The organism is Hydrogenophaga sp. FG152 (genome assembly GCF_057809615.1).
Genome location: NZ_JBMDKH010000012.1, coordinates 1 through 56617, shown reverse-complemented (window position 1 = coordinate 56617; position 56617 = coordinate 1). Strand labels below are relative to the sequence as shown.

The window sequence follows — 56617 nt, the reverse complement described above, 5'->3', positions numbered from 1 at the left end:
CGCACCGTGGGCGGCCTCTCGCACCGCGACCAGATGGTCGGCCCCTGGCAGGTGCCGGTGGCGGACTGCGCCGTCACGCTGGCCGACTACAAGGGCTTCGCCGGCGAGGCCATGAGCATGGGCGAGCGCACGCCGCTGGCCGCGCTGGATGCCGCCGCGTCCGGCCGCATGGCGGTGGCCGAGGCCATCACCAACCTGCTGGCCGCGCCGATCGAGCTGCCGCGCGTGAAGCTCTCCGCCAACTGGATGGCTGCCTGCGGCGAACCGGGTGAAGACGCCGCGCTGTACGACACCGTCAAGGCCGTGGGCCTGGAACTCTGTCCGGCGCTGGGCATTTCCATTCCGGTGGGCAAGGACAGCCTGTCCATGCGCACCCAGTGGAGCGAAGGCGGCGAGACGAAGAAAGTGACCTCGCCGGTCAGCCTGATCGTGAGCGCCTTTGCCACGCTGGCCGACGTGCGCGGCACCCTCACGCCGCAATTGAACAACGCGCTCGACGACACTACGCTGGTCCTGATCGACCTTGGCAAGGGCCGCCACCGCATGGGCGGCAGCGTGCTGGCCCAGACCCTGGGGCAGGGCGGGGGCGAGGTGCCCGACCTGGACGACCTGAAAGACCTGGTGAACCTCGTCAACGCGGTGAACGCCTTGCGCGGCAAGATCCTGGCCTACCACGACCGCAGCGACGGGGGTCTGCTGGCCGCCGCCGCCGAGATGGCCTTCGCCGGCCACGTGGGCGTGGCGCTCAACGTGGACCTGCTCGTGACCGAGGGCGACGGCATCAGCGACAGCCGCGCCGAGATGGGCGACGCCAAGAACTGGGCCGGCCAGGTCAGCGCGCGCCGCGAGGAACTCACGCTCAAGGCCCTGTTCAGCGAAGAGCTGGGTGTGCTGCTGCAGGTGCGCACCGAAGACCGCAACGCCGTGATGCAGACCCTGCGCGAGCACGGCCTGTCCAAGCACAGCCACTTCGTGGGCAAGACCCGCCCGGCTTCGTCCGCCATGGACGCCGGCAAGGGCCAGCTGCAGGTCTGGCGCGACACCAAGGCGGTGTTCTCGGCCAGCCTGTTCGACCTGCAACAGGTCTGGGACAGCGTGAGCTGGAAGATCAACCAGCAGCGCGACAACCCGGCAGGCGCCGATGCCGAGCACGCAGCGGCCGGCCGACCCGACGACCCCGGTCTGCACACGAAACTCACGTTCGACGCCACCGACAACGTGGCCGCACCGTACCTCAACCTCGCCCGGCCCAAGGTCGCCATCCTGCGCGAGCAGGGCGTGAATTCGCACGTCGAGATGGCCTACGCCTTCACCCAGGCCGGCTTCGAGGCCTTCGACGTGCACATGACCGACTTGCAGACCGGCCGTGCGAAGCTGGCCGACTTCAAGGGCGTGGTGGCCTGCGGCGGCTTCAGCTACGGCGACACGCTGGGCGCCGGCATCGGCTGGGCGCGCAGCATCACCTTCAACCCCGGCCTGTCCGATCAGTTTCAGGCCTTCTTCGGCCGGGGCGACACCTTCGGCCTGGGCGTGTGCAACGGCTGCCAGATGTTCGCCGAGCTGGCCGACATCATCCCCGGTGCCGAAGCCTGGCCGCGCTTCACCACCAACCAGAGCGAGCGCTTCGAGGCGCGTCTGTCCCTGGTGGAGGTGCTGGACTCGCCCAGCCTGTTCCTGCAGGGCATGGCCGGCAGCCGCCTGCCGATCGCGGTCGCGCACGGCGAGGGTTACGCCAACTTCCGCCACCGGGGCGATGCGAGCAAGGCCATCGCCGCGATGCGCTTCACCGACCACCACGGTGCGGCCACCGAGGCCTACCCGTTCAACCCCAACGGCAGCCCGGGCGGCCTGACGGCGGTGACCACGGCCGACGGCCGCTTCACGGCCATGATGCCGCACCCCGAGCGCGTGTTCCGCAACATCCAGATGAGCTGGACCGACCAGGACCCGGCCGCCTTCAGCGCCTGGATGCGCCTGTGGCGCAACGCGCGCAAGTGGGTCGGCTGACCGGGCGCACCACATGGCCATCGAACTGCCCAAAACCACCCGCGACGAGGCGATCGCCTCGATCCAGCGCTACTTCGATGCGAACATGGACGAGCGCATCGGCAACATCGCCGCCGGCGGCCTGCTGGGCTTCTTCCTGGAAGAGATCGCGCCCGCGGTCTACAACCAGGCCGTGGCCGATGTGCAGGAACGCCTGCAGGCGCGCGTGGCGGAGCTCGACATCGAAGTGCACGAGGACGCCTTCACCTACTGGCGCAAGCGGGAGAAACCCGCCAAGGGGAGATGACACGTGGCCCGAGAACGCTTTCTGCCTGAGGGCACCGCCACCGATTTCGCCGCCGACGGCGCTGTGGTGCTGCGCGGCGTGTTCAACGCGGACGAACTCGCCCTGCTCGAACGCGGCATCGAGCACAACCTGGCGCATCTGAGCCCGCTGGCGCTGGTGGCGAGCGAACCCGACGACCCGGGCCGTTTCGTCGAGGACTTCTGCACCTGGCAGCACAACCCGTCGTACCAGCGCATCCTGCGCGATTCGGCGCTGCCGCACATCGCCACCCAGCTCATGCACAGCCGCACCGCGCGGCTCTACCACGACCATTTGCTGGTCAAGGAGCCCGGCACGCGCCAGCCCACGCCCTGGCACCAGGACCAGCCGTACTACAACGTCAGCGGCCGTCAGAACGTGAGTTTCTGGATTCCCGTGGACCCGGTGCCGCTGGCCAGCACGCTGCGGTTCGTGGCCGGTTCGCACGCCGGCACCTGGTACATGCCACGCACCTTCCGCGACCAGCAGGCCCGCTGGTTCCCCGAGGGCACGCTGGCCGAGTTGCCGGCCATCGACGCCGAGCCCGAGCGTTTCCGCCAGCTGGCCTGGGCACTCGAGCCTGGTGACTGCGTGGCCTTCCACATGCTCGCGCTGCACGCCTCCAGCGGCGTGGGACCTGGCCAGCGCCGGCGCGTGTTCTCCGCCCGCTACCTGGGTGAAGACGCGCGTCATGCGCCCCGACCTTGGCGCACTTCGCCGCCGTTTCCCGGCCTGGCCGCGCGCATGGCCGATGGCGCCGAGCTCGACGATCCCCTGTTCCCGCTCGTCTGGCCCTCCACCGACACCACCCACTCCTGAAAGGGCCGCGCCATGGCCGGTACCAGTCTGCTCGCGCTGATCGACGACATCGCCACCATCCTGGACGATGTGGCCGTCATGACCAAGGTGGCCGCGCGCAAGAGCGCCGCGGTGGCGGACGACGTGGCTGCCATGACCCAGATGGCGGCCAAGAAGACCGCCGGTGTGCTCGGTGACGACCTCGCGCTCAACGCGCAGCAGGTCACGGGTGTGAAGGCCGACCGCGAACTGCCTGTGGTCTGGGCCGTGGCCAAGGGCTCGATGATGAACAAGGCCATCCTGGTGCCCAGCGCGCTGGTCATCAGCGTGATCGCGCCCTGGGCCATCACCCCGCTGCTGATGCTCGGCGGCCTGTTCCTCTGCTTCGAGGGCGCGGAAAAGCTGTGGCACGCCTTCGGCCCGCACAAGGCCGAAGACGCGGCGCACCGCGAGGAACTGATCGAAGCCGCGGCCAACGAAAGCGTCGACCTGGTGGCGTTCGAAAAGCAGAAGATCAAGGGCGCCGTGCGCACCGATTTCATCCTGTCGGCCGAGATCATCGTGATCACCCTCGGCACAGTGGCCGCCGCCAGCATGGGCCAGCGCATCGCCGTGCTGGTGGGCATCTCGCTGATCATGACGGTGGGTGTCTACGGGCTGGTGGCGGGCATCGTCAAGCTCGACGACCTGGGCCTGCACCTCAACCGGCAGCCCGCGGCGTGGAAGCAGTCCCTGGGGCGCGGCATCCTCGCGGCCGCCCCCTGGCTGATGAAGACGCTATCGGTCGTCGGCACTGCCGCCATGTTCCTGGTCGGCGGTGGCATCCTGGTGCACGGCATCCCGGCACTCGGCCACGGCATCGAGGCCTTCGCCGCCACGCTGGGCTGGATAGGTTCGCTGGTGTCCACCCTGGTGGGTGCGCTCGCGGGCCTGGTGGCCGGGGGTGTGGTGCTGGCCCTGGTGAGCCTGGGCAAACGCCTGCGCGGCGGCACGAATACCGCCTGAGCGCCTCAGGCGGTCGTGGCAGGCCGCGTGCGGTAGAACTTCAGCGGGCTGGCCGGCACGGCCTGCATCACATTGGGCTTGATGCGCCCGACCACGTGCATTTCGCAGGGCTTGCAGTCGAAGCGCAGCGTGAGTTTCTCGTTGCCGTGCGTGATGCTCATGGGCTCGGCGCGGATGGTGCCCTGCACGCCAGTGACGCCCTTGGCCTGCTTGGGGCACAGGCTGAGCGAGAAGCGCACGCAGTGCTTGGTGATCATCAGGCTCACTTCGCCTTCTTCCTCGTGGCTCTCATAGGCCGAGGCGATCACCTTCACGCCGTGCTTCGCGTAGAAGTCGCGCGCCTTGTGGTTGTACACGTTGGCGAGGTAGGTGAGCGTGTCTTCCGGGTAGTTCACCGGCGGCTCCACCGGCGTGGCGCGGGGCAGGCGCTGCCAGGCCGACGCGCGGGCCGCTTCCAGCGCGGCGATGGCGTCGCGCCGCAGCGGGTTGAGCAGCGAGGCCGGCACGAACCAGGGCTGGGAGAGCTGCAGCGACACGTCGATCGGCTCGAACACCGTCTCACCCAGGCGCGACAGGCCTTCGCGCAGCCGCGCCTCGGCCTGCGCCGGGTCCTTGGCGGCCTCCAGGGTGCAGGGCAGCGTGGCGGCGGCGCAGTGGCCGTCCTCGTCGGTGGCGGTCAGCGTCAGGCCTTCGGCCGTCTCGTCCAGCCGCAGCCAGACGCCGATGCGGCGGTCGGCGGACTTTTTCTCCAGCGCGCGCACCCAGTCCACGTCGCGGTTGCGGTTGACCACCGTGCCGCGCTTGAGGTGGCGCAGGCCGTCCATCGCGTCCTTGGGGAACACGCGCCACTGGCCCGGGGTGCCCACGGGCTCGGCGCGGTTGATCTGCAGGCCCACCAGCTCCTTGTGCAGGTCCAGGTAACACAGGCCGTCGCCGTTGTGCACCACGGTGGCCGGGTCGTCGGTTTCCAGCTCGACGAAGTTGGGCCCGACCTTCGTCACCCAGCCGATGGGCCGGCCGGGGTTCTTGGGCGTGTCGAAGGCGCCGATGTCCTCCTGGCGGCCCTGGACGAAGTAGTCGGTGAACTCGCGGTTGAAGTTCTGGCCGGGGTCGGGCGTGAAGCCGAAGGTGCAGCGGCCGCTGGACGCGCGGCCCAGCTCGGGGCGTTCTTCCAGGATCTGGTCGAACAGCACGCGGTAGTGCGCCGTGATGTTCTTGACGTAGCCCATGTCCTTGTAGCGGCCCTCGATCTTGAAGCTGCGCGCGCCCGCCTCGATGAGCTCGCGCAGGTTGTCGCTCTGGTTGTTGTCCTTCATCGAGAGCACGTGTTTGTCGTGCGCCACGATGCGACCCTGGCTGTCTTTCACCTCGTAAGGCAGGCGGCAGGCCTGCGAGCAGTCGCCCCGGTTGGCGCTGCGGCCGGTGTGGGCATGGCTCACGTAACACTGGCCGCTGTAGGCCACGCACAGCGCGCCGTGGATGAAGAACTCGATCAGGCAGCGCTCGGCGTCGAGCGTGTCGCGGATGGCAGCGATCTGCGGCAGGGTGAGCTCGCGCGCCAGCACCAGCTTGGACAGGCCGGCGTCCTGCAGGAAACGCGCCTTCTCGGGCGTGCGGATGTCGGTCTGCGTGCTCGCGTGCAGCTGGATCGGGGGCAGGTCGATCTCCAGCAGCCCCATGTCCTGGATGATGAGGGCGTCCGCGCCTGCGTCGTACAGCTGCCAGGCAAGCTTGCGGGCCCCTTCCAGCTCGTCGTCGCGCAGGATGGTGTTCATGGTCACGTAGACGCGGCTGCCGAAGCGGTGCGCATGCCGGGCCACACGCGCGATGTCCTGCACGCGGTTGTCGGCGCTGGTGCGCGCGCCGAACGAAGGCCCGCCGATGTAGATCGCGTCGGCGCCGTGGTTCACCGCCTCGATGCCGATGTCGGCGTCGCGGGCGGGGGAGAGCAGTTCAATCTGGTGAGGCAGCATGGCGGTCGTGGAGCGGGCAGAATCGGGCCAGGAAAAAGCAACCCGATATTGTCCTGGAGAACGCCCATGCCCCCAAGCCCCGACACAAAAACCGCCTTCGTGCTGGTCCACGGGGCCTGGCACGGGGCCTGGTGCTGGCGCCGCGTGCTGCCGCTGCTGCGTGGCGCAGGCGTGGAGGCGCACGCCGTCACCCTCACCGGCGTGGGCGAACGCGCCCACCTGCTGAGCCCGGCGGTGGACCTGCACACCCACATCCAGGACGTGGTCGGCCTGGTCGAGGCCGAGGAGCTGCAGCGCATCGTGCTGGTGGGCCACAGCTACGCCGGCGTGGTGGTCACCGGCGTGGCCGACCGCCTGCAGCGCGAGCGCCCCGGCACCCTGGCCCACCTGGTCTACCTCGACGCGGCCGTGCCTTACCCGGGCGACAGCTGGAGCAGCCACCACTCGGCCGAAACCAAACAGGCCCGCACCGATGCCTCGAAACCCAGCGGCGGCCTGAGCTTTCCGCCGCCCGACGCCAGCCTCTTCGGGCTGGAAGGCGACGACCGCGACTGGGTGAACCGGCGCCAGACGCCGCAGCCTTTCCGCCTGTACCAGCAGCCGCTGGATTTCGATGCCGCGCTCGTGAATGCCGTGCCCCGCAGCTTCATCGACTGCACCTCGCCCGCCCTGGCGACCATCGCACCCGCCCGCGAGCGCGTGCGGCGCGAACCCGGCTGGCAGGTGCTGGAGCTGGCCACGGGACATGACCCGATGGTGAGCGAGCCCCAGGCCCTGGCCGACCTGCTGCTGGGCATCCGCCGCGCATCCGCCGCCTGAAAGCACCGCCGTGGCACAGCGCCTGGACCGCATCGACCTGCTGCGCGCGGCGGCCATGCTGTGGATGACCGCCTTCCATTTCTGCTTCGACCTGGACTTCTTCGGCTTCATCAACGAAGACTTCTACCGCGATCCGGTCTGGACCGGACAGCGAACGGCCATCGTCAGTCTGTTCCTGTTCACCGCCGGGCTGTCCCAGGCCGTGGCCCTGCACCAGGGGCAGACCTGGGTGCGCTTCTGGCGGCGCTGGCTGCAGGTGGCGGGGGCGGCGCTGCTGGTCACGGCGGGTTCGGTGGCCATGTTCCCGAACAGCTTCATCTACTTCGGCGTGTTGCACGGCATCGCGGCCATGCTGGTCATCGTGCGGCTCACCGCGGGGTGGGGCGCCTGGCTGTGGTGGCTGGGTGCGCTGGCCATCGCGCTCAAGTCCGCGGCGCCGCACGCCATCGCCATCTGGCCGGCGCTGGACGTGCTCAACACCCCGGCCCTCAACTGGCTGGGCCTGATCAGCCGCAAGCCCATCACCGAAGACTATGTGCCGCTGGCGCCCTGGCTGGGCGTGATGTGGTGGGGCATGGCGGCAGGCCAATGGGCCCTGCGGCACCGACCGCACTGGCTGGGCACGGCCGACGCGGCGGCCGCCGGCGTGCGGGGCGCCCTCGTGACGCTGGGGCGCTGGAGCCTGTCGTATTACCTGCTGCACCAGCCGGTGCTGCTGGCCCTGGTCTGGGTCGCCGCCCAGATGCGCTGAACGGGCGAGCGCCAGGCACAAAAAAAGCGCGGAGCGGCCGCGCTTTTTGTGCAGGAGGCGAAACGCTTACTGGATCTTGGCTTTTTCGCGCAGGGTCTTCTGGAACTCGGCCAGCTTCTGCTGCTGCATCTGCTGCTCGATCTGCGGCTTGATGTCTTCCAGCTTGGGCAGCTCGGCGGTGCGCACGTCGTCCACACGGATGATGTGCCAGCCGAATTGCGTCTTCACCGGTTCCTGAGTCAGCTGGCCCTTGTCGAGCTTGATCATGGCTTCGGAGAATTCCGGCACGTAGCTGGCGGCAGCCGCCCAGTCCAGGTCGCCACCGTTGGCACCGGAGCCCGGGTCCTTCGACTGCTTCTTGGCGATCTCTTCGAACTTGCCACCCTTCTTCAGGCTGGCGATGATGGCCTTGGCTTCGTCTTCCTTCTCCACCAGGATGTGGCGCGCGCGGTACTCCTTGCCACCGTTGGCCGCCACGAACTTGTCGTACTCGGCCTTGACGTCGGCGTCGGTCACCGGGTTCTTCTTCTGGAAGTCGGTGAAGAGGGCGCGGATCATGATGGTCTGGCGCGCCAGTTCCATCTGGTTCTTGTACTCCTCGGAGGCGGCGATGCCGCGCTTCTGCGCTTCCTGCATGAAGACTTCGCGCAGCACCACTTCTTCCTTGAGCTGGGCACGCACGTTGTCGTCCACCGGGCGGCCAGAGGCGGCAATCTGCTGCTCCAGCACCGTCAGGCGTGCCGTGGGAACGGGCTTGCCGTTGACGATGGCCACGTTCTGGGCCAGGGCCCAGGGCGCTGCCGTGATGAGGGCAGCCGCGGTGAGGGCCGTCAGGGAGAATTTCATGGTGTTCCTCGGGATAAAAGGGAGTTGGAGCCGCCGCCAGGGGCGGGATTTCAGCAAACAGGTATCAGAACGTAGCGGCTGAATGGGGTCGTCATGGGCCGTCAGGCCTTGATTTCGATGGCCAGGGCGTGCAGCCCGGCCTCGGTGAATTTTTGCAGCGCATCATACACAAGGCGGTGCTGCGCCACCCGGGTCCGGCCGACGAACGCGGGCCCGCCGATGCGCACCCGGAAATGCGTGCCATAGCCCAGACCGTTGGCGCCGGCGTGGCCGGCGTGGGCCGCGCTTTCGTCCAGCACCTCCAGCACGGTGGGCGTGAGGGCCTCGCGCAGGCGCGCCTCGATCGCGGCGGCGGTGGGCACCACGGCAGCGGTATCGCTCATGGCTTCTTCTCCACGGTGTCGTCGTCCTTCAGGTAGCGCGCGATGTACAGGCCCTGGCCCACGATGAAGACCACCGGGAACACATAGCCCCAGAGCTTGAAGTTCACCCAGTCTTCGGTCGAGTAATAGGCCGCCACGTAGGCGTTGATGCCCGCCATGAACAGGAAGTAGCCGACCCACGCCACGGTGAGCCGGGCCCAGACGTTCGTGGGCAGGTTGAGCTGGCTGCCCAGCAGGATCTGCAGGAAGTTCTTTTTCCAGATCCACAGGGCCGCGGCCAGCACGATGGCCATGCTCGCGTACAGCACGGTGGGCTTCCATTTGATGAAGCGCTCGTCCTGCAGGAACAGCGTGAGCGCGCCGAACACCAGCACCAGCACCAGCGTGACCTTGTGCAGGGTCTGCAGCTTGCGGTCGATCGCGTAGATGAGGGCGGTCTGGATCAGCGTGGCGACCATCAGCACGCCGGTGGCGGTGTAGATGTCGGCCATCTTGTAGGCCACCACGAAAAGCCCGATGGGAAAGAAATCAATCAGAAAACGCATGGGGCGATTATCGGGCTTGGGCTTGCGGCTTCCTTAAGCGGGGCTTTGGACCCGGTGGCGGGCGGAACTTGCGGCCCTGCAGCGGCTCTCTATCGCATTCCCGGTCCCGATTCACCCTTTCTCCAGGAGCCCTTCGCGCATGACCCCTCAGGAACAGCAGTCCATTCTCTCCATCGCCTTGCTGGCCGCGTTCGCCGATGGCAACAAGGCCGACGCCGAGCGCGAGGCGATCCGGCGCATGGCCGAGTCGCTGCCGCACGAATCGGGCGGCGCGGTGCTGGTGCGTCTCTACCAGGACGTGCTGCTCAAGCGCGTGTCGCTCGCCGATGCCGTGGCCGGCCTGCAGGATGCCGGGCAACGGCAGCTCGCCTATGAAATGGCGGTCTGCGTGTGCGATGCCGACGGACGGCAAAGCCCGGCCGAAGCCGCTTTTCTGGCCGATCTCAAGGCCCGCCTGAAGTTGGACGCGGGCGAGGCCGCCGCCTTCGAGCGCGAGGCCGATGCCGTCGTGGACGCGGCAGAGAAGGCGGTGCCGGTGGCCGCGCCCGTGGCACCCCCGGTGGTCGCCGCCAGCGTGGCGCCCGGCGTGGACCTCGACAAATCGATCTTGAACTACGCGCTGCTCAACGGTGCGCTGGAGTTGCTGCCGCAGTCCTGGGCCTCGATGGCCATCATCCCGCTGCAGGTGAAGATGGTCTACGCCATCGGCAAGGCGCATGGGGTGGAGCTGGACCAGGGCCACATCCGCGAGTTCATCGCGGCGGTGGGCGTGGGCCTGACCTCGCAGTACCTGGAGCAATTCGGCCGCAAGCTGCTCGGCGGCCTGCTCGGCAAGGCGGCCGGGCGCACCGTGGGCCGCCTGGGCGGCGCCGCCACCGGCATGGCGTTTTCCTTCGCCACCACCTACGCGCTGGGCCAGGTGGCCAAGCGCTACTACGCCGGTGGCCGTGTGATGAGCACCGACCTGCTCAAGCAGAGCTTCCAGGACCTGCTCGGCCCGGCCAAGCAGATGCAGGCGCAGTACCTGCCGCAGATCCAGCAGAAGGCCGCCACGCTCGATGCCGGCCAGGTGATGCAACTGGTGCGCGGCGGGGTCTGATCTTCAGGCCGCCTGCGCGGCGGGCTGCGTGGCCATCGCCTCAGCGGCGATGCTCAGCGAGCGCAGGCGCAGCGCGGGGTCGAACAGGTCGCTCACGATCATGAACTCGTCGGCCTGCGTCACCTGGGCCAGCGACTGCAGGCCCGCGCGCACCGTCTCCGGCCCGCCGATCACGGCAGCGGCGAGGAAATCGGCGATCGCCGCCTGCTCCTGCGCGTGCAGGCCTTGCATGAAGCCCTTCACCGGTGGCGGCAGCTGGCCGCGCTTGCCGGTGAGGATGCCGAGCACGCGCTGGTAGGTGCTGCTCGCGAGGTACTCGGCCTCTTCGTCGGTGGGCGCGGCCACCAGCGGCACGCCCACGACGGCGTAAGGCTCGGCCAGCGTGGGCGAGGGCTGGAAGCGCGTGCGGTAGACATCCAGCGCCTGCAGCAGCAGGCGCGGCGCGAAGTGCGAGGCAAACGCATAAGGCAGGCCGCGCTCGGCCGCCAGCTGCGCGGAAAACAGGCTCGAACCCAGCAGCCAGATCGGCACGTTGGTGCCCGCGCCGGGGTTGGCGATCAGCCGCTGGCCGGGCGAGGCCGGGCCCAGCAGGTGCTGCAGTTCGGCCACGTCGCGCGGGAAGTCCGCCTCGGTCTCCACGCGGTCGCGCCGCAGCGCGCGCATGGTGTGCGGGTCGGTGCCGGGCGCGCGGCCCAGGCCGAGGTCGATGCGGCCGGGGTAGAGCTCGGCCAGGGTGCCGAAGGCCTCGGCCACCACCAGCGGCGCGTGGTTGGGCAGCATGACGCCGCCCGAGCCGATGCGCATGCGCTTCGTGCCGCCCGCGATGTGGCCGATGAGTACGGCGGTGGCCGAGCTGGCGATGCCGCTCATGTTGTGGTGCTCGGCCAGCCAGTAGCGCGTGAAACCGAGCGACTCGGCGTGCTGCGCGGTGCGCAGGGCGACCGCCAGCGCGTCGGCCACGGTGCCGCCCTCGCGCACGGCCACCAGGTCGAGCATGGACAGGCGGATGTCGGAGAGGTTTTTCATGCCGGGAGGAAGCCTTCGATGGAGAGATACCGCTCGCCGGTGTCGTAGTTGAAACCGAGCACCACGGCCTTGGCCGGCAGCTCGGGCAGCTTCTGCGCGATGGCGGCCAAGGTGGCACCCGAGGAAATGCCGACCAGGATGCCTTCTTCGCGCGCGCTGCGGCGCGCCATTTCGCGCGCGGGTTCGGCGTCGACCTGGATCACGCCGTCGAGCAGGCTGGTGTCGAGGTTGTTCGGGATGAAGCCCGCGCCGATGCCCTGGATCGGGTGGGGCGAGGGATTGCCACCGGAGATGACAGGCGAGGCCGAAGGCTCCACAGCGAACACCTTCAGTTTCGGCCAGCGCGCCTTGAGCACGCGCGCCACGCCCGTGATGTGGCCGCCCGTGCCCACGCCGGTGATGAGCACGTCGATGCCGTCGGGGAAGTCGGCCGCGATCTCCTCGGCCGTGGTGCGCACGTGCACGTCCACGTTGGCCGGGTTGTTGAACTGCTGCGGCATCCACGCACCGGGGGTGGCGGCCACGATTTCCTCGGCGCGCGCGATCGAGCCCTTCATGCCCTTCTCGCGCGGGGTCAGGTCGAAGGTGGCGCCGTAGGCCAGCATCAGGCGGCGGCGCTCGACCGACATGCTGTCGGGCATCACCAGGATCAGCTTGTAGCCCTTGACGGCGGCCACCATGGCCAGGCCGATGCCGGTGTTGCCCGAGGTGGGTTCGACGATGGTGCCGCCGGGCTGCAGCGCGCCCGAGCGCTCGGCGTCTTCCACCATGGACAGGGCGATGCGGTCCTTGATGGAGCCGCCCGGGTTGCTGCGCTCGGACTTGATCCACACCTGCTGGCTCGCGTCGCCGAACAGGCGCTGCACGCGGATGTGTGGGGTACGGCCGATGGTGTCGAGAACGTTCTGGGCTTTCATGGCGTGTCCTTCTTGGGTTGGTGTTCCAGCGAAGCGGAGTTCATGCAGTAGCGCAGGCCGGTGGGGGCGGGGCCGTCCTCGAACACGTGGCCCAGGTGTGCGCCGCACTGGCTGCAGACGGTTTCCACGCGCACCATGCCGTGGCTGCGGTCGGTGATCTCGGTGATGGCGCCCGGCACGGCCAGCGAGAAGCTGGGCCAGCCGCAGCCCGCGTCGAACTTGGTGTCGGCGTCGAACAGCTTGTTGCCACAGCAGATGCAGTGGTAGCTGCCGTCGGCCCAGACCTGCTCGAACTTGCCGGTGTAGGGGCGTTCGGTGTGGGCGTGGCGGGTCACGTCGAAGGCCCGTGGCTCGGCGCCTTTGGCGGCCAGCACTTCGCGCCATTCGGCTTCGGTTTTCTGGATGGGAAAGGTCATCGGGTCTCCTAGGACGAGCAGCTGATTTCGATCTGGCTGGCCCAATCGGGCGGGAAAGCGGCCAGGTCTTGCTGGCCGGGAAGTTCTTCAAATGGGTGTTCGAGCGCGTTTTGCAACCGCGCGACCTCGCTGAAGTCGCCCTGTTTGGCGCGCTGGATGGCGATCTCCCCCAAATGGTTGCGCAGCACCACCTGCGGGTTGGTGCGCAGCATGCGGCTCTGCGTGGCAGCGGCATCGAAGCCGGGCTCGGCCTGAAGGCGCTCGCGCCAGCGCTGGGCCCACGCATCGAAGGCTTCGCGTTGCAGGAACAGGTCGCGCACGGCATCGATCGGGCCGGCCACGGCGTGGCTCAGGCGGCGCCAGAAGATGGTGAAGTCCACCGCGTCGGCCGCCATCAGCTTCATCAGCGATTCGGTGAGTTCGGCGTCGCCGTCTTCCGTGCGGCCCAGGCCCAGCTTGGCGTTCATGCGGCGCTGCAGCGCGGCCGGCATCAGCGCCTTGTAGGGTTCCAGCGCGTCCAGCGCCTGCTGCTGGTCGTCCATCAGCGGCAGCAGCGCCTGGCCCAGCGCGAACAGGTTCCAGTAGGCGATGTTGGGCTGGCGGTTGTAGGCGTAGCGCCCGCCGGTGTCCGAGTGGTTGCAGATGTGGCCGGGGTTGAAGGCGTCGAGAAACTGGAACGGGCCGTAGTCGATGGTCAGGCCCAGGATGCTCATGTTGTCGGTGTTCATCACCCCGTGGCAGAAGCCCACGGCCTGCCACTGCGCCACCATCTCGGCGGTGCGCGCGCTCACGGCCTCCAGCAGGGCCGCGTAGGGGCTGCCCGGTGCTTCGCGGCAGGCGGGGTAGAAGCGGTCGATCACGAAGTCGGCCAGCTGGCGCAGTTCACCGTGCAGGCCGTGGTGCGAAAAATGCTCGAAGTGGCCGAAGCGGATGAAGCTGGGCGCCACGCGCGTGACCACGGCGGCGGTCTCGATCTCCTCGCGGCGCACCGGCGCGGGCGAGCCGGTGACGCACAGCGCGCGGCTGGTGGGAATGCCCAGGGCGTGCATGGCCTCGCTGCAGAGGAACTCGCGGATCGAACTGCGCAGCACCGCGCGGCCGTCGCCCATGCGCGAATACGGTGTGAGGCCGGCGCCCTTGAGCTGCACCTCCTGCGGGCCCGAGGGCGTGTCCACCTCGCCGAGCAGGATGGCGCGGCCGTCGCCCAGCTGGCCGGCCCATTGGCCGAACTGGTGGCCGCTGTACACGCTGGCCAGCGGCTGCGTGCCGGCAATGGGCAGGTTGCCGGTGAAGGCATCCAGCGCGGCGGGCGAGGACAGCCAGGCCCGGTCCAGACCCAGCAGATCGGCCACGGTCGGGCTGGTGCCCACCCAGTGGGGCGAGGGCAGGGGGGTGGGGGCTCTGAGGGTGTAGAAGGCCTCGCCCAGGCTGGCGAAACGGTTGTGCCAGGCCAGGCCCAGATCCAGGCTGGCGGCCATGTCGACGGGTCGGTTCATGCCTGCCATTGTCCCTATCGGGGGCGACATGGCCGGGTGCAGGGTCAATGCAGGTTGCTTTCAACCGCATGCGGTTGAAAAAAGCAATCCACAATTACTACTAACAAACCAACGTGTCATTTGGTAAATAATCCAAAAGCGGTCTTCACGAGAGGTCGCAAAAGAGGAGGCAGAGATGGGCAGCACTTTCATCGAAAACATGCGCACCTCGGTAGACGCACAGTGGGGCGAGATCAAGCAGGGTGTGTTCTGGTGCCGGGTGATGGAACGTCCGGTCACCCTCGGGTTCTATCGGGACCTGATGCTTCAGATGTGGCATCACTCGCGGCACAACGCGATGAACCAGGCTGTCGCCACCTTTGTGCCGGCACCTGAGGCCTTGCTGAAGTTCTTCTACCGTCAGGCAGCGGAAGAACTCGGCCACGAGCGCATGGTGGTACACGACCTGAAGAGCATTGGCATTTACGACGAGACCGACTTGAATCGCCCGCCGTTGCCAGCCACCGAAGCGCTGATCGGCTATCTCTACTATGTGGGGTTGCGTTACGGCGCGGTGGCTCGCTTGGGGTACAGCTTCTGGGCTGAGCGGTCTCACGATCACGTCAAGGAACTGATCGCCAAGATCAGTGACGATCTGAACCTTGCGCATCAGGACGTCACGTTTTTCAGCAAACATGCGCAGGCCGACCTGATGCAGGCCTTCCAGGTGGAACAAGCCCTGGAGCGATTTGCGATCAGTTCCCGGGAGCAGGAACTTGCCCGGCAAGTGGCCACCACAAGCCTGTTCCTGACCGGCCAGCTGCTGAATCAGGCGGCGGTTCGACACCTCTGATCAGGCCGGTTGGGCAGAGATCCATTGGTTCAGGCCAGCGGCTCGGCCTCGGCCAGCCGCGCGCGGTACTGGCCCGGTGACACGCCGAACCAGCGTTTGTTGGCGCGGAAGAAGTTGCTCTGGTCGGCAAAGCCCAGCAGGTCGGCCACCTGGGCCAGGGTGTAGCGGTCTTCGGCCAGGTATTTCTGCGCCAGGTCGCGCCGGGCGTCGTCGAGCAACTGCTGGAAGTTGGTGTCTTCCTCGCGCAGGCGGCGCTGCAGGGTGCGGTCGGCCATGGCCAGGCTGCTGGCGATGTCTTCGCGGCGCGGCTCGCCCAGGTGCAGGCGGTGGATGATTTCCTCGGTCACGCGCTGGCCGGTGCTGGCATGGCCCAGCCGCACCAGGCGCGATTCGATCACGCGCTGGTGCATGTCGAACAGCACCGGGTCGCTGGAGAGCAGCGGCATCTCCAGGTCCCGGTTGGTCAGCAGCAGCCGGTTGCGCGGCTGGCCGAAGCGCACCGGGCAGCCGAACGCGGCCACGTAGGGGCGGGCATCCGCCGGCTCGGGGTCGACGAACTCCACCGCCTGGGGCTGCACGTCGCGCCGCGTGATCCAGCGGCACAGCGTGGCCACGGTCAGCAGGCTGTATTCCAGCCGCTGGCGCGGCAGCGGCCGGGTGTTGCCGATCAGGCCCAGCACCATCCACTGGTTGCTGCCGTCGGGTTCGAGGTCGAGCGTGATTGCGTCCGAGATCACGGCGTAGTAGCGCGAGAGGTTCATCAGCCCGGCCTTGAGGGTCGGGCTGGCCAGCATCACGTAACCCACCATGTCGAAGTTGACATGCCGCGCCGGCAGCTCGCGGTCCATGCCCAGGGCCGGGTTGCCCGACCAGGCCACCGCCAATTCCCACAGGCGCGTGATGTCATCGACTTCCACCCGACCGTCCGGGTCCTGCAACAGGGCGTCATCGATGCGCGCGCCGGCCAGCAGGCGCGGCGCGTCCAGGCCCCGGGAGGCGAACATGTCGGCGAGGCATCTGACCCAGAGGGCGGAGCTGCTTCTTCGGCTGGGGTGGTGGCGTCGTGAAGTCACTCGATTGGTCGTGTTGCGATAGCGGCGCATCGGGCACCCGTTCCTAGAATTTCCGAGGACGGTGGGCATCGGCGGGAAGCTGGAATTCAAAAGGATTTCAGGCGCTGGCGCAAGCGGGTTATCGCTTCAAAGAATCACAGGAGACAAGACATGGGCAGCAACACACGGTGGTGGGTGGCGGGCGCAGCCTGCCTGAGTTTGATGGCCTGCGGCGGCGGGTCCGACGAGACGCCGTCCGTCCCGGGGCCGGAGGTGCGGCAGATCGTCCAGGGCACGATCAAGGGCCGCAACGACGCGGCCATCAATGGCACCTATGCCTGGAAGGGCATCCCCTTCGCGCAGCCGCCGGTGGGCGCTCGGCGCTGGAAGGCGCCCGCAGCGGTGGCGGCCTGGAGCGGCACGCGCGACACCACCCAGTTCGGCGCGGCCTGCCTGCAGAACGGACGCCTCTACGGGCCAGGCGCCAACAACCGTTTCGACGCCACGATCGGCGCGACGCTGAACACGCCGGTGGGCAGCGAGGACTGCCTGTTCCTCAACGTGTGGCGGCCGGCCAGCGCCGCCACCGGGCTGCCCGTGATCGTGTTCGTGCACGGCGGCAGCAACATCACCGGCTATACCGCCGACCCGATCTACGACGGCGCGGCCCTGGCGCGCAGCGCCAACGCGGTGGTGGTCACGCTCAACTACCGCCTGGGCGTGCTGGGCTTCATGAACCTGCCACAGCTCAAGACCGGGCTCGACAGCGCGGAGGATTCGGGCAACTTCGCGCTGCTCGACATCGTGCAAGGCCTCAAGTTCGTGCAGCAGAACGCCGCCGCCTTCGGTGGCAACGCGGCCAACGTGACGCTGATGGGTCAGTCGGCGGGCGCGACCAACGTCTGGTCGCTGGTGGCCTCGCCGCTGGGGGCCGGCCTGTTCCACAAGGCGGTGCCGATCTCGGGTGGGATTTCGCTGGCGAGCAACCTGCCGCCGGGCACCATCCCCTCGCTAAACCCGGCGTCCACCTCGCTGACGCAGGCCAACACGCTGCTGGCGCGGCTGGTGATCGCCGATGGCCTGGCCGTCGACCTGCCAACGGCGCAGGCCTACATCGCCACGCAGTCGGCGCCGCAGGTGGCGGACTACCTGCGCGGCAAGACCGGCGCGGCCGTGCTCACCACCCTGTTGGCCAACGGCCTCACGGGCTCGGGCCCGATCCCGGACGGCACGGTGCTGCCGCTGGACCCGATTGCCGCGTTCGCGGCCGGCACCTACAACAAGTTGCCGGTGCTGGCCGGCACCACGGCGGAAGAGGGCAAGCTGTTCCCCAGCTTCCTCACCCTGCTGGGTGGGCCCGCCGGTTTCATCGTGACCGATGCCCAGCTGTTCGACATGCTGTTCAACTTCGCGCCGGACGGCCCCACGCTGCTCACGGAGGGCGACATCCTGAACGCCGCCTACCTGCCGTCCAACACGGCGGTGACCGGCTGGACGGCGCGCGCCGCGCAGCTCACCGCCGCCTCCTTCGGCGCTGGCCGCGACAACGTGCTCAACACGCTGCGCACGCAGCAGGCCGACATCTGGCACTACCAGTTCGACTGGGCGCAGCAACCCGCGCCATGGAACACGGTGTACGGCGCCGCGCACGCCTTCGACCTGCCGTTCGTGTTCGGCAACTTCGGCCCCTCGCTGTTCGCCAACGCCATCGGCGGCAACGCCAACCGGGCAGGGCGCCTGGCGCTGTCGGGCCACATGATGGCCAGCGTGGGGCAGTTCGCCCGCACCGGCAACCCCAACCACGCCACGCTGGGGGCCACCTGGCCCGCGTGGCCAGGTCAGGTGCGGTTCAACGCTTCGCTCACGGCGGCTCAGATCACCGCCGTGCCTTGATTCACCCCATTCGACGCAACACCATGTTGATGAAGGCCGAGGTGCCGTGTCCCGCAATGGACACCGAGGGCGTCCCCCCTGGATATCCCAGGGGCAGCCGTGCGGGGCAACCCGCTACGATGGGCGCCGATACCAACCCCCTCATCGACAGGAGACTCCCCATGCTGGGCCAGATGCAGAGCCAACCCCTTTTGATTTCCTCGCTGATCGTGCATGCCGAGCGGCATCATGCAAGTGGCGAAATCGTGTCCCGCCGTGTGGAAGGCGATATCCACCGCAGCACCTGGGGCCAGATCGCAAGCCGCTCGCGCCAGGTGGCCAACGCGCTCGACGGCCTGGGCCTGGCCCAGGGCGACCGCGTGGCCACGCTGGCCTGGAACGGTTACCGCCATCTGGAACTGTATTTCGGCGTGAGCGGCACTGGCCGCGTGCTGCACACCCTCAACCCGCGCCTGCACCCCGAGCAATTGGTCTGGATCGTCAACCACGCGGAAGACAAGGCCGTCTGTTTCGACATGACCTTCCTGCCGCTGGTCAAGGCGGTGGCCGCCAAGTGCCCGACGGTGAAACACTGGATCGCCCTGTGCGACGCCGACAAGCTGCCGGCCGACAGCGGCATTCCCGGTCTGCAGAGCTATGAGGCCTGGATGGGCAAGGAGCCCGACACCTACGCCTGGCCGAGCTTCGACGAGAACTCGGCCTCGAGCATGTGCTACACGAGCGGCACCACCGGCAACCCCAAGGCCGCGCTGTACTCGCACCGCTCCACCATCCTGCATGCGTTTGGTGCGGCGCTGCCCGACGCCATGTGCCTCTCGGCGCGCGACAGCGTGCTGCCCGTGGTGCCCATGTTCCACGTCAATGCCTGGGGCCTGCCGTACGCGGCCGCGGCCATCGGCTGCAAGCTGGTGTTCCCCGGTGCGGCGCTGGACGGCAAGTCGGTCTACGAACTCATTGAAGCCGAGAAGGTGACCATGGCCGCTGGCGTGCCCACCGTCTGGCAGATGCTGCTGAGCCACCTGCAGGCCAACCACCTGAAGTTCAGCACGCTCAAGCGCACCGTCATCGGCGGTTCGGCCTGCCCGCCGGCCATGATCAGCGCGTTCAACGACGTGTACGGCGTGGAAGTGCTGCACGCCTGGGGCATGACCGAGATGTCGCCGCTGGGCACGGTCTGCACGCTGAAGAACGCGCAGCTGGAACTCTCGCCCGCCGAGCAGCTCAAAGTCCGCCTCAAGCAGGGCCGTGCCATCTTCGGCGCCGACATGAAGATCGTCAACGAGGTCGGCGAAGAACTGCCCTGGGACGGCAAGACCTACGGCGACCTGCTGGTGCGCGGCCCCTGGATCATCGCGAGCTACTTCAAGGGCGAGGGCGGCGACCCGCTGCGCTACGACGCGCGGGGGCACGGCTGGTTCCCCACTGGCGACGTGGCCACCATCGACGCCGACGGCTTCATGCAGATCACCGACCGCAGCAAGGACGTGATCAAGTCCGGCGGCGAGTGGATCAGCTCGATCGACGTGGAAAACATCGCCATGGCGCACCCCGCCGTGGCCATGGCCGCCTGCGTCGGCATGAAGCATCCCAAGTGGGACGAGCGTCCCATCGTGGTGGTGGTGAAGAAGCCCGGCACCGATCTCACGCGCGAGGAGCTGCTGGCCTTCTACGAAGGCAAGATCGCCAAGTGGCAGATCCCGGACGACGTGGTGTTCGTCGACGCGATCCCGCTCGGCGCCACCGGGAAGATGCAGAAGATGACCCTGCGCGAGCAGCTCAAGGACTACGTGTTGCCGGGGGCGTGAACGGGGCCCGGGTGCACCATCGCGTGGCGTCTTGTCGCCTGCGCGATAGAAGCCCGGGCAATCCCCTACGCTGCACCGCACCAGAAGCCCTTACGCTGCGCCTGTTCGATTCGTCAACAAGGAGACATAGGTATGAAACTGACCGTGAAGATCGTTGCGGGCGCCGCCATGCTGGTGGCCGCCGGTGCATCGTTTGCCCAGGCGGGTGAAACCGTCAAGATGATCCGGATCGACCCCCTGACCGGCCTGCTCGGCCCGGTCGGTGTGAGCCAGATCAAGGGCTACCAGTTCTTCGCCGAGAAGTTCAGCGGCAAGGGCAACCCGGCTGGCGTGAAATTCGAAGTCACCCCGATCGACAACAAGCTGAGCCCGGCCGAAAGCCTGAACGCGCTCAAGGCCGCGATCGACCAGGGCGCGCGCTACATCATCCAGGGCAATGGCTCCTCCGTCGCGCTGGCGCTGGCCGACGCGGTCGAGAAGCACAACGCCCGCAACCCCGGCAAGGAGGTTCTGTACCTCAACGACTCCGCCGTGGACCCGGACCTGACCAACAGCAAGTGCAGCTATTGGCACTTCCGCTTCGATGCCGACACCTCGATGAAGATGGAAGCCATGGCCAGCTTCATGGCCAAGCAGCCCGACATCAAGAAGGTGTACTTCCTGAACCAGAACTACTCGCACGGCCACCAGGTCGTGAAGTTCGGCAAGGAAGCCCTCGCGCGCAAGCGCCCGGACATTCAGGTGGTGGGTGAAGACCTTCACCCCCTGGCCCAGACGCGCGACTTCGCTCCCTACATCGCCAAGATCAAGGCCTCGGGCGCCGACACCGTGATCACCGGCAACTGGGGTTCCGACCTCTCGCTGCTGGTCAAGGCCGCCAACGAAAACGGCTACACGGGCAAGTTCTTCACCTACTACGCCGGCGTCACCGGCACGCCCACCGCGCTGGGCACCAACGGCGCCGGCCGCGTCTACCAGATCGCCTACAACCACTACAACATGGGTGGGCAGATGGACAAGTGGATGAAGGAATTCAACCAGAAGTACAACGACGACTTCTACACCGGTTCCACCATCCGCATCTTCGAGTTCCTCGGCGCGGCCATGGCCAAGGCCAAGTCCACCGACCCCGTGAAGGTGGCCGCCGCCATGGAAGGCCTCACCGTCAAGAGCTTCAACGGCGAGGTGCAGATGCGCAAGAACGACCACCAGCTGCAGCAGCCGCTGTACATGTCGGTCTGGCAGAAAGCCGACGCCAAGTACCCCTACAGCCCCGAGAAGACCGGCATGACGCTGGCGCCGGTGGCGGAGTACCCGAACTACGTGTCGAGCACGCCGACGAGCTGCCAGATGAAGCGACCGGGCTGAGGAAGCACCCCCGCCGCGCTTCGCGCGACCCCCTCGAGGGGGCGACACTGGCGGCCCGGCAGAGCCGGTTCCGCGGTGTCTCTTGAGGGGGAGTCGAGCGCCGAAAGAGCCCGAGCGGGTTGCCGTTTCGGGCTCTTTCACTTTCAACGATGAGGAAGGTTTGAGGGAATGGAGTTTTTCATCATCTCGATGCTGAACGGGCTGAGCTACGGGCTCCTGCTGTTCATGCTGAGTTCGGGTCTCACGCTGATTTTCAGCATGATGGGCGTGCTCAACTTCGCGCACGCCAGTTTCTACATGCTGGGGGCCTACGTGGGTTACACGGTGGCGCAGTTCGTGGGCTTCTGGCCCGCGCTGCTGATCGCGCCCATCGTGGTGGGCCTGCTGGGCGCGGCGTTCGAACGCCAGTGCCTGCGCAAGGTGCACAAGTACGGCCACGTGCCTGAACTGCTGGTGACCTTCGGCCTGTCCTACGTCATCGTCGAGCTGGTGCAGCTCGTCTGGGGCCGCATCGCGGTCGAGTTCCGCCCGCCGGAAGAGCTTCGCGGTCCGGTCTTCACCCTGATCAACAACTCCGTCGAAGGCCTGCGCATGGTCTGGGGCGCCGCGCCGCCCGAGCTGTGCAGCGCCGCCGACGCGGCCATCCGCGTCGTCTGCTCGCCGTTCCCGGCCACGCGCGGTTTCATGATGCTGGTGGCGGTGGTGATGCTGGCCTCGGTCTGGCTGTTGCTCACCCGCACCCGCATCGGCCTGGTGATCCAGGCCGCGCTCACGCACCCTGAAGCCGTCGAATCGCTCGGCCACAACGTGCCGCGCGTGTTCATGCTGGTGTTCGGTGCGGGCTCCGCGCTGGCTGGCCTGGCCGGCGTCATCGGCGGCAGCACCTTCCTCACCGAGCCGGCCATGGCCGCCACGGTGGGCTCGGTGATCTTCGTGGTGGTGGTGGTCGGCGGCATGGGCTCGCTCTCGGGCGCCTTCGTCGCCTCCATCCTCATCGGCGTGATCCAGACCTTCGCCGTGGCCTTCGAGTACTCGCTGGCCACGCTGGCCCAGCAGATCGGCCTGCCGCTGCCCGAGGCGGTGGCCAACAACTCGTACATCAAGCTCACGCTGTCCCAGGTCGCGCCCATCCTGCCGTACCTGTTCCTGGTGCTGATCCTGATCTTCCGGCCGCGTGGCCTGCTCGGCAAGCGGGAGGGCTGAGCGATGACGACCAAGTTCTACGAATTCAAACCGCTCAACGTCGGGCGCTGGCTGACCTGGGGCCTTTTCGCGCTGCTGCTCATCGTGGCGCCGAAGATCTTCACCAGCGGCCTGGCCATGACGGTGCTCTCGCAGATGGGCATCGCCATCATCGCCTGCCTGTCCTACAACATCCTGCTGGGGCAGGGCGGCATGCTCAGCTTCGGGCATGCGGTCTACACCGGCCTGGGCTCCTTCCTGGCGATCCACGCGCTCAACAGCGTGACCGCCGGCTCGCTCCCCTTGCCGGTGTCGCTGATCCCCATCGTGGGCGGTCTGGCCGGTGTGGGCTTCGCGGTGCTGTTCGGCTACGTGACCACCCGCAAGTCGGGCACCACCTTCGCCATGATCACCCTGGGCCTGGGCGAGCTCGTGTTCGCGCTCTCGCTGATGATCCCCGAATTCTTCGGCGGCGAAGGCGGCGTCTCGGGCGACCGCATGGCCGGCAAGCCCTTCATGGGCATCACGTTCGGGCCGCAGGTGCAGGTGTACTACCTGATCGCCATTTACACCTTCATCTCGGTCGGGCTCATGTTCGCCTTCACCCGCACGCCACTGGGCCGCATGCTCAATGCCGTGCGCGACAACCCCGAACGCGTGGAGTTCGTGGGCTACGACACCCAGCGGGTGCGCTACATCGCCTTCATCATCGCGGGCTTCTTTGCCGGCATCTCGGGCGGCCTGGGCGCGCTGAACTTCGAGATCGTCACCGCGGAGGTGGTGGGTGCGGCGCGTTCGGGTGCCTACCTGCTGTTCACCTTCCTGGGGGGCGCCACCTTCTTCTTCGGGCCCATCATCGGCGGCATCCTCATGGTGCTGGCCTTCGTGCTGCTCTCGGAGTTCACCAAGGCCTGGCTGCTCTACCTGGGCCTGATCTTCCTGTTCATGGTGATCTACGCCCCCGGCGGCATCGCCAGCCTGATCATGATGAACCTGCGCGTGGCGGCCTTCGGGCGCCTGCGCGAACTCTGGGTGAGCTACCTCGCGCTGGCCGGCACCGCCCTGGTGATGCTGGTGGGTGCGGCAGCCATGATCGAGATGGTCTACCACCTGCAGCTCAACACCACGCTGGGTTCCGAACTGCGCTTCCTCGGCGTGCCGCTGGACGCCCACGGCGTCAACAGCTGGTTCGGTGCGGCCCTGGTCATGGTCACCGGCCTGGGCCTGTTCGAGCTCACGCGCCGCACGTTCCTGCGCCAGTGGGGCGAGATCCAGGAATACATCGAAAAGGAAATCAAGCGGAGGGAGGCGCTGTGAGCATGAATGCACCATCATCGACCTATGCGCTGGAACTCAAGGACCTGCGCAAGAGCTTCGGCAAGACCGAAATCATCCGGGGCGTGAACCTGGCCGTGAAGGCCGGCGAACGCGTCGGCATCATCGGCCCCAACGGCGCGGGCAAGTCCACGCTGTTCAACCTCATCAGCGGGCGCTTCGCGCCCAGCAGCGGCGAGGTGCTGCTCAACGGCCAGCGCATCGACGGCAAGAAACCGTTCGAGATCAACCGCGCCGGCCTCTCGCGCAGCTTCCAGATCACCAACATCTTTCCCAAGCTCAGCGTGTTCGAGAACCTGCGCTGCGGGGTGCTCTGGAGCCTGGGCTACAAGTACACCTTCCTCAAGTTCCTGGCCGATCTGGACGACGCCAACGAGCGCGCCGAGCAGCTCATGGAAATGATCAAGCTCGACCGCAAGCGCGACACACTGGCCATGAACCTCACCTACGCCGAACAGCGCGCGCTGGAGATCGGCATCACCATCGCTGGCGGTGCCAACGTGATCCTGCTCGACGAGCCCACCGCCGGCATGAGCAAGAGCGAAACCAGCCGCTTCATCAGCCTCATCAAGGAAGTGACCGTGGGCAAGACCCTGCTCACGGTGGAGCACGACATGGGCGTGGTGTTCGGCCTGGCCGACCGCATCGCCGTGGTCGTCTACGGCGAGGTGCTGGCCTTCGACACGCCCGCCGCCGTCCGGGCCAACCAGCGCGTGCAGGAGGCCTACCTGGGCTCGCACGTGGCAGACGCACAGGGAGCGGCGCACTGATGCTCAAGATCGAAAACCTCCACGCCTACTACGGCAAGAGCCACGTCCTGCACGGCGTGAGCTTTGACGTGCAGCCCGGCGAGATCGTCGCGCTGCTGGGCCGCAACGGCTCGGGCCGCTCCACCACCGCCAAGGCCGTCATGGGCCTGGTGGAATGCCAGGGCAGCATCCACTGGAAGGGCCAGCAGATCATGGGCAAGAAAGCCTATGAGGTGGCCCACCTGGGCCTGGGCTACGTGCCCGAGAACCGCGACATCTTCCCCACGCTCACCGTGCACCAGAACCTGATGCTGGGGCAGAAGGGCAGCGGCAAGGGCTCGCGCTGGAGCTTCGAGGACATGTACGGCATGTTCCCGCGCCTGCGCGAGCGCCAGCACACCGAAGCGGGCGTGCTCTCGGGCGGCGAGCAGCAGATGCTCACCCTGTGCCGCACCCTCATGGGCGACCCCGACCTCATCATCATCGACGAGCCCACCGAGGGCCTGGCGCCCAAGATCGTGGAGCTGGTCGGCCAGTACCTGCAGACGCTCAAGTCGCGCGGGATCTCGGTGCTGCTGATCGAGCAGAAGCTCACCATCGCCATGGCGATTTCCGACCGCGCGCTGGTCATGGGGCACGGCAGCATCGTGTTCCAGGGCACGCCGGAGAGCCTGCGCGCCGATCCTTACACCCGCAAGGAGTGGCTGGAGGTCTGATTCAGCGAGGTGCGGAGCGCGGTCGTCAGCGCATCGACATCGATGGGCTTGCCCAGCACGCCCTGCATGCCGGCTTCCCGGGCCTCTGCAAGCACATCCGCCGAATCGTCTGCCGTGAGTGCGAGCACCGGTACGCGGCCGGCGGCACCCGGTAGGGCTCTCAGCCGGCGCGTGGTGCTCATGCCATCGAGCCCGGGCATGCTCATGTCCATCAGCACGATGTCTGGCATGGCGCCACCTTGCAGCATGTCCAGCGCCTGTTGGCCGTGCTCGGCCTCCAGCACGGTCATGCCCAGGCTGGCGGTCACCGTGCGCGCGACGCTGCGGTTGAACCAAATGTCATCGACGATCAAGACGGTGTGACCCTTCAGCGAGGGCATCGGCTCCGGCATGGCGGGTGCGGCTTGGGCGGGTGCGGGTGCCGGCGAGGGGCAGGATGGCAGGTTGATCGTGAACTCGGTGAAGTGGCCGTGCTCTGATCGGCAGGCAATGGCGCCGCCCCACTCGTGAATGGTTCTGTAGCAGAAGGCCAGCCCCAGGCCCGTGCCCTCGGCCTTGCCATGGGTCTGGAATTCCTGAAAGAGGCGGCTCAACACGTCGGGCGGAATGCCTGGGCCGGTGTCACGCACCACGATGCAGGTGGTCGGCGTGGTTTTCACCGTGACGCCGATCTCCATGGTGGGACGCACAGGCAGGTAGTACAGCGCGTTCTTCAACAGGTTGAACAGCATCAGCTCGAACGTGGTGGCATCGCCTTGGAAGTGGAAGTCTTCTTCGACCCGCAGATGCACGCATTCGCGGGCTTCGGGCGAGTCGTAGGCGTACTCGTCCAAAGCCTTGCGAGCGCACTGCTCCGCGGACAAGGGCCGCAGCTCCAGTGGCGCTGGTTTGCGGTGGCTGACCTGCCGCAATGTGATGGTGATGGACTGCAGGCCGCGCTGGATGGCGGAGTGGCCCTGACGGACGAGGCGTGCTGCCTCCGAGTCGGGGGAGACCTCGGCCTCGATGCAGCGAAAGACGTGCTGGATCTGGGCCAAGGGGGTGCGCATTTCGTGGGCGACGGAGCCGGCGAGGCCGGCGTACAGGCGGCGCATGCGTTCGAGTTCTGCTCGCTTCTCCACGTACTTGGAAATGCTGCCGCAAGCAACCAAAACTCCGCACATGGGTATCCACCAGAGAATGAAATCGATGGGTAGATGAGGGGTTGATACCGTTGCCCAGAAAACCGCCACGCTAAGTGCATATCCGCTGCTCAGCACAATGATGGTGTTACGCCAATCCGTTAGCAAGACGATCAACGCCGCGCTCCATATCATGTTCACCACTGTCGGAGTCGCCGCCTTGTTGTGCAGCATGGTTAGCGGGAGCAGAAACGCAAGACAGTAAAAAATGGTGAAGTAGGAGTAGGCGAAGTAGTAGGGCTGTGCTGCGCTCGGCCATCTCCTTCGCAGCGCAAGTACTGCGCACAAGACGGTGGCCACGATTCGCCATCCAATATCGTCGTACAGCACCGGGAAGTTGCTGTTCATGCGAAGGAGGTAGAGCAGGGGGAAGGCAACCGCGCCTACGGCTCCGATCCATTCCAAGAGAGATCTGTTGGCTTCGTGGTGGCGTACGTATCGTGCGAAAAGGTCGCGCATTAGTTTCCCCATGTTTTCACCGTATGTTCCATTGATGAATGAATTGTTTAAACCTTTGGTGTTTTATTGCAAAGGTTTAATCCTAGAAAACTGGAACTATAGATTTAATTTTATGTATTCGTCAATGGAGGATCCGTACAACATCAACTGCCTGGCCCAGCACCAATACAAAGGGCTCTCCACTCTTGCCTTGCATGTGCATGACGACGTGCAGCCCAAACCGCCTCCATAGGCGTGCCATCGCTGGCGAGGCGATCGCGTAGAACTGACGCACCGGGTGTCGACGTGTCAGCTCACCCATTGCCAAGTTCAGGCAACTCGTCAGCGTCTGAAAGCTTCTTTCTCGGGGATCCACGATCAGGCGTCCTACTTCCCAGCTCCCTGGCTCTAGCAACGGGAGCGTTGCGCCAGTGAGCTGCATCAGGCGCTCACCCCCCGTCAGGCCATGGCCACTTGGTACGCATCGCAGGGTTCCGATAGCGCGGGAGCCCCGGAAGATCGCAGTCACCACACCGATTTCGTCTCTGTCGCGCTCAAATGGACTGAGCTGCAAACCCAGGTCGTCTTCTACGCCGGCAGGTGCGTATTGCCGCAATTCCGTGATCGCTACGCGCTCTTGTGGTGTTCCCAGCACGCGCGTGTTCAGCTGTAGTGACGGATTGGTATCTCCTATTGACGTGACCTGACGAAGGGCGGGCCTAGCGAGAAGGTGGGATGGCCAAGTGGGTGCTTGACGGTGGACGGGAAGTAGATGGTGGGACTGTTCGGTGTTGTGCATGAGAGCTCCTTCTTGGTTGCTATGGACGTTGAATGGATGCCGTGGAACACGCCCGTATGAGGCAAAGCGCTGCGGCGGCACCAGAATGGCTTTTGAGGTACAGGAGTGAGGGCGGAAGGAATGAGGCGGTCGTTCACAAGAATGAGTCACCGCGCATGTCCCTCTTGAGACAAACTCCCCTGTCCCAACACCCTGGGCGCCTCCTAGAATCGAACGATCGTTCTTTTTGACGAAGAGCGTCACAGTCAACGCCCTCAGGCACTGTCCGACATACAACGAAGGAGCTTTTTCATGACCGCTGAGTACCAGGTCCACGGCGATGTGGCCGTCATCACCATGAACAACCCGCCGGTCAACGGTCTGGGGCTGTCCACCCGCCAGGGCATCACCGACGGGCTGGCCAAGGCCGAGGCCGATGCGGCCGTGAAGGCCATCGTGCTGACGGGTGCCGGCAAGGCGTTTTCGGGTGGGGCGGACATCCGTGAGTTCGGTTCGCCCAAGGCGCTGGCCGAGCCGAACCTGCTGTCGGTGATCCTGGCGGTGGAAAACGCGTCCAAGCCGGTCATCGCCGCGATCCACTCCGTGGCCATGGGCGGCGGCCTGGAGCTGGCCCTGGGCTGCCATTACCGCATCGCCGCGCCCGGCACCAACGTGGCGCTGCCCGAGGTGAAACTGGGCCTGATTCCCGGTGCCGGTGGCACGCAGCGCCTGCCGCGCGCCCTGGGCGTGGAGCCCGCGCTCAACATGATCGTGAGCGGTGAGCCGGTCAAGAGCGAGATGCTGGCCCAGGTGCCCGGCCAGATGCTGTTCAACAAGTTGTCCGCCTCGCCCGAGAGCCTGGCTGAGGAGGCCCTGGCCCTGGCCCGCGAGATGGTCGCGAAGCACGCCGACGGCAGCGCGCTGCCCCGCGTGCGCGACCTGCCGTGCAAGCACCCCAAGGGCGATGCGTACTTCCAGTTCGCGCGCAACATGGTCAAGGGCATGTCCAAGAATTTCCCGGCGCCCGCCAAGTGCGTGGACGCGGTGGAAGCCGCGACCAAGAAGAAGTTCGACGACGGTATGGTCTTCGAGCGCGAGATCTTCATCAACCTGATGTGGACGCCCGAGTGCCGCGCGCTGCGCCACCTGTTCACGGCCGAACGCGCCGCGAGCAAGATCCCCGACGTGCCGGAAGACACGCCCAAGCGCGAGATCGCCTCGGTGGCCGTCATCGGCGCCGGCACCATGGGCGGTGGCATCTCCATGAACTTCCTCAACGCCGGCATCCCGGTGAAGATCCTGGAGATGAAGCAGGAGGCGCTGGACCGCGGCATCGCGACCATCCGCAAGAACTACGAAGCCCAGGTGAAGAAGGGCAAGCTCAAGCAGGACAAGTACGAGCAGCGCATGGCGTTGCTGAGCACCACGCTGAGCTACGACGACATCGGCTCGGCCGACCTCGTGATCGAGGCCGTGTTCGAAGAGATCGGCGTGAAGGAAAAGGTCTTCAAGGAACTCGACCGCGTGATGAAGCCGGGCGCGATCCTGGCGTCCAACACCTCCACGCTGGACGTGAACCAGATCGCCAACTTCACCCAGCGCCCGCAGGACGTGGTGGGCCTGCACTTCTTCAGCCCGGCCAACGTGATGAAACTGCTGGAAGTGGTGCGCGGCGAGAAGACCGCCAAGGACGTGATGGCCACCGTGATGGCCGTGGCCAAGAAGATCAAGAAGACGGCCGTGGTCTCCGGCGTGTGCGACGGCTTCATCGGCAACCGCATGATCGAGCAGTACGGCCGCCAGGGCGGCTTCCTGCTGGACGAGGGCTGCACGCCCGAGCAGGTGGACAAGGCGATCGAGAAGTTCGGTTTCGCGATGGGCCCGTTCCGCATGGGCGACCTGGCCGGCAACGACATCGGCTGGGCGATCCGCAAGCGCCGCTACCAGGAAAAGCCGGACATGAAGTACAGCAAGACGGCCGACCTGCTGTGCGAGAAGGGCCGTTTCGGCCAGAAGACCGGCGCCGGCTGGTACGACTACGTGCCGGGCAAGCGCGACGCGATCCCGAACGCCGAGGTGGTGAAGATGATCGAGGACCATCGCAAGTCGCTCGGCATCACGCCGCGCAAGATTTCCGACGAGGAAATCGTGCAGCGCCTGGTGTATTCGCTGGTGAACGAGGCCGCGCACATCCTGGAAGAGGGCATCGCCAACAAGGCCAGCGACATCGACGTGGTCTACATCTTCGGCTACGGCTTCCCGATCCACCGCGGCGGTCCGATGATCTACGCGGACACCGTGGGCCTGTTCAACGTGGTGCAGAGCATGAAGCGCTTTGCGAAGAACCCGCTGGACGACGCGAAATTCTGGGAGCCAGCGCCGCTGCTGGCCCGACTGGTCGCCGAAGGCAAGACCTTCAACTGACCCCCAGCCCGCTCACGACCGAATCAGGAGAATTTTCATCATGACCAACGCCGTCATCGTTTCCACCGCCCGCACCCCCCTGGCCAAGAGCTGGAAGGGCGCTTTCAACATGACCCATGGCGCCACGCTCGGCGGCCACGCGGTGCAGCACGCCGTGCAGCGCGCCGGCATCGAAGCCGCTGAAGTGGACGACGTCATCATGGGCTGCGCCAACCCCGAAGGCGCCACCGGCGCCAATATCGCGCGCCAGATCGCGCTGCGCGCCGGCCTGCCCATCACCACCTCGGGCGTCACCGTCAACCGTTTCTGCTCGTCCGGCCTGCAGACCATCGCCATGGCCGCGCAGCGCATCATCGCCAACGAAGGCGATGTGTACGTGGCCGGCGGCGTGGAGAGCATTTCCTGCGTGCAGCAGGAGATGAACACCCACATGCTGGCCGATCCCTGGCTGGTGAAGAACAAGCCCGAGATCTACTGGAACATGCTGCAGACCGCCGAGCAGGTGGCCAAGCGCTACAACATCTCGCGCGACGCCATGGACGAGTACGGTGCCGCCAGCCAGCAACGGGCCACGGCCGCGCTGGAAGCGGGCCTTTTCAAGACCGAGATCGCCCCCATCACCGTGACCGCCGGCGTGGCCGACAAGGTCATGGGCCTGATCACCAAGCAGGTGACGGTGGAGAACGACGAGGGCATCCGCGCCGGCACCACGAAAGAGGGCATCAGCGGCATCCGCCCGGCGATCCCGGGTGGCCTGGTCTCCGCCGGCAACGCCAGCCAGTTCAGCGATGGTGGCGGCGCCTGCGTGGTCATGAACGAGACCCTGGCCGAGAAGCGTGGCCTGAAACCCCTGGGCCGTTTCCTCGGCTTCGCGGTGGCCGGCTGCGAGCCCGATGAAATGGGCATCGGCCCGGTGTTCGCCATCCCCAAGGTGCTCGCGCGCCTGGGCCTGAAGATGAACGACATCGACCTGTGGGAGCTCAACGAAGCGTTTGCGGTGCAGGTGATCTACTGCCGCGACAAGCTGGGCATTCCGGGCGATCGCCTCAACGTCAACGGCGGCGCGATCGCCGTGGGCCACCCCTATGGCGTGTCGGGCCAGCGCCTGACCGGCCATGCCCTGATCGAAGGCAAACGCCGTGGCGCCAAGCGCGTCTGCGTGACGATGTGCATCGGCGGTGGCATGGGCGCGGCCGGGGTGTTTGAAGTGTTGTGACGCCGCGCGCTGCGCGGTCGCACAACACCCCCCGCGCCGCTTCGCGTCACCCCCCGGAGGGGGGCAATGTCTGTGGACCGGCGAAGCCGGTTCCACGGCATTCTGGATAAGCTTCCCCTCGCGCGGGAGGATTGTCTTTTTTTGAAGGAAGAGGGTTCCATGTCGCTGCGCCCCACCGTCGATTTCCTGCTCTACGACTGGCTCGACGCACCCGCGCTGAGCGGGCGCGAGCGCTTCGCCGACCACAGCCGCGAGACCTTTGACGCCGTGCTCGACACCTGCGAGCGCATCGCGCGCGAGAAGTACGCGCCGTTCAACCGCGTGGTGGACACGCAGGAGCCGCACTTCGACGGCGAGAAGGTGATCCTGCCGCAGGCCACGCACGATGCGCAGAAGGCCTATGCGGAGAGCGGCATGCTCAGCGCCGCGCAGGATTACGAGGTGGGGGGCATGCAGTTGCCCTACACGGTGGAGGCGGCCGCCAACGCCTTCTTCGCCATGGCCTCGGTGAGCATCGGCAGCGGCATGTTGACCACCGGCAACGCCAACCTGCTCATGGCGCACGGCACCGAGGCGCAGAAGACCGTGTTCGCGCTCAACGAGTTCTCGGGGCGGTTCTCGGGCACCATGTGCCTCTCCGAACCTCAGGCCGGCTCGTCGCTGAGCGACGTGATGACCCGCGCCGTGCCCGACGGCGCCGGTTTCGAGAGCGACCCGCTCGGGCCGCGCTACCGCCTCAAAGGCAACAAGATGTGGATCTCGGCCGGCGAGCACGAGCTGACCGAGAACATCGTCCACCTGGTGCTGGCCAAGATTCCCGATGAGAGCGGCAAGCTGGTGCCCGGCACGCGCGGCATCTCGCTCTTCATCGTGCCCAAGAAACTGGTGAACACCGCCGGGGAACTGACGGGCGAACGCAACGACGTGGCGCTCGCTGGCCTGAACCACAAGTGCGGCTGGCGCGGCACCACCAACACGCTGCTGAACTTCGGCGAGGGCAAGTACCCGGTGCAGGGCGAAGCCGGCGCGGTGGGTTACCTGGTGGGGCAGGCGGGCAAGGGCCTGCACTGCATGTTCCACATGATGAACGAGGCCCGCATCGGCGTGGGCATGGCCGCCACCATGCTGGGCATGGCGGGTTACCACGCCAGCCTGGACTACGCGAAGAACCGTCCCCAGGGCCGCCCCATGGGCCCGGCCGGCAAGGACCCGGCGCAGCCGCCGGTGCGCATCATCGAACACGCGGACGTCAAGCGCATGCTGCTGGCGCAGAAGGCGTATTGCGAAGGCGCGCTCGCGCTGGAGCTGTACTGCGCGCGCCTGGTGGACGAGCAGCACACGGGCGACGCCGCCACGGCAGACGATGCGCGCCTGCTGCTGGAGGTGCTCACGCCCATCGCCAAGAGCTGGCCCAGCGAGTGGTGCCTGGAGGCCAACAGCCTGGCGATCCAGATCCACGGCGGCTACGGTTACACGCGCGATTTCCCGGTGGAGCAGTACTGGCGCGACAACCGCCTGAACATGATCCACGAGGGCACGCACGGCATCCAGGCCATGGACCTGCTGGGCCGCAAGGTGCTGATGGAAGGTGGCAAGGGCCTGAGCCTGCTGGCCGCCCGCATCAACGACACCATCCAGCGCGCCATCCACATCCCCGAACTGGCCGCCCATGCCAATGCGCTGGGCCAGGCGCTCGCGCAGGTGGGTGCCGCCACCAAGGCCGCCTGGGCCACCGGCGAACCCACCGATGCGCTGGCCAACGCCGTGCCCTACCTGCAGGCCTTCGGCCACACGGTGCTGGCCTGGGTCTGGCTGGACGTGGCGCTGGCCGCGCACACCGCACCGGACTCGAACGCCCGCACCGGCCGCCTGGCGGCGATGCGTTTCTTCTTCCACTACGAGCTGCCCAAGATCGGCGCGTGGCTGCAGGTGGTGAGCCAGCGCGACCAGACCTGCGCGGCCCTGCCCGAGGAGGCCTTCTGATGCTGCACCACATCGTCATGTGGAAGATCAAGGCCACGCCCGACGGCAGCAGCCACGAGGCCAACATCGCCAAGGCCAAGGCCTTGCTCGATGCCTGTGCCCAGCTGGTGCCAGGCATCGTGCGCTTCGACGTGGCCATTGCCGGGACCGACCTGGAATGCACCTACGATCTGGTGCTCAACAGCAGCTTCACCGGCCGCGACGCGCTCGCCGCGTACCAGAACCATCCCTCGCACACCGCCCTCAAGCCCTTCATGCGGCTGGTCGTTCAAGACCGCCAGTGCATGGACTACGAGACCTGATTCTTCACAGACACCACAGGAGACCCCATGACCCGAACCATTCCCCAACTCTTCGACCTCAAGGGCAGGACCGCCCTGATCACCGGTGGCTCGCGCGGCCTGGGCCTGCAGATGGCCCACGCCCTGGGTGAGGCCGGCGCGCGCGTGCTGGTGAGTTCGCGCAAGGCCGAAGACCTGGAGAGCGCCACCGCCGAACTGCAGGCCGCCGGCATCGACGCGCGCTGGATCGCGGCCGACTGCTCGAAGGAAGAAGACATCCACCGCCTGGCCGACGAAAGCCTGCAGCGCCTGGGCGACATCGACATCCTGGTGAACAACGCGGGCGCCGCCTGGGGCGCACCGGCCGAAGACCACCCGGTGGAGGCCTGGGACAAGGTGATGAACCTCAACGTGCGCAGCTACTTCATCCTGAGCCAGGTGATCGCCCGGCGCAGCATGATCGCGCGCAAGTCGGGCCGCATCATCAACACCGCGTCCATCGCCGGCCTGGGCGGCAACCCATCGGGCATGAACACCATCGCCTACAACACCTCCAAGGGCGCGGTGATCAACTTCACCCGCGCGCTGGCCGCCGAGTGGGGCAAGTACGGCATCACCGTCAACGCGATCTGCCCGGGCTTCTTCCCGAGCAAGATGACCGTGGGCACGCTCAAGACCATGGGCGAGGAAAAACTCGCCTCGCACGCGCCGCTGCGCCGCCTGGGCGACGACGAAGACCTCAAGGGGCTGACCGTGCTCTACGCCTCCGACGCCGGCAAGCACATCACCGGCCAATGGCTGGCGGTGGACGGCGGTGTCAGCGTGATCACCGGAGGCTGATTCGTCCATGGATTTTTCCGTCCGCATTCCCTTCGTCGAACTCCTGGGTTTCGAGCTGCACCGGTTCGAAGGCGGGGAGGCGGAACTGCGCTTCGACCCCGGGCCCGACCACATGAACTCGTTCGACGTGGTGCACGGCGGCGCCAGCATGACGCTGCTCGACGTGGTCATGGCCCACGCCGCGCGCTCCACCGAGCCCGACATGGGCGCGGTCACCATCGAGATGAAGACCAGCTTCATGCGTGCCGCCAAGGGGCCGCTGCGGGCCACGGGCCGCACGCTGCACCGCACCGCCACGATGGTCTTCACCGAAGGCCACATCTTCGACGCCGCCGACAAACTCTGCGCCCACGCCACCGGCACCTTCAAGCTCATGCCGCGCCTGGCCACGGGCGCCAGCAGCGCACAGCCCCTCAACCGCATCAAGACCGACTGAAACATGAAAGCCCCCCTGCGTCGCTTTGCGCCTTCCCCCCGTCGGGGGGACGAGACCTGCGGCCTGGCGGAGCCAGTTCCGCGGTCTCTCTGGACGCCGCCTCGCATGTCCACACGCGCTCAGCGCGCCACCTTGTAACTTTATTGACCCGGAGAAACACCATGCCCGCCAACCAGCAGATCCTTCTCGACAACCGCCCACAAGGCGAAGCCACCGTGGCCAACTTCAAGCTGGTCACCGCCCAGACGCCCGCGCTGGCCGACGGCCAGGTGCTGGTGCGCCACCACTTCCTGAGCCTGGACCCCTACATGCGCGGCCGCATGAACGACAGCAAGAGCTACGCCGCGTCGCAGCCGCTGGGCGAGGTGATGATCGGTGGCACCGTCGGCGAGGTCGCCGAATCGAAGCACCCCAAGTTCCAGCCCGGCGACAAGGTCGTGGGCATGGGCGGCTGGCAGGAATACAGCGTGGTGGACGCCGGCCAGCCCGGCGCGCTGCGCAAGGTGGACACCACCCACGTGCCGCTCTCGCACTACCTGGGCGCGGTCGGCATGCCCGGCGTGACCGCCTGGTACGGCCTGGTGAAGATCATCAACCCCAAGGCGGGTGACACCGTGGTGGTCAGCGCCGCCACGGGCGCGGTGGGCAGCGCCTTCGGTGCCTTGGCCAAGGCGCGCGGCTGCCGCGCGGTGGGCATCGCCGGCGGCCCGGACAAATGCAAGTACGCGGTGGAGGAGCTGGGCTTTGATGCCTGCATCGACTACAAGCTGCACAAGGATGCGCACTCGCTGTCCAAGGCCATCAAGGAGGCCTGCCCGAACGGCATCGACGGCTACTTCGAGAACGTGGGCGGCATGGTGCTCGACGCGGTGCTGCTGCGCATGAACGCCTTCGGCCGCATCGCCGTGTGCGGCATGATCGCCGGCTACGACGGCCAGCCGCTGCCGCTGGCCAACCCCGCGCTGATCCTGGTGAACCGCCTCAAGGTCGAGGGCTTCATCGTCAGCGAGCACATGGAAGTCTGGCCCGAGGCCCTGACCGAGCTGGGCACGCTGGTGGGCACCGGCAAGCTGCGCCCGCGCGAAACCGTGGCGCAGGGCCTGGCCGCCGCGCCCGAGGCCTTCATGGGCCTGCTCAAGGGCAAGAACTTCGGCAAGCAGCTCGTCAAGCTGGTCTGAGCAGCCGGGGTCGCGCGTGGACACGCCGGGCCAGCAGCAAGGTGAAGAGTTCCGCCAGGACCTGCGGGCACCCGGCGCGCGCAACGCGCAGGCGCGCCGCCTGCTCAGCACGGCCGAGCTGGCACCGCTGACCCAACTGTCCACGGCGCGCTCCCTGCTGGCGATCGCGCAGACCCTGGGCTGGATCGCCGCGGCCGTGGCGCTGGCGCTGCTCACCTGGCCCAGCCCATGGCTGCTGCTGAGCGTGCTGGTGCTCGGTGTGGCGCAGCACGCCGTCTTCATCCTGATCCACGAGGCCGCCCACTACCGCCTGTTCGCCGCGCGCGGGGCCAACGACGGGCTGGGCCGGCTGATGGGCATGGCCGTGGGCCTGTCGATGTGCACCTACCGCGTCACGCACCGGCTGCACCACAACCACCTCTACACCGAGGAAGACCCGGACACCGCCATCCACGGTGGCTACCCGCGCGGCCGCCTGTACCTGTTGCGCAAGCTCGGTGAAGACCTGCTGGGCCTCAACGCCTGGAAGACCTACGCCTACTTCTTCGGTGCGCCCGCCATCAACGAAGACACGCGGCGCGAGATCCGCCCGCTGGACGACACCTCGCCCGCCTTGCGCGCCGCCGCGCGGCAGGACCGCTGGCTGGTGCTGGCCTTTCAGCTGGCCGCGCCGCTGACGGCCTTCGCCTGGGGTGGTGCACAAGGCCTGCTGATGTACGCGGTGCTGTGGCTGCTGCCCCTGGTCACGGTGCTGCAGCCCATCCTGCGCCTGCGCGCCATCTGCGAGCACGGCGCGGTGACCGACCTGTCCTCGCCGCTGACCGCGGCGCGCTGCAACCGCACCAGCGGCTCGCTGGCCAACTGGCTGGGCCGCGCGCTGCTGTTCCCGCACCATGTGAACTTCCACCTGGAACACCACCTGTACCCGGCCGTGCCGCACTACCACCTGCCGCGCCTGCACCGGCTGCTGCGCGACAAGGGCGCGCTGGACGCCGCCGAGGTGCGCGACCTGAGCGACACCTGGACCCGGATCTTTGCCCCGAGGAGACCCCGAGATGCCCGCCACGCATGACGTTTTCAACCAGCCCGAGCCGCTGGTGGATGTGAACCTGTTCGCCGGGAACCGGCCGATGCAGGCGGCGTTGAAATTCAACGCGCCCGCCCTGGACACCGCGCCGCTGCAGGCGCTGGGCGCCACGGTGGGCGGTGGCGAGATGCAGACGCACGCGCGCCTGGCCAACGTGCACACGCCGCAGCTCAAGACGCACAGCCGCTTCGGCCACCGCATCGACCAGGTGGAGTTCCACCCGAGCTACCACGCGCTGATGACGGCCGCGGTGGGCGCGGGCCTGCACGGCACCGCGTTCTCGGCCGAGCAGCAGGCCACCGGCCACGCCCACCAGTTGCGCGCCGCCGGCTTCATGCTCTTCACCGAGCTGGAGCCGTCCATCCTGTGCCCCATCTCCATGAGCTACGCGGTGGCGCCCGCGCTCAAGGACAACCCGGCCATCTACCAGGACTGGGCGCCCGGCCTCACCAGCCGCGCCTACGACCCGGCGCTCAAGGTCTGGCGCGACAAGCCCGGCCTGACCATGGGCATGGGCATGACGGAGAAGCAGGGTGGTTCCGACGTGCGCGCGAACACCACGCGCGCCGAGCCCGCCGGCAGCGACGCCTGGGGCCAGCGCTTCAGCGTCACCGGCCACAAGTGGTTCTTCTCGGCGCCGATGTGCGACGCCTTCCTGATCCTGGCGCAGACCGCCAGCGGGCTCTCGTGCCTGTTTCTGCCGCGCGTGCTGCCCGACGGCACGCTCAACCAGCTGTTCATTCAGCGCCTCAAGGACAAGCTGGGCAACAAGGCCAACGCGAGCTCCGAGGTGGAGTTCGTGGGCGCCAGCGCCTGGCTGGTGGGCGAGGAGGGTCGCGGCGTGCCGCAGATCCTGGCCATGGGCACCATGACGCGGCTCGACTGCGCGCTGGGCACCAGCGGCCTGATGCGCCAGGCGCTGTCCATCGCGCTGAACCACACCACGCAGCGCAAGGCCTTCGGCAAGGCGCTGATCGACCAGTCGCTGATGAAGAACGTGCTGGCCGACCTGGCGCTGGAGTCCGAGTCGGCCACCGCGCTGGCCCTGCGCCTGGCGCGCAGCTTCGACCGGGCGGCCGACCCGCACGAGCAGGTGATGACGCGCCTGCTCACCCCGGTGGCCAAGTTCTGGATCTGCAAGCGCGGCAGCCACTTCGCGCAGGAAGCCATGGAATGCCTGGGCGGCAACGGCTATGTGGAGGAGGGCGGTGAAGGCATCATGGCGCGCATCTACCGCGAAATGCCGCTCAACTCCATCTGGGAGGGTGCGGGCAACATCATGGCTTTGGACCTGCTGCGCGCCTTGCGCAAGGCCGATGCCGCCGCCGCGCTGGCGCACGAACTCGCACCCGCGCGCGGCATGCACCCCGCGCTGGATCACCTGGCCGATCGCCTGCCGGCGCGCGTGGAAGAGATGGCCATCGAAATGGAAGCCCGCCGCCTGGCGCAGGACGTGGCCCTGGCCGTGCAGGCCGCGCTGCTGGCGCAGACCGCGCCTGCGGCGGTGTTCGGCGCCTTCTGCGAGTCGCGCCTGGCCGGGCAGTGGGGTTACAGCTTCGGATCGCTGGGCGCGGGCACCGATTTCGATGCCATCATTGCCCGAGCCATGCCGCGCTGAACATCCCCACAAGGCCCCCGATATGTCCGACCTCATCCTTCACCACTACGCCACGTCGCCGTTTTCCGAAAAGGCGCGCCTGATGCTGGGCCACAAGGGCCTCGCCTGGCAGAGCGTGAACATCCCGCGCATCATGCCCAAGCCCGACGTGGTCGCGCTCACCGGCGGCTACCGCCGCACGCCCATCCTGCAGGTCGGTGCCGACATCTACTGCGACACCGCGCTGATCTGCGACGTGCTGGAACACCGCAAGCCCCAGCCCGCGCTCTACCACGAGCACCACAAGGGCGTGGCGCGCGTGCTGGCGCAATGGGCCGACACCACGCTGTTCTGGGCCGCCATGGCCTACAGCCTCAGCCCGAAGGGCGCGGCCGCGCTGTTCGCCGGCCAGCCGCCCGAAGCGGCCCAGGCCTTCGCGGCCGACCGTGGCGCCATGCGCGGCGGCATGACCAGCCTGCGCCCGGGCGACGCCACCGCCGCCTACCGCAGCTACCTGCGCCGCCTCTCCACCATGGTCGAGGAACAGCCCTTCCTGCTGGGCGACGCGCCCTGCGTGGCCGACTTCGCCGCCTACCACCCGCTGTGGTTCAGCCGCGTGGTCAACCCCGCGATGGCCGGCATCCTGGACGCCACGCCCCACGTGATCGAGTGGCTGGACCGCATGGCCGCCATCGGCCACGGCACGTCTCACAAGATGACGTCCACCGAGGCGATCGCCATCGCGGCCGCCGCCGAGCCCGCGCCGCTGACCGACGACATCTTCCAGGACGAACACGGCATTGCCCTGGGCAGCCGCGTGACCGTGACCGCCGAGTCCTTCGGCCCCGAGCCCACCGAAGGCATCCTGCGCGCGGCCACGCGCACTCGCTACACGCTGGAACGCACCGACGAGCGCGCCGGGCGCCTGCACGTGCACTTCCCGCGCATCGGCTATGTGTTGAGGGAAGTGCGCGCTTGAGCTCCCCGACCCCGAACCTGACCTGGCGCTGCCTGCCTTTTGATGCCCTGCATGCCCGCAACCTGTATGCCCTGCTGCAACTGCGCACCGAGGTGTTCGTGATGGAGCAGAACTGCGTGTTCCAGGACATGGACGGCGCCGACGCCCGGTGTTTCCACCTGCTCGGCGAACGCACCGACGGCACGCTGGCGGCCTACGCCCGCCTGGTGCCGGCCGGCCTGAAATTCACCGAGGCCAGCATCGGCCGCGTGGTCACGCTGCCGGCGGCGCGCGGCGGCGGCCTGGGCCATGTGCTGATGCGCGAAGCGGTGCAGGCCTTGCACGGCCTCTGGGGCGTGCAGCCCATCCGCATCGGCGCGCAGGCGCGGCTGGAGGGTTTCTACCGCCAGCATGGCTTCGAACCGGCCAGCGAGATCTACATCGAAGACGGCATCGACCACATCGAAATGGTTCGGGCTGCCTGAGTTCTTTCACATACAGGAGACATCCATGATTCAGGACTTCAAGGGCAAGACGGCGGTGCTCACCGGCGCCGGTTCGGGCTTCGGCCTCGAATGCGCGCGCATCGGCGCGAAGCTGGGCATGAACCTGGTGCTGGTGGACGTGCAGCAGGACGCGCTGGACAAGGCCACGGCCGAGATCGAGGCCACCGGCGTGCAGGTGCTCTCGCGCAAGGTCGACGTCTCCAGCCAGGAACAGATGGAAGCCCTGGCCAAGGCGGTCGAACAGCGTTTCGGCGCGCCGCACTTCGTCTTCAACAACGCCGGGGTGGGCTCGGCCGGCCTGGTGTGGGAAAACTCGGTGCGCGACTGGGAATGGGTGCTCGGCGTCAACCTCTGGGGCGTGATCCACGGCGTGCGCCTGTTCACCCCCATGATGCTGGCCGCCGCGAAGAAGGACCCGAACTGGCGCGGCCACATCGTCAACACTGCCAGCATGGCCGGCCTGCTCACGCCGCCCAACATGGGCATCTACAACGTGAGCAAACACGCCGTGGTGAGCCTGACCGAGACGCTCTACCAGGACCTGAAGCTGGTGAGCGACCAGCTCAGCACCAGCGTGCTGTGCCCGTACTTCGTGCCCACCGGCATCAACCAGAGCCACCGCAACCGCCCGGCCGAGATGGCCGACGAAAAAGCCACGCAAAGCCAGCTGATCGGCCAGGCCATGACCGACAAGGCCGTGGGTTCGGGCAAGGTCTCGGCCGCCGAGGTGGCCCAGCTGGTGTTCGACGCCATCAGCGCCGATCGCTTCTACATCTTCAGCCACCCGCGCGCGCTGGGCAATGTGCGCGCGCGCATGGAAGGCATCGTCAACCAGACCAATCCGGCCGACCCGTTCCTCGAACGGCCCGAGATCGGTGCGGGTTTGCGCGCGGCGCTGCGCGCCGTGTGAGGCCGCGATGGACGGCGGCCACACGCTGTTCGAGACCACCATCGGTGCCATCGGCATCGCCTGGGGGCCGCACGGCGTGGTGGCGGTGCAGTTGCCCGAAGCGGATGCCACGCGCACCCGGGCGCGGCTGCTGAAGGGCCTGCCGCCGCTGCCGGAAGACGCGCACCCGCCCGCGCCGGTGCAGGCCGCCATCGAAGGCGTCCAGGCCTTGCTGGCAGGCGCCTCGCGCAGCGATCTGCGCGAGATCGCGCTCGACATGAGCGGACTCACCCCGTTCCAGCGCGAGGTCTATGCCCTGGCCCGCGCGATACCGCCCGGCGAAACGCGCACCTACGGCGAACTGGCGCAGGCCCTGGGCGACGCCGGCCTGGCCCGGGCGGTGGGGCAGGCCATGGGCCACAACCCGTTCGCGCCCATCGTGCCCTGCCACCGCGTGCTCGCCGCAGGCGGGCGCTCGGGTGGTTTTTCGGGCGGCAGCGGCGTGCCGACCAAGCTGCGCATGCTGCAGATCGAGCGTGCCCGCATCGGCAACGAGCCCGGCCTGTTCGACGGAGAGCCGCCGTGATCACCGCCACCGAGCTGCAGACCGGCCCGGTGCGCGTGGTGGACTACCGCTGCGGCACAGGCCCGGCCGAGCGGCCGTTCACCGAGGTGCACCGGGGCCATTCGGTGTCCTATGTGCGCAAGGGCACCTTCGGTTACCGGGTGGGGCGCGATGCCTACGAGCTGGTGGCCGGCTCGGTGCTGGTGGGCCACCCGGGCGACGAGTTCATGTGCACACACGACCACGCGGTCTGCGGCGACGAGTGCCTGGCCTTCCACCTCTCGCCCGGTTTTGTCGAGCTGGTCGGCGGCGACCAACGCACCTGGCGCACCGGTGGCCTGCCGCCGCTGCCCGAGCTGATGGTGCTGGGCGAACTCGCGCAGGCCGTGGCCAGCGGCCAGGGCGATGCCGGCCTGGACGAGGTGGGCCTGTGGTTCGCGTCGCGCTTCGTGGAGGTGGTGAGCGGCCGCGAGCTCGCGCCCACGCCGGTGGCCGGACGCGACCGGCGCCGCGCGGTCGAGGCCGCGGCGTGGATCGCGGCCCATTCGAGCGAGGCGGTCGATCTGGACCGGGCTGCGGGCGAAGCGGCCCTGAGCCCGTTCCATTTCCTGCGGGTGTTCTCGCGGGTGCTCGGCGTCACGCCGCACCAGTACCTCGTGCGTACGCGCCTGCGGCACGCGGCCCGGCTGCTGGCCGAGGACGATCGCCCGGTGACCGAGGTGGCGCTGGAGGTGGGCTTCGCCGACCTCAGCAATTTCGTGCGCAGCTTCCACCGCGCGGCCGGCCTGTCCCCGCGCGGCTTCCGGCGCGCCGCCCGCAACGGCCCCTCGAAAGACCGCAAGATTCTCCAAGACCGACTGGCGACCCTGCTCGAAGATGAACGCCTCATCCACCCATCGAGCAGGAAACCTTCGCCATGTACGACCACCTCGGACTGAAAGTCAACGACCTCGCCAAGAGCACCCGCTTCTACGAAGCCGCGCTCGCGCCGCTCGGCCACGTGCTGGGCTCCCACGACGACAGTTATGCCGGCCTGGGGCCGAAAGACGCCCCCGCGCTGTGGCTCTACGCGGCACCGGGCCACCAGGGCCCGGGCACCCACGTCGCGTTTCGCGCCCCCGACCACCGGGCGGTGGACGCCTTCTACAAAGCGGGCCTGAAGGCCGGCGCGCGCGACAACGGCGGCCCCGGCGCGCGACCCGACTACAGCGCCACCTACTACGCGGCCTTCCTGATCGACCCCGACGGCAACAACGTCGAGGCCGTCTGCCCGTGAGGGTTCAGGCCGGGGCCTGCGCGTCCTGGCCCTCGGCCTGCTGCCTCTTCACCTGGTTGCCCAGCACCAGCTGGCGGCCAGCGAACAGGCCGCCGGCGGCTTCGAGGGCCATGCGCTCGGCGTCGCGCCGGCGCAGGTGTTCCATCACCTCATCGGCTTCCTCCTCGGCGGCACCGAGGGTGAGCACGGCCTGGCGGCCCATGGCCATGGCCGACTCGAAAGTCTCGCGCACCAGGTAGCTCACGTCGGCCTTGCGCAGTTCGAGCACGTGTTCGCGGTCGAACGCGCGCACCAGCAGCTCGGCGTGCGGGAACTCGGTCTTGGCCAGCTCGGCGATGCGCGTGGCGGCTTCCTTGTTGTCCAGGCAGACCAGGATGGCCTGCGCGGCGTGGGCGCCGGCCGCGTGCAGCACGTCGGCTCGGCAGCCGTCGCCGTAGTAGACCTTGAAGCCGTAGGCCTCGGCGTCGCGGATCATCTGCACGTTGTTGTCGATGATGGTGATGCTCGCGCCCCGGGCGATCATGCCCTGGCTGGCGATCTGGCCGAAACGGCCGAAACCGATCACCAGCACGCTCGCGGCCCGGTCGGCCACGGTCTCGATGCCGTCCATGGACACGTCAGCGTCCTTGGCCGCGAAGCGCCGGTGCACCAGCACCACCAGGGGGGTGAGCGCCATGGACAGGACCACGATGGCGGTCATGTTGGCATTGACCACCGGGTCGATCACCTTGGCGCCCAGCGCGGCGGCGAACAGCACGAAGGCGAATTCGCCGCCCTGCGCCATGAGCACGGCGCGGTCCAGCGCGTCGGCGTGCGAGCTGCGGGCGAAGCGCGCCACGCCGTAGATGCACAGGGCCTTGACCAGCATCATCGCCACCACGCCGGCCACGATGATGGGCCAATTGCTCGCCACGGCCGCCAGGTCCAGCGACATGCCCACGCTCAGGAAGAACAGGCCCAGCAGCAGGCCCCGGAAGGGCTCGATGTCGGCCTCCAGCTGGTGGCGGAAGGTGGATTCGGACAGCAGCACGCCGGCCAGGAAGGCGCCCATGGCCATGGACAGGCCACCGACCTGCATCAGCAAGGCTGCGCCCAGCACCACCAGCAGGGCGGCCGCGGTCATCACCTCGCGCGCCTTGGCGTTCGCCAGGATGCGGAAGAGGGGGTTGAGCAGCCACACGCCCGCGGCCACCAGCGCCACCAGCGAGCCCAGGCCCAGGCCGATCGCGCCCCAGCGCGACGAGGTGGCGGCCACCGGCCCGCCGATGTCGGGCGGCGCCATGAAGGCCACCACCGCCAGCAGCGGCACGATCAGCAGGTCTTCGAACAGCAGGATGGCGACGATCTTCTGCCCACGCGGCTGGGCCATGTCGCCGCGCTCTCCCAGCAGCTGCATCACCACGGCGGTGGAGGTCAGCACGAAGCCCATGGCGCTCACGAAGGACACGCCCAGCGGGAAACCGAAGGCCAGGCCGACACCGGTGAGCAGGAAGCCGCACACCACCACCTGCAGGCTGCCCAGACCGAAGATGGCCTTGCGCAGGCTCCAGAGATGCGAGGGCTGCATCTCCAGGCCGATCACGAAGAGGTACATCACCACCCCGAGCTCGGCCGTGTGCAGGATGGTGGCCGGGTCGCTGATCAGGCCCATGCCGAACGGCCCGATGGCCAGGCCCGCGGCCAGGTAACCCAGCACCGAGCCCAGGCCGATGCGTTTGAACAGGGGCACGGCGACCACCGCTGCGCCCAGCAGGGTCACGACTTTGAGCAGGTCGCCTGCGCTGCCTTCAACGGCCATGGTGGGGTTCTCCGGGGGAAAGTAGGGGGTGGGAGGCGAAATTGTGACCTACCCGGACCGCCCTTACACCAGAACGGCCCAACCGTGCCCCGGCAAAGCCTTCGCGCCCTGGCGACAATAAGGGATGTTCTTCACCCGTTATCTCAAGATGGCCCTGATTCTGGGCCTGCTCTCCGCCATCGGCCCTTTCGCCATCGACATGTACCTGCCCGCGCTGCCCGACATTGGCCGCAGCCTGGGCGCCGAGGTCGGTGCGGTGCAGTTCAGCCTGACCGCGTTTTTCCTGTCCCTGGGTGTGGGCCAGCTGCTCTACGGCCCGGTGTCCGACATGGTGGGCCGCAAGCCGCCGCTGTACTTCGGCCTGGGCCTGTTCACCCTGGCGAGCATCGGCTGCGCACTGGCCACCGACATCCAGACGCTGGTGGCGCTGCGTTTCCTGCAAGGCCTGGGCGCGGCCGCCGGCATGGCGATCCCGCGCGCGGTGGTGCGCGACCTGCACACCGGCGCCGATGCCGCGCGCCTGATGTCGCTGCTGATGCTGGTGTTCAGCGTCTCGCCCATCCTGGCCCCGCTGGCGGGCAGCGGCGTGATCGCGCTGACCGGCTGGCGCGGCGTGTTCTGGGCCGTGGCCCTGGCTTCCGTGGCCGGGCTGGCCCTGGTCTACGGCACGCTGCAGGAGACCCGCACCGAAGCCGAGCGCGTGGAAAGCAGCCTGGGCAGCGCCCTGCGTGCCTACGCCTTGCTGCTGCGCGACTGGCATTACCTGGGCCTGGTGGGCATCGGCGCCACGGCCATGGCCGGGTTCTTCGTCTACCTGGCCGGCTCGCCCTTCGTGCTGATCAACCACTACGGCCTCACGCCCACGCAATACAGCCTGGCGTTCTCGCTGAACGCCATCGCCTTCATCGGCGCCTCGCAGTTCACCGGCGTGCTCGGCCAGCGCTTCGGCCTGGTGCGGCTGGTGAAGGTGGCGGCCACGGCCTCGGGCATCACCATGGCGCTGATGCTGGCCTACTACCTCGCGGGCGGCGACCAGCTCCTGGTGCTGATCATTCTGTATTTCATCGCCAGCGCCTTCATGGGCCTGGTCATCCCTACCACCTCGGTGCTCGCGCTGGAGAAACACGGCGCCATCGCCGGCACCGCCTCGGCGCTGCTGGGCACCCTGCAGATGCTGGGTGGCGCGGCGGCCATGGGCATCGTGAGCCTGTTCGCCACCGGCAAGCCCCTGCCCATGGTGGTGGGCATGGCCACGGGCGCGCTGATCGGCGTGGCGCTGACCTGGATCACGCTCTCGGGCGATCCCACGAGGCACCTGGCCGCCGAGGCGCGCGGGTGACGGCGCAGGACGGTCTGCCGTCTCCCCAGCGCGGCAAGGCCGTGCTGGTGATCGTGCTCGGCATCGCCATGTCGGTGATGGACGGCAGCATCGTCAACCTCGCGCTGCCCGGCATCGCGCGCCAGCTCCAGGCCGAGGCCTCGCAGGCGATCTGGGTGGTCAATGTTGGTGCTAGTGTAAAAAATGTCATATTGCAATGGGCACCCGATGGAGGTACCCTACAGCGATGTGCGTTCTCATTCAACAATCCCGCGCGGCGGAAAGACGCTGAAGGCGCCTTATGCTCCGGCGTGAGATCGCCAAGCACCACACGGTCGTTCATACCAAGATCAAGCGGCTGGGCTTCCAGGAAGGGAAGGCTTTCGTCCTGTATCTGCTGGCCGAAGACGGAAGCGCGCCGGCGCCACTCGTGCAGCTCATCGACTACTTCGGCGAACATGGTCGAACCCGTTCAATCTCCTGGCAGAACGAAGTTGCTCGCGCAGTCGGTCTACTGATCGACTTTCTTGTTGCGAACTCGGGATTGTTCAAAGCGCTGTCCGGAAATCGGCGGCCGCAGATCTTCTCGGCCTTCGCGGAAGCGCTGGCTGCGGGGACCATTGATGCGCGGGGGAACGATGCGAGCGAACTCTTCTGGCAACCCAAGAAGCTGAAGCGAGCCAGTCACCTGCTCAACATGGTGACCGCGTTCTCGGATTGGCTCGTCGAGCGGTATGAAACCACTGCGCTGAATCCTTGGAAGTCGGCATCGGTCGCAGAACAGATCGCCTACTGGCGCCGCTTCGACAAGCGCCGCGCCAGCGCACTACTGTCCCATGCCGCGTCTCTCGAAGACGCCGTTGCGCGGTCTCACCTGGCTCGTTCGGTGCGTGTGCTGCGGAAGACCTCGGTCGCCACTGCGCAGCCTGTCAAGTCCTTTCCCGAAGAGCGCATCTGGGACTTGCTGACGCAGGGGCTGGCGAACGCCCCGTCGCGGAAAAAAAGCGCTGTCCACGATGGGCACAGCCTGCGCGACATGATGATCGTCGTGCTGTTGCATGGAGGAGGGTTGCGCGAATCCGAACCCTTTCACCTCTACGTGTCGGATGTCGGCGTCAACGCCGCCGCGCCCCACAGTGCGGTTGTGCGGCTGTATCACCCGGAGCAGGGCAGCGCGCCAGCCGACTACCTCGATCCATTCTCAAGGGCCCGCGTACGCGCCGACCGCGAAGAGTACCTGCGCCTGCGCTGGGGTCTGCAGCCGCGCAACCTGGTTGTCGGTCGATTTCATGCCGGTTGGAAGGATCTGCAGCTTGCCAACGCACGCGAGCAATACGCCTTGGTGCACTGGTTTCCGAGCTATTGGGGCGAGATCTTCCTCAAGCTCTTCAAGCTGTACGTCATGCATTGCCGTTCGAGACACGCGGCCCATCCCTACCTGTTCGTCAGCCACAAGGCGCAGTACGAAGGGGAACCCTACACGGTCGATGCCTTCCGCCAGGCGCACGGCCGCGCGGTGCGCCGCACAGGGCTGGTGCCTTCGGCAGAACTGGGAACCAGTCCTCACGGCCATCGGCATGCTTACGGGCGTCGCCTTGCCGAAAGTGGTGTTCCCAAGTTGGTCATCCAGCGAGCGATGCACCACAAATCGCCCCAATCGCAGGACGTCTATACCGCACCAGACAACGGACAGGTCGAGCAGGTGCTGCGAGCCGCGCAAGGCTTGATCGATGCTTCACCGCCATCCTTGTTGTTCGAGGCGATTCTGAATGAAAGAAGACGATGACTAGAAAAAAGTACTGCGAAGTCGGGAACCTCACGGAAGTCGTGTCGCCCCTCACCGGGAATCGCCTGCGCGTGAACAGGTCAGATTCGATGTTCCAACTGTCCGGGGATGTCTCCGTCGAGCGGGTCCGGACGATTGCCAGCGCACAGGAAGGTCATTGGGAACAGTTCGCCAAGCAACGCCAACCCAGCGGACCATATCGGGAAGCACTGCTGGCGTTCAACACGGTCCAGACCGCGGAGATGTACCGAAGCTGCGTTGACGTGCTCATTCTGCGCATGAGGCATCTCGATGAACAGAGCAAGGAGCGGACAGCCCTGCGGGGCATGAAGGCACGGGGGCTCGATCTGCTGGTGCGACTTTGGGCCGATGGCCTCCTGGGCTGGCCCACGCGTCACCCCATCATGTCGAACTCGAAAATCAACTTCAACGACTTCACATTGCTGGATCACATGGCGTGGTTCTCCGATGTGCGTGATGCTTCCGCCAGCAAGACCGCCTCTGTGAAAGTCCGATGCGCCAGCATAGTCCTGCGCAGCGCGATGACGACCATCGGGGTGCGCGAACTCGGTGATCTGACGCCTGCCTCCATCGACCCCCAGCGGTGGGGAGGGCTCGAAAAATCCTATTTCACGGCGGTCAAGGCTTTGATGACGGCCCAGAAGCTGAGATATGGCGAGGCGATCGTATTCCCCAGCTTTCGGTGGGCGCAGCCACTGGCGCAGGCCAGGCGGGAGCCGTCCCATGGCGCGCAGGATCTTCCGCCTGAACTTGAGGGCTGGGGCACAGCACTGACCTCATGGATCGAGGCCTCCCAGCGCGACTTGCGCCTGCGTCGTGCGGTCGCTGGACACCTCGTAGGCTATGTGAGAACCCTAGATCCGATGCCCATCGATCCCACTGCACACTGTCGGAGGGATCAGGGCGCACGAATATCGTTTCCCGAATGGCTGGACAGTGAACTGAAGCACTTTGCCGAGCGCCATCGGGCCAAGGTCACGAACCTGGCGCGCGACTTCTTCGCTTGGTGGATCGCGACGGTACTGACCATCGAGGATGACTTCGGCCGCCCGATGGTGCATCAGGAGTACTGGAACCCGGTGCCTCGCATGCGCATGGCCGCGCGTGCGGCGCAGACGCACCGCGAAGCGATGCCGACACGGTATATCCGGGAGCTGGTGGCGATCCTGACCGAGGACGACTTTGCGTGGGGCAGGACGGCCCTCACGGACTACTTTGCCTGGTTCAACCTAAGCCAGAACCGATGGGAGCGGCTGTGGTCCCCCGTGCGCGTCATCTGCCTGTTGGTGAAGCTCCACCTCCCCCTTCGCACATTCCAGGTGCGCATGCTCGACTCGGGCGAGTTCGACCACGAGGTGTATCGCAAGGGCGAGTGGACCCGGAACGAGGCAACTGCGCTCACGGGTGGTTCTTTGACAGCTGTGCGGCGCGGCGTGCTTCGAAGGTTCGAGGATCGCAGGGTTGGCCGAACCTTCACCGGCTTCTTCATCAACACGAACAAGACCGCTGACCGCCTCAAGGACCCCGATGCACGTGGCTACGAGATTCCTTGGCAGAACGATGCCGTCATTGCTTACCTGGAAATGCTGCGAGATTGGCAGGAGCGGCACAACATGCAGTCAGCATCCCTTGCCTGGTCGGAAGTCAATGAGCGGGAACTGCTGGCCCAGTATTCGCTGGAGACGCTGCGTCGGCGCGGGGAGGTCTCGTTCCTGTTCCGGGACCCCTGTGGGCCGGACCGCCGATATCCGATCCGGGCCAGCAAGGTCGCCAGCATGTGGAACAGGCTGCTGGATGAACTGGAGCGACGGGTCTATGAGCGAGGTGAACGGCTGCCCGACGGCAGCAAGATCTGCTTCGTCAAGGTCCGGGATGCCACTGGCAGAGCGACCGCTCCGGTCTACGACCTTCATACCCTGCGGGTGTCATTGCTGACGGCATATGCGACCGAGGGCGGCGTGCCCATCGAGATTCTCTCGAAGTGCGTGGCAGGCCATGCGTCTCTGCTCATGACCATCTACTACATCAAGACCGGCCCGGCCTACATGACCGAGCAGCTCGCGCTGGCGCAGGAACGCATTCTCGCGAGCGAGAGGGAGAACCTGAAGCGGTTCATGGTGGATGCGACGCTTGAGCAACTCGAGGATGCCCTGGCGTTCAACGATGGTGCTGGTACCAAGGCAGTGCTCGACACCAGTCCTGGTTCTTGGGTTGTCGGCGACAAGGGTATCTGCCCGGTCGGCGGCAGCCTGTGCGGGATTGGAGGCCCCAAGGCCACCAACATCGGCTCCAGGTCTGACGACCACATGCCCGTGCCGGGGGGGCCCAAGAACTGCGTTCGCTGCCGGTTCTTCATCACAGGTCCGGCATTCCTCGGAGGCCTGGTCGCCCACTTCAACGCAGTCGGTCTGAAACTGACCGAAGCGTCTGCGAGATACCAGGACCACGCTGCGCGCATCAGAGAGATTGAAGACGAGATGTTGGCATGCTCTGGCGATGGGGCATCCAGTGCCACCGTCCAGAGGCTGGACCTCGCGCACGAGCGCCAGGACGCGGTGATGCAGGAGGTCGATGAACTGGCCACGAACTGGCATGCTGCCTACCGGCTCGTCGAGCGCAGCAGGACGCTGGCCGTGCCCCGCCCTGGATCCTCGACGATCAGCCTTGTCCTGGCAGGCTCCCAGCGCGACCTGGAAGTCGCTATTGAGATGACCACCGACTTCGACGTCATCAACGCGGTGTGCCAGGTCGCGCAGGTGTATCCATCGGAAGACGCCACCTTGGCAAACCTGAGGCGATCGCGGCTTCTCGACGCCATGCTCTTGCGCAGCGGCTGCAAGCCGGTGTTCGCGAAGCTGTCGGACGCCGAGGCCCTGGGCGTGGGCAACGAGTTCGTCTCGTTCCTGGTGGCGCGGTTGGGTCGCGTGGAAACCGTCGCTTTGATGGAAGGGCGGCGGATGCTCAGTGGCTCAGGTGTCGTGGATGAAGCGAGCCAGTTCCTGGCCGAACTGACCCGTGCGCCGATTCAGCTCTCAACTATCTTGGACGAGCGGCGCGCGGCGAGTCCCAGGCTGCAAAGCGGGGTGGCTTGATGGCCGCCGACCCAAAACAACTGCTGGGCGAGCTGTGTGCCCAGGCCAGCCCGCGCAAGGTCTGCTCCCTGGAACTGATCTTTGCTCTGTGCGAGGAGCAACATGAGCGGGGCAGCAAGGACTTCTCTGTGGCCACCATTGGGCGTCTGTCCGCAGACCGCGGCGGGCCGACCGCAGCGGCCATCAGAAACAAGACGGGCGAGCCCTATCGGGCGCTGATGAAGACGTATGCGGACAGCGTGGGAGGCCGAAGCCGCAAGGTCGCTGCTGGCCCTCACCGCGACGAGGTGGACGTTGTGTTGGAGGGGATCACCGACCCGGTGGTTCGCACGCGGGTGAACCTGCTGCTGGCGGATTTGCGATCCCTGCGCGCGCAACTGCTTGGCGTACGGCGTCTGGCGAACCAGAACGCGGCCATTGTCATCGGTGGCGCAACGCCGACCGCTACAACCAGCGGTAGCGAGGCTCTTGAGGCTGGAGGACTGCGTCTGACGGCGCTTGAGCAACGTGCGTTGCAGGCCGCTATCTCCGAAAGGACGCTTGCGCATTGGGGTTGGACAATGGACAAGTCCGGCCGGATCACGAGCGAAAGCGGGCAAGTGGTCTTCGGCGCCGGATTCGCCAGCGCCGTCGAGAAAGCCTTGGAACAATGCAAGCGCGCGCCCGAGGATCCGTCATGATGAGGGACTACCGTATGCGTGAGGTGAACCCATGTTGACCGCTGGCAGCTGAGGTACCTGCGTAGGCGCTCAGCAGCGGGATCTTGAACTCTTCCGACAGCAGGTGCCTATGAAGCCTGCTCGAACACCCGAGGCGGACATTCGGGCGTGGCATGCTACGGTCTATGGGTATTCGCAGCAGCTTGAGGGATTGGGCCAAGCGAATCAAACGCGATGGGGTAACGCTTTGGTTCGCAGGCAAGAATCCCCGACCCCCTTGGTATGCCAAGGCCCTTGGGATGTTCGTGGTGGCGTACGCGCTGAGCCCAATAGACCTCATTCCGGACTTCGTTCCAGTGCTGGGCTATGTCGACGATGTTTTGCTTCTGCCGGGCTTGATATGGTTGACCATCCAATTGCTGCCTGCAGACGCCCTCGCTGAACGCCGTGGCCAAGCCGATGAGTGGATGGCATCCAAGGGGCCCGAGCCGACCAGCAAGGTTGGCGCCGCCCTCATCGTGTTGTTTTGGCTGTTGGAGTGCTGGGCCGCTTGGAACTGGTGGACGATCTGGCGGAACGACTGACGCGCTACTCCAACGCTGCTGACCAGCAATGCGGCAGCAATTCCTCGATCTGGCTGGCCTTGGGCGTAGGCAGCCCCGTGCCCACAGGCAGGCGCGGAGCGTTTTGCCGTCACCAGGCTTGAGCATCTGCCCTCCAGTTTCGTTCTTTCGTTCTTGCTGGACTACAAAGCACCCTCAGGTCGACTGTAGTCATCTTTCAGTTGCCTCGATTTCTATTGAGCGTCAAGTGCCCGGCGCTGCCGGCGGAGCATCCTTGTACAGGCGCAGGAACTTGAACATCTTGGGCCAATCGTCTCGCGGCCGAAACACTATTGCGACCTCCCGGTTGCCCAAAGCTGATTCAGTGAGAACCACGTGGTCAGGAACCTGTTTGGCGTTCTCGAACTCCTTGGCATTTGCCTTGCATACAGCCTTGAAGAAGGGCCCGGAGAGCCACGCTTGCGTATCGGGGTCATCCTGAAATTTCAAGTAGCCCGCGAGCGAGGCGTGAGCAACCGCGACCATGGCAAAACCGAGCGGAATATCGTCGCGAACTAGGATGTACATCTTCATACGGTGTCAGGAAAATCTAACTGAGTAAAAGCATTTGGGGGAGCTTGGGCTGCAGATATCATGGACCTACGGAGCAACGCGTCCTGCCTTTTCGTCCTCGACAATGGCGAGCGCAACCAGAATCGAAATCTCATGTGCAGCGTGCATCCATGACCATCCATCAGGCATCTTTGAGGTGTCGGTCTCAACGAGCGCCAAAAGTACCCGCTGCTCCAGGTCATCCTGCGCTGCAGTGATCTTGGCGAGGTCATAGGTGAGGTCTCGAGCAACTCGATGGATCACGATGCAGTCCAGCGCCAACTGTGGGCTGCTGCCGGTTTCGTTGACACCGGCCTAAGCTTCTTGAGCTTGCTCGAACTGTACGGGACTGCGATAGCCGAGCGTCGAATGCCGACGCGTCGGGTTGTAGAAGCACTCGATGTAATCGAACACGTCTGAACGGGCCTGGCTTCGCGTTCGGTAAACCTTCCTGGCCGTGCGCTCGGTCTTGAGCGAGCTGAAGAAGCTCTCCATGGCCGAGTTGTCCCAGACCTCGCCGGCCCGACTCATGCTGCAAGCGGTGCGCCGAGTCGGTGGTCACCACGAACGGCCTTCTATACACCGGTCGCAGGCCCTGGCGCCGCAGGCTCTTTCGCACTCGCTCGGCGCTGACGACCTCGCCGTGCTGGCGCAGCTTGTGAACGATTCGAGGGCGGCCATAGCTTTGACGGCTGGCGTCGTGGATGGCGGCCACCTTGGCGTCCAGAGCCTGGTTGGCCAGTGTGCTCGGACTGGGCGGGCGCACGCGCCATTGGCAGTAGCCGCTGCGAGACACCTGCAGCACGCGGCACAGCCGGCTGACGGTGTACTGGTCGCGATGCTCGTCGATCCGTAAGCGTCCGGCAATCCCATCTTGAGATAGACCCAGTGTCGAGGCATCGTGTGCACGATGAACATCACGCACACTATGGCGAACGACACGATCGCCCAGCGCCCCAAGCGGCACTACTACTCCCCAGAACTTAAAGGCCAGATCGTGGCCGAATGCCAGGTCTCCGGCGCGTCAGTGGCCGGCGTAGCGCTTGCACACGGAATCAACGCCAACATCGTTCATCGCTGGATGCGCGAGCAAGCAGACTCCCTGTTGCCAGCGCCCCGGAATGAGTTCGTTGCGCTGAATCTGCCTCCACCAGTTGAACAGCTCCCAGCAACCGAGACCAGCTCGCCGCCCGTGTCGCGTGCGATTCGCGTTGATGTTCGGCGCAGCGCCAGCGTAGTCACCGTGAACTGGCCCCTGGAAGATGCAGCGTCATGTGCAGCGTGGCTGCGCGACTGGCTCCGATGATCCGCATTGATGCGCTGTGGCTCTCCACCGAGCCGCTGGACATGCGAGCAGGCACCGAGACGGCGCTCGCCCGGGTAGTGGCTGTCTTTGGCGCAGCGCGCCCACACCACGCCTATCTGTTCGCCAATCGACGAGCCAACCGCATGAAGGTGCTGGTGCACGACGGCATCGGTGTCTGGCTGGCGGCCCGGCGCCTGAATAGCGGCAAGTTCGTCTGGCCGCGCGATGCCGCCACCACCGCCACACTCAGCCGAACGCAGTTCGATGCGCTCGTGCTGGGCCTGCCCTGGAAGAACGTCGGCGAGGCTGGAGTCATCACTGTACTTTGAGTGCTCCGGTCGTTGGCCAGGCAATCAGCGCTTGCACCGATGCGCGAATGTGATGTTAGCCGCATCATCTTCTCCCGTGATCACCGCAGACCACCTTGACACCCTGGAGCCGCAGCAGATGCGAGCGGCCCTGCTGTCGTTGATGGGTGAGCTGGCCGAGCGAGACGGCGTGATCGCACGCCAGGGCCAAGAGGCGGTCTTCAAGCAGGCGCAGATCGACAAGCTCACGCACGAGAACGCACTGCTCAAGCGCATGAAGTTCGCCGCACAGTCGGAGCGCTTCAGCGCCGAGCAGAAGAGCCTGCTCGATGAATCGCTGGATGAGGACCTGCAGGCGGTGGCCGATGAGATCGAGCAGGCCACGCCGCCAGTGGCAGGCCGCCAAGACAAGCAAGTCCCCAAACGCGCACCCCTGCCGGCCAACCTGTCGCGGCGCGAGATCCGCCACGAGCCCGAGTCCACCACCTGCGCCTGCGGTTGCCAGATGAAGCGCATCGGCGAGGACGTGGCCGAGAAGCTGGACTACGCGCCCGGCGTGTTCACGGTGGAGCGCCACATCCGGGGCAAGTGGGCCTGTGCCCAGTGCGAGACGATTCACCAGGTGCCTGTCGATCCTCACATCATCGACAAAGGCATCCCTACCACTGGGCTACTGGCGCAAGTGCTGGTGGCCAAGTACGCCGACCACCTGCCGCTGTACCGCCAGGAAGCGATCTTCGGCCGCGCCGGCCTAGCCATCCCCCGCTCCACGCTGGCGCAATGGGTGGGCTCGTGTGGCGTGCAGTTGCAGCCACTGGTTGACGCCATGAGGACAGAGCTGCTGCAGCGCCGCGTGCTGCATGCCGACGAGACGCCGGTGTCCATGCTCAAGCCGGGCAACGGCAAGGCGCACCGGGCGTACCTATGGGCCTATGCCACGGGCGCCTTCGAGAACATCAAGGCGGTCGTCTACGACTTCTGCGAATCGCGCTCGGGCGAACACGCCCGGCGCTTCCTGGGCGACTGGAGAGGCAGCCTCACCTGTGACGACTTCAGCGGCTACAAGGCCTTGATCGCAAGTGGTGTGACCGAGGTCGGCTGCCTGGCGCACGCGCGGCGCAAGTTCTTCGATTTGCACGCGGCGAACCAAAGCCAGATCGCCGTGGTCGCGCTGCAGCAGTTCGCGCGGGTCTACGAGATCGAGCGTGAGGTCAAGGAGATTGCGACCGATCAGCGCCAAACCATCCGGCAACAACAAACGAAGCCGCTGCTTGATGCCTTGCACCAGTGGATGGTGCTGCAACGCCAGAAGGTGCCGGAAGGCTCGGCAAGCGCCAAAGCGCTGGACTACAGCTTGCGGCGCTGGGAGGCTTTGACCCGGTTCGTCGATGACGGACAGCTGCCCGTGGACAACAACTGGATCGAGAACCAGATTCGGCCGATTGCCATTGGCCGCAACAACTGGCTCTTTGCGGGCAGCCTACGAGCTGGTCAGAGGGCAGCAGCCGTCATGACGCTCATCCAGTCAGCACGACTCAATGGGCATGATCCCTATGCGTATCTCAAGGACGTTTTGGCTCGCTTGCCGACGCAACGGGTTAGCCTGGTTCACGAGTTGCTACCGCATCGTTGGTTCGCACCGAGCTGAATGTCGTTATTTGAGGCTCCGCTCAGCGAACGGTTGGCCAGCTTGCCCCAGTGGCGCTGCGCAGCGATTCAAGTGCACCGCAATCGCCAACGCATACCCCTCCCGCACAGGTACTGCGGATGGCACGCAGTTGCTTGCGCAGCGCCTGCAACTCGGCGATTCGCTGCTCTACCAAGCGCATTTGATCGTCTAGCAAGGCATTGACCTCGTCGCAGGACATGGCGGGGTCGTCCTGCAACTGCAGCAGAGCCCGGATATCGTCGTGCGACATGTCCAGCGAGCGGCACCGAACGATGAAGGCCAACCTGTCGACATGCTGTTGGCCATATTGCCGATAGTTGTTGGCGGCCCGCAGGGGCGCCTGCAGAAGGCCCTCTGCTTCATAAAAGCGCACCGCGGGAACGGAGCACCCTGCCAATGACGATAGTTCACCGATTTTCATATTTGCCTACCTACCGCTTGACTCTACAGCTACTTGAGGGTTTCTAATACGGGACATGAGTACATGTCAAAGCAGTAGCTGGGGTCTCCTCGTTTTCAGTGCAATAAGTGACGGTACGAAAAGCTAGCACTGGCG

At 66.6% G+C, this 56617-nt stretch carries 52 protein-coding genes and 3 pseudogenes (1 of these 55 cut by a window edge); 39 read left to right on the top strand and 16 right to left on the bottom strand.

From position 1 onward, the window contains the following. The 4 genes in view from purL to ACODTB_RS15345 are tightly spaced (at most 13 nt apart) and all read left to right on the top strand, a layout consistent with a single transcriptional unit that may run on beyond the window. On the top strand, positions 1-2007 hold the 3' portion of the coding sequence (gene purL, locus ACODTB_RS15360; RefSeq protein WP_488929459.1) for a phosphoribosylformylglycinamidine synthase. 1998 nt of this gene lie to the left of the window's left edge; only the last 2007 of its 4005 coding nucleotides appear in the window; its start codon lies off the left edge, out of view; the stop codon is at positions 2005-2007. Between the two features lie 13 nt (positions 2008-2020). Then, entirely contained in the window at positions 2021-2293 is a 273-nt protein-coding gene (locus ACODTB_RS15355) for a DUF2164 domain-containing protein (RefSeq protein ID WP_291114870.1), read from the top strand. A 3-nt stretch (positions 2294-2296) separates the two neighbouring features. Next, positions 2297-3130 carry a phytanoyl-CoA dioxygenase family protein gene (locus tag ACODTB_RS15350; RefSeq protein WP_291114868.1) on the top strand — a complete coding sequence of 278 codons (834 nt, stop codon included), beginning with the start codon at positions 2297-2299 and terminating at the stop codon, positions 3128-3130. Positions 3131-3142: 12 nt separating this feature from the next. Beyond that, entirely contained in the window at positions 3143-4114 is a 972-nt protein-coding gene (locus ACODTB_RS15345) for a DUF808 domain-containing protein (RefSeq protein WP_291114866.1), read from the top strand. A 5-nt stretch (positions 4115-4119) separates the two neighbouring features. Here the strand turns inward: ACODTB_RS15345 and ACODTB_RS15340 are convergent, their stop codons facing one another. Further along, positions 4120-6087 carry a peptidase U32 family protein gene (locus tag ACODTB_RS15340; protein WP_291114864.1) on the bottom strand — a complete coding sequence of 656 codons (1968 nt, stop codon included), beginning with the start codon at positions 6085-6087 and terminating at the stop codon, positions 4120-4122. Between the two features lie 66 nt (positions 6088-6153). Here ACODTB_RS15340 and ACODTB_RS15335 point away from each other — a divergent pair, with 66 nt between their 5' ends. Both ACODTB_RS15335 and ACODTB_RS15330 read left to right on the top strand, forming a co-directional pair. Further along, positions 6154-6906 (top strand): alpha/beta fold hydrolase, encoded by a 753-nt coding sequence (locus ACODTB_RS15335; protein ID WP_291114862.1) that lies wholly within the window; start codon positions 6154-6156, stop codon positions 6904-6906. Between the two features lie 10 nt (positions 6907-6916). Continuing rightward, positions 6917-7657, top strand: a complete 741-nt coding sequence (locus ACODTB_RS15330; RefSeq protein ID WP_291114860.1) for a heparan-alpha-glucosaminide N-acetyltransferase — start codon at positions 6917-6919, stop codon at positions 7655-7657. Between the two features lie 66 nt (positions 7658-7723). Here the strand turns inward: ACODTB_RS15330 and ACODTB_RS15325 are convergent, their stop codons facing one another. The 3 genes from ACODTB_RS15325 to ACODTB_RS15315 form a co-directional block, all read right to left on the bottom strand. Then, on the bottom strand, positions 7724-8503 hold the full coding sequence (locus ACODTB_RS15325) for a peptidylprolyl isomerase (RefSeq protein ID WP_291114858.1): 780 nt from the start codon (positions 8501-8503) through the stop codon (positions 7724-7726). 101 nt (positions 8504-8604) lie between these two features. Next, the gene (locus tag ACODTB_RS15320) at positions 8605-8886 is read right to left on the bottom strand and encodes a BolA family protein (RefSeq protein WP_291114856.1); all 282 of its coding nucleotides are present in this window, start codon (positions 8884-8886) and stop codon (positions 8605-8607) included. Continuing rightward, positions 8883-9431 (bottom strand): septation protein A, encoded by a 549-nt coding sequence (locus ACODTB_RS15315; RefSeq protein ID WP_291114854.1) that lies wholly within the window; start codon positions 9429-9431, stop codon positions 8883-8885. Before ACODTB_RS15315 ends, ACODTB_RS15320 begins: the two co-directional genes overlap by 4 nt. Positions 9432-9570: 139 nt before the next feature. Between ACODTB_RS15315 and ACODTB_RS15310 the strand changes: the two genes are divergently transcribed. After that, positions 9571-10530, top strand: a complete 960-nt coding sequence (locus tag ACODTB_RS15310; protein ID WP_291114852.1) for a YcjF family protein — start codon at positions 9571-9573, stop codon at positions 10528-10530. A gap of 3 nt (positions 10531-10533) precedes the next feature. On the opposite strand, the gene ACODTB_RS15305 is transcribed toward ACODTB_RS15310, so the two are convergent. The 4 genes from ACODTB_RS15305 to ACODTB_RS15290 are packed head-to-tail and all read right to left on the bottom strand — an operon-like array spanning position 10534 to position 14385. After that, complete coding sequence (locus ACODTB_RS15305) at positions 10534-11556, bottom strand: LLM class flavin-dependent oxidoreductase (protein ID WP_488929458.1); 1023 nt, start codon at positions 11554-11556, stop codon at positions 10534-10536. Continuing rightward, entirely contained in the window at positions 11553-12473 is a 921-nt protein-coding gene (gene cysK / locus ACODTB_RS15300; protein WP_488929457.1) for a cysteine synthase A, read from the bottom strand. Before cysK ends, ACODTB_RS15305 begins: the two co-directional genes overlap by 4 nt. Continuing rightward, the gene (gene msrB / locus ACODTB_RS15295; RefSeq protein WP_291119385.1) at positions 12470-12889 is read right to left on the bottom strand and encodes a peptide-methionine (R)-S-oxide reductase MsrB; all 420 of its coding nucleotides are present in this window, start codon (positions 12887-12889) and stop codon (positions 12470-12472) included. The genes cysK and msrB overlap by 4 nt, the downstream gene beginning before the upstream one ends. An 8-nt stretch (positions 12890-12897) precedes the next feature. Further along, positions 12898-14385 carry a protein adenylyltransferase SelO gene (locus ACODTB_RS15290; RefSeq protein WP_291119387.1) on the bottom strand — a complete coding sequence of 496 codons (1488 nt, stop codon included), beginning with the start codon at positions 14383-14385 and terminating at the stop codon, positions 12898-12900. 175 nt (positions 14386-14560) lie between these two features. On the opposite strand from ACODTB_RS15290, the gene ACODTB_RS15285 reads away from it, so the two are divergent. Further along, positions 14561-15217, top strand: coding sequence for an iron-containing redox enzyme family protein (locus tag ACODTB_RS15285; protein ID WP_291119390.1), 657 nt, complete (start codon positions 14561-14563; stop codon positions 15215-15217). 29 nt (positions 15218-15246) lie between these two features. Here the strand turns inward: ACODTB_RS15285 and ACODTB_RS15280 are convergent, their stop codons facing one another. Beyond that, positions 15247-16221 carry an AraC family transcriptional regulator gene (locus ACODTB_RS15280; protein WP_291119393.1) on the bottom strand — a complete coding sequence of 325 codons (975 nt, stop codon included), beginning with the start codon at positions 16219-16221 and terminating at the stop codon, positions 15247-15249. A gap of 219 nt (positions 16222-16440) precedes the next feature. Here ACODTB_RS15280 and ACODTB_RS15275 point away from each other — a divergent pair, with 219 nt between their 5' ends. From ACODTB_RS15275 to ACODTB_RS15245, 7 genes are all read left to right on the top strand, one after another. Further along, positions 16441-18162 carry a carboxylesterase/lipase family protein gene (locus ACODTB_RS15275; RefSeq protein WP_291119396.1) on the top strand — a complete coding sequence of 574 codons (1722 nt, stop codon included), beginning with the start codon at positions 16441-16443 and terminating at the stop codon, positions 18160-18162. 161 nt (positions 18163-18323) lie between these two features. After that, a complete protein-coding gene (locus ACODTB_RS15270) occupies positions 18324-19967 on the top strand; it encodes a 3-(methylthio)propionyl-CoA ligase (RefSeq protein WP_291119399.1) in 1644 nt (547 codons plus the stop codon). A gap of 132 nt (positions 19968-20099) precedes the next feature. Beyond that, on the top strand, positions 20100-21335 hold the full coding sequence (locus tag ACODTB_RS15265) for a branched-chain amino acid ABC transporter substrate-binding protein (protein ID WP_291119402.1): 1236 nt from the start codon (positions 20100-20102) through the stop codon (positions 21333-21335). Between the two features lie 168 nt (positions 21336-21503). Continuing rightward, positions 21504-22538 (top strand): branched-chain amino acid ABC transporter permease, encoded by a 1035-nt coding sequence (locus ACODTB_RS15260; protein ID WP_291119405.1) that lies wholly within the window; start codon positions 21504-21506, stop codon positions 22536-22538. 3 nt (positions 22539-22541) lie between these two features. Continuing rightward, positions 22542-23834, top strand: a complete 1293-nt coding sequence (locus tag ACODTB_RS15255) for a branched-chain amino acid ABC transporter permease (RefSeq protein WP_291119408.1) — start codon at positions 22542-22544, stop codon at positions 23832-23834. Between the two features lie 2 nt (positions 23835-23836). Beyond that, on the top strand, positions 23837-24622 hold the full coding sequence (locus ACODTB_RS15250; protein WP_291119412.1) for an ABC transporter ATP-binding protein: 786 nt from the start codon (positions 23837-23839) through the stop codon (positions 24620-24622). After that, entirely contained in the window at positions 24622-25317 is a 696-nt protein-coding gene (locus ACODTB_RS15245; protein ID WP_291119415.1) for an ABC transporter ATP-binding protein, read from the top strand. The genes ACODTB_RS15250 and ACODTB_RS15245 overlap by 1 nt, the downstream gene beginning before the upstream one ends. On the opposite strand, the gene ACODTB_RS15240 is transcribed toward ACODTB_RS15245, so the two are convergent. Further along, complete coding sequence (locus ACODTB_RS15240) at positions 25287-26846, bottom strand: hybrid sensor histidine kinase/response regulator (protein WP_291119418.1); 1560 nt, start codon at positions 26844-26846, stop codon at positions 25287-25289. The two genes, ACODTB_RS15245 and ACODTB_RS15240, sit on opposite strands and share 31 nt — an antisense overlap. Before the next feature lie 1180 nt (positions 26847-28026). Here ACODTB_RS15240 and ACODTB_RS15235 point away from each other — a divergent pair. The 15 genes from ACODTB_RS15235 (at position 28027) to ACODTB_RS15165 (ending at position 42950) form a co-directional block, all read left to right on the top strand. Beyond that, complete coding sequence (locus tag ACODTB_RS15235; protein ID WP_488929456.1) at positions 28027-30138, top strand: 3-hydroxyacyl-CoA dehydrogenase NAD-binding domain-containing protein; 2112 nt, start codon at positions 28027-28029, stop codon at positions 30136-30138. A 40-nt stretch (positions 30139-30178) separates the two neighbouring features. Next, entirely contained in the window at positions 30179-31354 is a 1176-nt protein-coding gene (locus tag ACODTB_RS15230; RefSeq protein ID WP_488929455.1) for an acetyl-CoA C-acyltransferase, read from the top strand. A gap of 159 nt (positions 31355-31513) precedes the next feature. Further along, on the top strand, positions 31514-33337 hold the full coding sequence (locus tag ACODTB_RS15225) for an acyl-CoA dehydrogenase (protein ID WP_291119427.1): 1824 nt from the start codon (positions 31514-31516) through the stop codon (positions 33335-33337). Then, entirely contained in the window at positions 33337-33639 is a 303-nt protein-coding gene (locus ACODTB_RS15220) for a Dabb family protein (RefSeq protein ID WP_291119429.1), read from the top strand. Before ACODTB_RS15225 ends, ACODTB_RS15220 begins: the two co-directional genes overlap by 1 nt. 27 nt (positions 33640-33666) lie before the next feature. Then, positions 33667-34458 (top strand): SDR family oxidoreductase, encoded by a 792-nt coding sequence (locus ACODTB_RS15215; protein WP_291119432.1) that lies wholly within the window; start codon positions 33667-33669, stop codon positions 34456-34458. Between the two features lie 7 nt (positions 34459-34465). Next, positions 34466-34894, top strand: a complete 429-nt coding sequence (locus ACODTB_RS15210; protein WP_291119435.1) for a PaaI family thioesterase — start codon at positions 34466-34468, stop codon at positions 34892-34894. A 161-nt stretch (positions 34895-35055) separates the two neighbouring features. Then, the gene (locus ACODTB_RS15205; protein WP_291119438.1) at positions 35056-36072 is read left to right on the top strand and encodes an NADP-dependent oxidoreductase; all 1017 of its coding nucleotides are present in this window, start codon (positions 35056-35058) and stop codon (positions 36070-36072) included. A gap of 16 nt (positions 36073-36088) precedes the next feature. Further along, on the top strand, positions 36089-37144 hold the full coding sequence (locus ACODTB_RS15200; RefSeq protein ID WP_291119441.1) for a fatty acid desaturase family protein: 1056 nt from the start codon (positions 36089-36091) through the stop codon (positions 37142-37144). Then, a complete protein-coding gene (locus tag ACODTB_RS15195) occupies positions 37128-38777 on the top strand; it encodes an isovaleryl-CoA dehydrogenase (protein ID WP_291119444.1) in 1650 nt (549 codons plus the stop codon). The genes ACODTB_RS15200 and ACODTB_RS15195 overlap by 17 nt, the downstream gene beginning before the upstream one ends. A 22-nt stretch (positions 38778-38799) precedes the next feature. Further along, positions 38800-39735: a glutathione S-transferase family protein gene (locus ACODTB_RS15190; RefSeq protein WP_291119446.1), complete on the top strand. Its 936-nt coding sequence runs from the start codon at positions 38800-38802 to the stop codon at positions 39733-39735. Next, positions 39732-40199, top strand: a complete 468-nt coding sequence (locus tag ACODTB_RS15185; RefSeq protein WP_291119449.1) for a GNAT family N-acetyltransferase — start codon at positions 39732-39734, stop codon at positions 40197-40199. Before ACODTB_RS15190 ends, ACODTB_RS15185 begins: the two co-directional genes overlap by 4 nt. A 25-nt stretch (positions 40200-40224) precedes the next feature. Next, positions 40225-41130: an SDR family oxidoreductase gene (locus ACODTB_RS15180; protein ID WP_291119452.1), complete on the top strand. Its 906-nt coding sequence runs from the start codon at positions 40225-40227 to the stop codon at positions 41128-41130. 7 nt (positions 41131-41137) lie between these two features. Then, positions 41138-41695 (top strand): methylated-DNA--[protein]-cysteine S-methyltransferase, encoded by a 558-nt coding sequence (locus ACODTB_RS15175; RefSeq protein ID WP_291119455.1) that lies wholly within the window; start codon positions 41138-41140, stop codon positions 41693-41695. Continuing rightward, a complete protein-coding gene (locus tag ACODTB_RS15170; protein WP_291119458.1) occupies positions 41692-42612 on the top strand; it encodes a helix-turn-helix domain-containing protein in 921 nt (306 codons plus the stop codon). The genes ACODTB_RS15175 and ACODTB_RS15170 overlap by 4 nt, the downstream gene beginning before the upstream one ends. Beyond that, positions 42591-42950, top strand: a complete 360-nt coding sequence (locus ACODTB_RS15165; RefSeq protein ID WP_291119461.1) for a VOC family protein — start codon at positions 42591-42593, stop codon at positions 42948-42950. Before ACODTB_RS15170 ends, ACODTB_RS15165 begins: the two co-directional genes overlap by 22 nt. A gap of 4 nt (positions 42951-42954) precedes the next feature. Here ACODTB_RS15165 and ACODTB_RS15160 read toward each other — a convergent pair whose 3' ends face one another. Next, positions 42955-44748, bottom strand: coding sequence for a monovalent cation:proton antiporter-2 (CPA2) family protein (locus ACODTB_RS15160; RefSeq protein ID WP_488929454.1), 1794 nt, complete (start codon positions 44746-44748; stop codon positions 42955-42957). Positions 44749-44872: 124 nt separating this feature from the next. On the opposite strand from ACODTB_RS15160, the gene ACODTB_RS15155 reads away from it, so the two are divergent. The 6 genes and pseudogenes from ACODTB_RS15155 to ACODTB_RS15130 all read left to right on the top strand — a co-directional run bounded on the left by ACODTB_RS15155 (position 44873) and on the right by ACODTB_RS15130 (position 52208). Beyond that, entirely contained in the window at positions 44873-46087 is a 1215-nt protein-coding gene (locus ACODTB_RS15155) for a multidrug effflux MFS transporter (protein WP_291119466.1), read from the top strand. Continuing rightward, positions 46084-46251, top strand: a pseudogene (locus tag ACODTB_RS15150) (MFS transporter); the annotation flags it as partial. The gene ACODTB_RS15155 and the pseudogene ACODTB_RS15150, both read left to right, overlap by 4 nt. A gap of 116 nt (positions 46252-46367) precedes the next feature. After that, positions 46368-47852, top strand: a complete 1485-nt coding sequence (gmtY, locus tag ACODTB_RS15145; protein WP_488929453.1) for a gamma-mobile-trio recombinase GmtY — start codon at positions 46368-46370, stop codon at positions 47850-47852. An 89-nt stretch (positions 47853-47941) separates the two neighbouring features. After that, complete coding sequence (gmtZ, locus tag ACODTB_RS15140; protein WP_488929452.1) at positions 47942-50965, top strand: gamma-mobile-trio integrase GmtZ; 3024 nt, start codon at positions 47942-47944, stop codon at positions 50963-50965. Continuing rightward, entirely contained in the window at positions 50965-51645 is a 681-nt protein-coding gene (gene gmtX, locus ACODTB_RS15135; RefSeq protein WP_488929451.1) for a gamma-mobile-trio protein GmtX, read from the top strand. The genes gmtZ and gmtX overlap by 1 nt, the downstream gene beginning before the upstream one ends. Positions 51646-51809: 164 nt before the next feature. After that, positions 51810-52208 carry a YkvA family protein gene (locus ACODTB_RS15130; protein ID WP_488929450.1) on the top strand — a complete coding sequence of 133 codons (399 nt, stop codon included), beginning with the start codon at positions 51810-51812 and terminating at the stop codon, positions 52206-52208. A 222-nt stretch (positions 52209-52430) separates the two neighbouring features. Here ACODTB_RS15130 and ACODTB_RS15125 read toward each other — a convergent pair whose 3' ends face one another. From ACODTB_RS15125 to ACODTB_RS15110, 4 genes and pseudogenes are all read right to left on the bottom strand, one after another. Then, positions 52431-52760, bottom strand: coding sequence for an aminoacyl-tRNA hydrolase (locus ACODTB_RS15125; RefSeq protein WP_488929449.1), 330 nt, complete (start codon positions 52758-52760; stop codon positions 52431-52433). A gap of 66 nt (positions 52761-52826) precedes the next feature. Next, on the bottom strand, positions 52827-53042 hold the full coding sequence (locus ACODTB_RS15120; protein WP_488929472.1) for a hypothetical protein: 216 nt from the start codon (positions 53040-53042) through the stop codon (positions 52827-52829). Between the two features lie 51 nt (positions 53043-53093). Beyond that, positions 53094-53315, bottom strand: a pseudogene (locus ACODTB_RS15115) (IS3 family transposase); the annotation flags it as partial. 88 nt (positions 53316-53403) lie between these two features. After that, a pseudogene (locus tag ACODTB_RS15110) lies at positions 53404-53493 on the bottom strand (hypothetical protein); the annotation flags it as partial. A 195-nt stretch (positions 53494-53688) separates the two neighbouring features. On the opposite strand from ACODTB_RS15110, the gene tnpA reads away from it, so the two are divergent. From tnpA to tnpC, 3 genes are all read left to right on the top strand, one after another. After that, positions 53689-54084: an IS66-like element accessory protein TnpA gene (gene tnpA, locus ACODTB_RS15105; protein ID WP_006217728.1), complete on the top strand. Its 396-nt coding sequence runs from the start codon at positions 53689-53691 to the stop codon at positions 54082-54084. Beyond that, entirely contained in the window at positions 54081-54413 is a 333-nt protein-coding gene (gene tnpB, locus ACODTB_RS15100) for an IS66 family insertion sequence element accessory protein TnpB (RefSeq protein ID WP_003121550.1), read from the top strand. Before tnpA ends, tnpB begins: the two co-directional genes overlap by 4 nt. Positions 54414-54489: 76 nt before the next feature. After that, positions 54490-56040, top strand: coding sequence for an IS66 family transposase (gene tnpC, locus ACODTB_RS15095; RefSeq protein ID WP_151609304.1), 1551 nt, complete (start codon positions 54490-54492; stop codon positions 56038-56040). A 22-nt stretch (positions 56041-56062) separates the two neighbouring features. Here tnpC and cadR read toward each other — a convergent pair whose 3' ends face one another. Next, a complete protein-coding gene (gene cadR / locus ACODTB_RS15090) occupies positions 56063-56482 on the bottom strand; it encodes a Cd(II)/Pb(II)-responsive transcriptional regulator (protein WP_010791743.1) in 420 nt (139 codons plus the stop codon). Positions 56483-56617 lie beyond the last annotated feature (135 nt).

What these genes read in the sequence shown, in the direction of transcription:
- ACODTB_RS15355 (WP_291114870.1), top strand. Translation starts at nt 2,021, where the DNA reads ATGGCCATCGAACTGCCCAAAACCACCCGCGACGAGGCGATCGCCTCG.
- ACODTB_RS15345 (WP_291114866.1), top strand. Translation starts at nt 3,143, where the DNA reads ATGGCCGGTACCAGTCTGCTCGCGCTGATCGACGACATCGCCACCATC.
- ACODTB_RS15340 (WP_291114864.1), bottom strand. Translation starts at nt 6,087, where the DNA reads ATGCTGCCTCACCAGATTGAACTGCTCTCCCCCGCCCGCGACGCCGAC.
- ACODTB_RS15335 (WP_291114862.1), top strand. Translation starts at nt 6,154, where the DNA reads ATGCCCCCAAGCCCCGACACAAAAACCGCCTTCGTGCTGGTCCACGGG.
- ACODTB_RS15325 (WP_291114858.1), bottom strand. Translation starts at nt 8,503, where the DNA reads ATGAAATTCTCCCTGACGGCCCTCACCGCGGCTGCCCTCATCACGGCA.
- ACODTB_RS15320 (WP_291114856.1), bottom strand. Translation starts at nt 8,886, where the DNA reads ATGAGCGATACCGCTGCCGTGGTGCCCACCGCCGCCGCGATCGAGGCG.
- ACODTB_RS15315 (WP_291114854.1), bottom strand. Translation starts at nt 9,431, where the DNA reads ATGCGTTTTCTGATTGATTTCTTTCCCATCGGGCTTTTCGTGGTGGCC.
- ACODTB_RS15310 (WP_291114852.1), top strand. Translation starts at nt 9,571, where the DNA reads ATGACCCCTCAGGAACAGCAGTCCATTCTCTCCATCGCCTTGCTGGCC.
- ACODTB_RS15305 (WP_488929458.1), bottom strand. Translation starts at nt 11,556, where the DNA reads ATGAAAAACCTCTCCGACATCCGCCTGTCCATGCTCGACCTGGTGGCC.
- cysK (WP_488929457.1), bottom strand. Translation starts at nt 12,473, where the DNA reads ATGAAAGCCCAGAACGTTCTCGACACCATCGGCCGTACCCCACACATC.
- msrB (WP_291119385.1), bottom strand. Translation starts at nt 12,889, where the DNA reads ATGACCTTTCCCATCCAGAAAACCGAAGCCGAATGGCGCGAAGTGCTG.
- ACODTB_RS15290 (WP_291119387.1), bottom strand. Translation starts at nt 14,385, where the DNA reads ATGAACCGACCCGTCGACATGGCCGCCAGCCTGGATCTGGGCCTGGCC.
- ACODTB_RS15285 (WP_291119390.1), top strand. Translation starts at nt 14,561, where the DNA reads ATGGGCAGCACTTTCATCGAAAACATGCGCACCTCGGTAGACGCACAG.
- ACODTB_RS15280 (WP_291119393.1), bottom strand. Translation starts at nt 16,221, where the DNA reads ATGTTCGCCTCCCGGGGCCTGGACGCGCCGCGCCTGCTGGCCGGCGCG.
- ACODTB_RS15275 (WP_291119396.1), top strand. Translation starts at nt 16,441, where the DNA reads ATGGGCAGCAACACACGGTGGTGGGTGGCGGGCGCAGCCTGCCTGAGT.
- ACODTB_RS15270 (WP_291119399.1), top strand. Translation starts at nt 18,324, where the DNA reads ATGCTGGGCCAGATGCAGAGCCAACCCCTTTTGATTTCCTCGCTGATC.
- ACODTB_RS15265 (WP_291119402.1), top strand. Translation starts at nt 20,100, where the DNA reads ATGAAACTGACCGTGAAGATCGTTGCGGGCGCCGCCATGCTGGTGGCC.
- ACODTB_RS15260 (WP_291119405.1), top strand. Translation starts at nt 21,504, where the DNA reads ATGGAGTTTTTCATCATCTCGATGCTGAACGGGCTGAGCTACGGGCTC.
- ACODTB_RS15255 (WP_291119408.1), top strand. Translation starts at nt 22,542, where the DNA reads ATGACGACCAAGTTCTACGAATTCAAACCGCTCAACGTCGGGCGCTGG.
- ACODTB_RS15250 (WP_291119412.1), top strand. Translation starts at nt 23,837, where the DNA reads ATGAATGCACCATCATCGACCTATGCGCTGGAACTCAAGGACCTGCGC.
- ACODTB_RS15245 (WP_291119415.1), top strand. Translation starts at nt 24,622, where the DNA reads ATGCTCAAGATCGAAAACCTCCACGCCTACTACGGCAAGAGCCACGTC.
- ACODTB_RS15240 (WP_291119418.1), bottom strand. Translation starts at nt 26,846, where the DNA reads ATGAACAGCAACTTCCCGGTGCTGTACGACGATATTGGATGGCGAATC.
- ACODTB_RS15235 (WP_488929456.1), top strand. Translation starts at nt 28,027, where the DNA reads ATGACCGCTGAGTACCAGGTCCACGGCGATGTGGCCGTCATCACCATG.
- ACODTB_RS15230 (WP_488929455.1), top strand. Translation starts at nt 30,179, where the DNA reads ATGACCAACGCCGTCATCGTTTCCACCGCCCGCACCCCCCTGGCCAAG.
- ACODTB_RS15225 (WP_291119427.1), top strand. Translation starts at nt 31,514, where the DNA reads ATGTCGCTGCGCCCCACCGTCGATTTCCTGCTCTACGACTGGCTCGAC.
- ACODTB_RS15220 (WP_291119429.1), top strand. Translation starts at nt 33,337, where the DNA reads ATGCTGCACCACATCGTCATGTGGAAGATCAAGGCCACGCCCGACGGC.
- ACODTB_RS15215 (WP_291119432.1), top strand. Translation starts at nt 33,667, where the DNA reads ATGACCCGAACCATTCCCCAACTCTTCGACCTCAAGGGCAGGACCGCC.
- ACODTB_RS15210 (WP_291119435.1), top strand. Translation starts at nt 34,466, where the DNA reads ATGGATTTTTCCGTCCGCATTCCCTTCGTCGAACTCCTGGGTTTCGAG.
- ACODTB_RS15205 (WP_291119438.1), top strand. Translation starts at nt 35,056, where the DNA reads ATGCCCGCCAACCAGCAGATCCTTCTCGACAACCGCCCACAAGGCGAA.
- ACODTB_RS15195 (WP_291119444.1), top strand. Translation starts at nt 37,128, where the DNA reads ATGCCCGCCACGCATGACGTTTTCAACCAGCCCGAGCCGCTGGTGGAT.
- ACODTB_RS15190 (WP_291119446.1), top strand. Translation starts at nt 38,800, where the DNA reads ATGTCCGACCTCATCCTTCACCACTACGCCACGTCGCCGTTTTCCGAA.
- ACODTB_RS15180 (WP_291119452.1), top strand. Translation starts at nt 40,225, where the DNA reads ATGATTCAGGACTTCAAGGGCAAGACGGCGGTGCTCACCGGCGCCGGT.
- ACODTB_RS15175 (WP_291119455.1), top strand. Translation starts at nt 41,138, where the DNA reads ATGGACGGCGGCCACACGCTGTTCGAGACCACCATCGGTGCCATCGGC.
- ACODTB_RS15165 (WP_291119461.1), top strand. Translation starts at nt 42,591, where the DNA reads ATGTACGACCACCTCGGACTGAAAGTCAACGACCTCGCCAAGAGCACC.
- ACODTB_RS15160 (WP_488929454.1), bottom strand. Translation starts at nt 44,748, where the DNA reads ATGGCCGTTGAAGGCAGCGCAGGCGACCTGCTCAAAGTCGTGACCCTG.
- ACODTB_RS15155 (WP_291119466.1), top strand. Translation starts at nt 44,873, where the DNA reads ATGTTCTTCACCCGTTATCTCAAGATGGCCCTGATTCTGGGCCTGCTC.
- gmtY (WP_488929453.1), top strand. Translation starts at nt 46,368, where the DNA reads ATGCTCCGGCGTGAGATCGCCAAGCACCACACGGTCGTTCATACCAAG.
- gmtZ (WP_488929452.1), top strand. Translation starts at nt 47,942, where the DNA reads ATGTTCCAACTGTCCGGGGATGTCTCCGTCGAGCGGGTCCGGACGATT.
- gmtX (WP_488929451.1), top strand. Translation starts at nt 50,965, where the DNA reads ATGGCCGCCGACCCAAAACAACTGCTGGGCGAGCTGTGTGCCCAGGCC.
- ACODTB_RS15130 (WP_488929450.1), top strand. Translation starts at nt 51,810, where the DNA reads ATGGGTATTCGCAGCAGCTTGAGGGATTGGGCCAAGCGAATCAAACGC.
- ACODTB_RS15125 (WP_488929449.1), bottom strand. Translation starts at nt 52,760, where the DNA reads ATGAAGATGTACATCCTAGTTCGCGACGATATTCCGCTCGGTTTTGCC.
- tnpA (WP_006217728.1), top strand. Translation starts at nt 53,689, where the DNA reads ATGAACATCACGCACACTATGGCGAACGACACGATCGCCCAGCGCCCC.
- tnpB (WP_003121550.1), top strand. Translation starts at nt 54,081, where the DNA reads ATGATCCGCATTGATGCGCTGTGGCTCTCCACCGAGCCGCTGGACATG.
- cadR (WP_010791743.1), bottom strand. Translation starts at nt 56,482, where the DNA reads ATGAAAATCGGTGAACTATCGTCATTGGCAGGGTGCTCCGTTCCCGCG.